The following is a 57,671-nucleotide window of genomic DNA, read 5'->3' as shown; positions in this document are numbered from 1 at the left end:
GGTGTCTCTTGGGTTTGGACACTGGTCGTGCACGACTGCTTTTGCTAGCGTCGGCACGACCCTTTCCAGAGAGGCCCTTATGCCCACTGCCCCGACCAATCCCGCCCGGACCTATTACGTGCCAAAAGGCGGCCTGCCCCCGCAATCCCAACTGATAACGGGGCGGGCCATGTTCACCGAAGCCTTCGCCATTATCCCGCGCGGTGTGCTGTCCGACATTGTGACCAGCGCCCTGCCCTTCTGGCAAGGAACACGGTTTTGGGTGCTCGCACGACCCATGAGCGGATTTTCCGAAACCTTTTCCCAATATATCGTCGAAATAGAGCTAGGCGGTGGCAGTGACCGGCCTGAAACGGACGCCAATGCCGAAGGTGCGATTTTTATTGTAGAAGGGCAGGTGTCGATCCGCCTTGAAGGCACCGAGCACAAGATGGAAGAAGGCGGCTTTTGCTACCTTCCGGCTGGTTCCGATTGGAGCATTCGGGCAACGGGCGACACAGGGTGCGCCTTTCACTGGATCAGGAAGCGCTATCAAAGCGTCTCGGGTCTGGATACGCCGGATGCCTTCTTTGCAAACGAACACGACATTGCACCGACGCCCATGCCACAAACCGACGGGGCCTGGGCAACAACACGCTTCATGGACCCGACCGATTTGCGCCATGACATGCATGTCACAATCGTCACCCTGCAACCGGGGGCGGTTATTCCATTTGACGAAACCCATGTGATGGAGCACGGACTATATGTGTTGCAAGGCAAAGGTGTTTACCACCTGAACCAGCAATGGGTCGAGGTCGAGGCAGGTGATTTCATGTGGCTGCGCGCCTTTTGCCCGCAGGCCTGCTATGCGGGCGGCCCGGAACCCTTCCGGTATCTGCTGTACAAGGACGTAAATCGCCACGCACAGTTGCCTTGATCTGAAAGCTGCGACTCTGCCCTTGCAAGAGACCGCAACTCCACGCTAAGAGGCACGCAACGGAGAGGTGGCCGAGTGGTCGAAGGCGCACGCCTGGAAAGCGTGTAGGCGGGAAACCGTCTCGCGGGTTCGAATCCCGCTCTCTCCGCCACTTTCAAATGCCAAACCCGTCCAAGGGCCCCACTGGGGCCTTTTTTCCTTTTGTTTCAAAGGGCATTGATGAGGCTGTCCGCCCTTCAGTGACCCAGCACTTGACGCAGAATAGATCTCTGAAGGGCCAACGTCTCTCTTAGAGCGCCCTTCGACAACTATGGGAAGGCGCAAAGCATCCATGGATTTCCATTGGGTTGACGGATCCAAGAGGTCGCCCCGTTCGCGAGATAGCTCGGCGACGGCGACCTACATGAAGACGTCAGGCGGTCGGATGACAGCTCCTAACGGCCCTACAAAGCTGAGAATCGCAGCGCATTGTAAAGATATCGCAAGACTGCAACTCTGAATGCCATCTCGTCACGGGGCAAAGGCTTGATGCATGTCAATGAAGTCCTGCAGATGGTTCTTTAAGCTGCATTCAACATTGGTCTCTTCACTTCAGCCGCGACGATGCCCGTCGCCAAAACCTCCAAGCCCGAAAGACTAGCTTATGGACCCTGTCATCGACCGCTATGCCCGCCGCGCATCCCCTCGCTACACCAGCTATCCGACAGCTCCGCATTTTGGTAAGGAAGTCGATGAAAGCTGCTATCGGGGCTGGCTGGCCGAACTGGACCCTGCTGCACCGGTCTCGCTCTATCTGCATGTGCCCTTTTGTCGGCAGATGTGCTGGTATTGCGGCTGCAACATGAAGCTGGCGTCGCGTTATGATCCGGTTGCGGATTATGCACGCACTCTGCGCAAGGAAATCGCGCTGACCGCAGATGCCTTGCCCGGTCGCATGACAGTTTCGCACCTGCATTGGGGCGGGGGCACGCCCACAGCGCTTTCGCCCGATGATCTGGCCATTCTGATGGACGATGTCCGCGCGCGCTGGGATTTCGCACCAGATGCCGAGATTGCCATCGAGAGCGACCCGCGTACGCTGACACCCGAGATGGCCGCGCGCATCGGCGCGCTTGGCTTTACCCGCGCAAGTTTCGGGGTTCAGGAATTCGACTTGAAGGTCCAAAAGGCCATAAACCGGGTGCAGCCGCCCGCCATGGTGCGCGATGCGGTCGAACAATTGCGCGCGGGTGGTGTATCGGGGATCAATTTCGACCTGATCTATGGTCTGCCCTATCAGACAGTCGAGAGCCTGGTCGAGACTGTGAAGCTCAGCGCCGCAATGCGCCCTGACCGCGTCGCGCTGTTCGGCTATGCGCATGTGCCGTGGATGGCAAAGAACCAGCGCATGATTGAAGACTCTGTTTTGCCGGGTGCAGAAGAACGCGCGGCTCAGGCCAGTGCTGCGGCCGAGGCGCTGGCTGCCGAAGGCTATGTTGCCATCGGGCTGGACCATTTTGCGCTGCCGGATGACGATCTGGCCATTGCTGCGCGTGACGGGTGGTTGCGCAGGAACTTTCAGGGCTATACAACCGATCAGGCCGAAACGCTGATCGGGCTTGGCGCGACCTCGATCGGGCGCACGCCTGCCGGCTATCTGCAAAACATCGCTGAAACGGGCGCATGGGCTCGCGCGGTCGAGACAGGCCACTTGCCTGTTGCCAAGGGGCGGGCCTTTATCGGTGAGGACCGGTTGCGCGCTGAGGTGATCGAGCGGTTAATGTGCGACGGGCATGTCGATGCCGCTCGCATCGGCGCGAAACATGGTGCGCCCGCAGACTGGTGGCGCGACGCGGAAGCGTGTCTTTCCGAGATGCAGGCAGACGGCCTCGTTTCGGTGAGCGAGGGGAAGGTGACGATGACCGACCGGGGGCGTCCGCTGGTGCGCCTTGCAGCGGCTGCGTTTGACGCATATCTGGCCAACAGCACGGCCCGCCATTCCGTAGCGGTCTGAGCGCGTCACTGTATTCAGCGTGCTGCGCCAGTTCTGGCGCGCCTGCCCGCGCGGCACGCACCTGCTCTGCAAAAACACCACCCTGACTATTTTCCCGGCCAAGGCATTTTGCACCGTCTTGGAGTGAGCGTTATCGCCTTACGCAGCGACCCAAAACACCCAAGGATATGACGACAACCGCCGGATAAAGAAGCAGCAGGACAAGACCTGCCTTGCTCAGCCAAAGGTTTGGGTCTTTTCTCACTGCTCAAGTCTTTGGGCGGATATCGTCGATACGGATCTGCCCTTACAGCGGCTGCTCAACCAGTCCCTGCGCAGCTTGCGCCAAGCGGCATTGAGCAAGCACGCCCCGACATCACGAAAATTCTTTACAACGTTACACCCATCAAATCAGTCAGCATGCCAGCCAGAGGGCTGTGAAGCAGGCTCAGCATATCGGTTATTGAAGGGTATACCGGCCTCAGCGGCAATTCCACAGCATATGGCTCCGACGTATCAGTGAATCCACTGCATCCATTTGCTGAGAAAAATCATTAAATAACTATTATTCTTATGAAAAATATGTTATCATATTGTTTTTTATTGATTGGAAAAGGGATTGGAAATGCAGCGGATTACATTGACCGCAGCGCCGTTTTCAAGCGGTCCCATCGGGGATGGTATGTTTCACGCCAATGCCCTTTTCACGAGCAATTTTCTGGATCCAGGGGGTCCGTTTGATCGGATGCTTCAGGATATTGGGTGGAGCGGGCTGCGGTTTCCGGGCGGGACAGTCACCGAAACGACATTTGCACCAGATTCAGACATTGTTGATCGTTTTTTTGATGTCAACACGCCCAGCGGCTTGTCGGATGACGGAAGCCCACGAATTGTGACAGCACCTGCCGCGTTCAGATATGCTGCAGAGAACGACATCTCCATCACCTTCACCTTACCGACAGAAAATTATCTGTCAGATGAAATTGGCGATGACGGATTTCGCATGCCGACTGCTTTCGGCTTGTACCGTTTGCTTGATCGCGTCGATGACATGATACGTGGCGCGTATGGCGAAATAGATATCGATACATTCCAGATTGGTAATGAATTCTGGTACCGTGACCGCATGTCGGCAGATGAATATGGTCTGCTTGTGGACAAATTATCGGTTGGGATGCAGGCGCTGTTCGATGTCTATGAAGAAGAGCGCGGCGGCCCGGATGAATGGTCCCAACCGAACATAAACATTCAGGCAACTACAAGGCGCATCCCTGACGGCAATGAGCGCATCATAGAGAAAATGTCGCTGGCCTCGCGCGAAGCGATCGATTCAATTTCAACGCATTACTACCCGCCGACTTATGCCTTGGCGACGCAACGAGATGCGACATTCGACCGACTGGATGACTGGAAAAGCTATGAAGGCATGTCGCCTGATCTGAAGTACAGCATCACCGAATGGAACATTCAGAATAGCGGTGGCGACCTGGGTCTTGCGCAGGCGTCGGGCCTGCTTGAAGCCATGCGCGTTATGCTGGAGCGTGACATCGACAATGCGGCCGTCTGGGGCACACAATATCCCAGCCTTGGAACAAGGCTGGCGGGTTTGCGCCCGAATGAGGATGAACCCGGTGGCTTTGAATACTGGCTCTCACCGGCAGGCGAAACCTACCGCATGATGTCCCAAAGCATCCGCGGCATGCAATTGCTTGATCTGGATACGCCTGAATCCCTGCGCAACGCCGTTGGCACACCAGATGCAGAAAGAGCACCAGAAGACGCTGAACAGCTTGTCATGCACGCGTATATGGGGGACGACAAGGCTGTTGTTTTCGTATCTTCGCGCAGCCTTGCAGATATTGACTTCACGCTCGACCCATCTGCGTTGATCCCTGAATACCACCATGTCTGGGCAGAACAGTTGGGGGTCATTGATGACCCCAGAACATCAGCGCGCGATGAAGGCGATCCGCTGTCGCGCTATGCGCGACCCTACAAGCAAATCCTGAACCAAAGCGATATGGCAGGGTCCGAGGGGCTTCAAGTCTCGCTCGGCCCCTACGAGATCGTGAAATTCGAATTCACTTTTGGTGATGTCGGCGTAAAGATTGCCGGTCATGACCAGATGGTCGATCCGGCTGCGAATTACGATGATGTCATTTTTGGCAGCGATTTCAATGACGTTTTAGTTTCTGATTTCGGGTCAAACAGCCTTTTTGGGCTCGATGGTGACGATACGCTGATTGGAGGTGCCGGCAATGACCTGCTTGATGGCGGTGCCGGGGATGATCTGCTGATCAGTCGTGGTGGTGAGAATACACTGATCGGTGGCGAGGGTGCAGATACCTTGGTGTCTGGTCATGGTGTCGATTATCTCGAAGGGGGAAGTGGCCTCGACGGGGACAGTGGTCCCAACCAGTTTGTGATCGACGTGAAAGGGCTGGCAACAATCGCCGATTTCGACATCGAGAGAGGGGATGGTCTAAGCTTTCGCGGGGTCTATGCCTCCGCAGAGGATGTGCGGGACAGAGCATCGGTAGACGGCGATGATATTGTCATCGACCATGACGAGGGTGGGGAAACATGGCTTCTGGGGCTGGGCAGCCAGATAGACAGCCTTGAAGACGTGTTGATCGATTTTTCAGACAACTCTCCTGTGGAAGATCTGGTTCGGGAATTGAACACACCGCCCCCGAGCGGAGAAATCCCACCCGATAGTGGCGATGAGCTACCCGAAACAGCATTTCCCCGCGAGACGCTGATAGAGCTGCTCACTGTCGAAGACCCGAGTGAAATCGCGCCACTGGTCTCTGGGCTCAGCCGCGAAGCAGAGGACTCGCTTCTTGATCAGATCAATGCAAACGCCCTCGCCTTGTCCGCCACACAGGGCGTGTGGCGGGAATTTTGCAGAAATCTCAGCACCGAGGGATTTGAACGCTTAATCAAAGACGTGGATCAGGATATCCTTGATTTGCGTTTTCAGCGTTTGACCGCAGAAGAATACGCCAATGGTCCGGACATCCTGAACGACCTGATTTCGCTACCGGTCTGTCGCACTTTCGCCTTCACAAGCGAGAATGTGCGGCTTGATTACTTTCTTGCCCTGTCAAAATCGGAACGCACACAATTTGAAGAACAGTGGGCGGCGGCATTTCCCGACGAACCCGCCCAAAGTACTGCCGAAATTCTCAACATTGATGACGAAAGCGTTGAGGCCCGCAGGCTTGAATTGATGGAGCGTGATGACGATCCTGAATTCGCGCGTTTTTTCAAGCCGGGTGAATTCTCAAAAGCCGAATTTCTAGGGGATGATGACGACTCGGAAGACGACGAGGATGAGGAAAGCGGGGGTAGCGGTGGTTCAGGCGGTTCTTGTTTTGTGGCGACCTGTGCCTATGGCGACGCGGATCACCCCGATGTCGCTTTCTTGCGGCTCTATCGCGACCTCGAACTTAGCGAGGGTCTTTTGGGCCGGGTGTTCATTCGGGTCTATTATAAACTTGGCCCCTCGCTTGCAGACCTGATCCGCCCCTACCCCGCTTTGCGCATATTCGCGCGTATGATCTTGGCGCGGGCTGTCGCGAAAATGCGTTCCCGGCGGAGTTAGGCGCCGGTCTTCGGTATCTCGCGCATTCAGCTAGAGATTGTTCGTGTTTTGGTGACGCTTGAGAGACGCCAGAATAGCCTTCACCAGTTGCTCCTTGCGAAAGGGTTTGGGCACGCAACCATCCATGCCGATTTCCTCATACTCGACCTCATGATGGCGCATGATATTGGCCGATATTGCAATAATTGGTGTGCGCGGCAACTTTGCCTTACGTTCCTCGTCTCTTATTGCGATCGTTGCGTCCAGCCCGCTCATGACCGGCATCTGAATGTCCATCAACACCAGATCGGGGCGCTTTTGTTGCCATGCGGAAAACAATGCGCCGCCATCCGAAACAATCTCGAGTGAACAGTCCAGGCCCTTCAGAAGACCACGCAGAACAAGCTGGTTGGTCTTGTTATCTTCAGCCGCCAGAATCCGATGCGGTCGCGCTTGCAGAAGTTGCTTCAGTTCCTCCTCCGGGCCTTGTTCAGAGGTGGCGCAAGGCGTCTGCGCCCGGCCGACCCTGAACCGTGCAGTGAATGTCGCACCATGGCCCTTGCTGCTTTCGACGCTCAGCTCACCATCCATGAGTTGACAAAAACGCCGTGAAATCGACAAGCCCAGCCCTGTGCCGCCGAATTCCCGAGACATGGCCGCATTGCTCTGCGCGTAGGGTTTGAAAAGTCGCCTCTGCTCTTCTGGGGAAATGCCCTTTCCGGTGTCCCTGACAATCAGGCGCAATTCATGGCCCGCCCCGACCGGGCAGACCTCGACAAGAACATGGACCGCGCCCTCTCTTGTGAATTTAATCGCATTCGAAACGAGGTTTCCAAGGATCTGGCGCAGCCGGTTCGGATCGCCCATAATCCACCCTTCGGAACCGGGGCCGAAATCAATCCGGAAGTCGAGCCCTTTTTCCTTCGCGGCAAAACCGAACATCGCTTGGACAGAGCGCACCACGTCTTTCAGATCAAAGGCGATTTCTTCAATGTCATACTTGCCCGCCTCTATCTTTGACAGATCGAGAATATCATTAAGGACATTTTGCAACAGATGCCCTGATTGCAAAACAACACCCAACATATCCCTCTGCACCTTGGTGAGGGGCGTGTCGTTCAGGGCCTCTGCCATTCCAAGCACACCATTGAGAGGTGTCCGGATCTCATGGCTCATATTTGCCAGAAAAGCCGATTTCTCCGCGCTTGCGGCTTCTGCCTGGGCCCGCGCCGCCTCAAGGTCGGCGGTGCGCTGACGTATCGTTTCTTCCAGTGACTCAGCCTGTTTGCGCAGCGCATTATTGGCCTCATACAGCTCGCGGCTTTTGGCCTCCAGCAATTGTTCCGCCTCGATCCTTGCGCGCCTTTCGCGATCATAACGTCGCCGCGAAACCTGTGCGTCACCAAAATGTGCGGAAATACGATCAATCTCGCTCATGTCGTGACCTTATGCGCGCAGATTGATCGTGAAGGCACAGGCATGTTCTTTGGTGTCTGACAAATGCTCGCGGCGGATGTCGGCGCGGTGTCCGAAATGATCAATGCACCCCTCGACCAGCCCATGGCAAAAGTCATAGAGGGGACGTGGAGACCGGTAAGTCATCCGCAGCGCATCCGCACCCAGCCTTTCAGTTTCAAAACGCGGAAGTTCGGCCTCAGGATAAAGCTTGCGAACTTCAACGTGAACTTCATCCTCTATCGCGGCAAGCATGGCCAATGCATCTGGTTTGTCGGTAAAAAACGCGGGATAGCTCGATACAAAATGCTCATGCATCCATTTGCCGAACATCCGCTGCAACTCTGCCGAGGGGGTCCCGGTATGTCTGGAGAAGGCCTCGACAAGGGCTATCATCTCAGAGCATGGGTAGTTGCCCACGGTACTATAGGCCCCATCGGTTGAAAGGTCGCATTGGTCCAAGATGTCGTCAACGGCGCTTTCGCCAATGACAGTTTCTGCCATCCGGATCAGTTCCACGAATACGATGCCTTTCATATGCCCCCATCCGAGGTGAAGCGTCAAAATCGCCTGATTATCCGGAATTCAAGCGACGCGAAGACCCTCTGACGCTAAAGATTCAACCACGATACTTTAAACATTTTCTGAATGGCGATCCATAGCTGAATCTGGGTGACACGAGATCCTGCGCAGCACGCTTCTGGCCGCAACACTTTGAAGGTGACACGAACCAGCCCTCGTTCGGAATGTCCGGGATTTGGGGCGGGTCGGTGACTGCCTTATCGGACTGTCGCATAGTCTCAGGCGGCGCGTCCGGCACCCTCTCGGGGCGCGAAAACCGCGCGCGCAGGGTCAGATATGTAGTAAGCGCTCAGTTCACCCGCTGCATCGGCAAGGGCGGCAACACTGTTGAGAATAAAGTCCACCTTGCTGTCATCCATAAGAACGCTGAGGTTAAGCCGGGTAAATCCCGGCTTTGCCAGCTCATCGCCCGACAAAATAGCCTGTCGCAATTCCCCCGATGCCGCCGGATCAATCCCAAGCAACCTGTGCACATAAGGACCCGCACAGGCACACCCGCCCCGCGCCTGAATACCATAGAAATCACTCAGCATCCGCGTGATCAATTGTTGATGCACATAACCGCCCCGACCGTCCCGCACCCTGAACGAGGCGACAGGCAGGCTGGCCAGACCTGGCCTGCCCAACAGGTCGATCCGCGGATGATTGCGCCATGATGCCTCAAACTGTGCACAAAGACGCGTATGACGGGTATCCATAACCCTCTGCCCGATCATCCCTTTGACCAGAAATACCAGGGCCGCCCGAATATCGCCGGGCACATTCGGGGTTCCTGCTTCTTCGCGGGCGACCAAACTGGGGCTGTAATCCTGTGAGATGGGTGAGACGAAACGAACAGTTCCGCCACCGGGCTGACTGGGCTTTGCCATCCGAACAGCATCATGGCGCAGGATCATCACACCCGATGCCCCCGGCCCACCCGGAAATTTATGTGGCGAAAGGACGATGGCATCTATGGGCGCGTCCGCGCACGGGGTCACTGCGATGGGAAGATAGGGGGCACCGCCTGCGTAATCCCAAACCATCTTTGCACCTGCCGCCTTGACCTGACGGGTTAGCCCCGCAACATCGGCCACGATTCCGGTGATGTTGGATGCCGCCGAAAACGCGCAGATTACCGGGCGCGCGCAGTCAAGCAGCCGCGCCAGTTGCGCCCGGTCCGGCCCCCCTTCCGGTGCTTCATCCAGTTCAATCACCGCGGCCCCGCTTTCACGCCAAGGCAGAATATTGGAATGATGCTCATAAGGGCCAAGCAAGACCCGCACCCCTGGCCCTGCACCAAGCAATCTGACCAGACGGTTGATACCCGCTGTCGCGCCTGCGCCGCAAAACACCACCGCATGGTCCGGCCCCGCGCCGCAAGCCTGTGCAATCACATCACGCGCTGCGCGCCGAAGTCGGGTCATGAACCCACCGCAGAACGAGGCTTCGGTATGGCTATTCGCGTAAAAGGGCAAAACCTGTTCAAGCATAAAGCGTTCGACCTGCATCAACGCGCGTCCTGAGGCGGTGTAATCGGCATAGAGCACACTGCGTGGGCCGAATGGGCCGTCGAACATGGCACCGTCGCCGATCAATCCGGCGCGTAGGCTCGCCAGCGGGTCGTGTGTCGCCAGCATTTCACGAAAAGCGGCGAAAAGGTCCTGAGTGTCGGTCATTTGTGCAATCCGTAGGTAATCTCACAACAAACAGAGTTTACCCTCTTGCTTCGCGGCAAATTCCCCCAAACTTCTGGACAAATGGCCCCAAAATCGTGTCATATGACCCATATGAAAGAAAGTTTCGATGAAATTGATATCCGAATCCTGAACACGCTTCAGAACGAGGCGGGCTTGTCGCAGCGTGAACTGGCCGAGCGGGTCGGTTTGTCGCAAAATGCCTGCTGGCGAAGATTGCAGCGCTTGCAATCAAGCGGCATTGTGAAAGGAACTCGAACGCTGGTTGACCTTAGCGCTTTGGGGCTGGACCTGACTGTCTTTGTGATGATCCGCACAAGGCATCATTCGCGCGATTGGTCGCAAAGCTTCGCCCGGCATGTCGCAGCTTTACCAGAGGTGATTGATTGCCACCGTATTGGCGGTGACTGGGATTACATGCTCAAAGTCGTTACCCGCGGGATGGCCGGATATGACATTTTCTATCAGCGCCTGATCAACGGGTTTGAATTCGATACAGTGACGGGGCTTTTCTCAATGGAAGGTATATTGGAAAACCGCCCGGTTGACCTTAATCGGCTTGCCTGACCACATGCGGTGTTCAAAGACATGGGACGCGCGGGGGTCGATGCGCTGGCCGAAAGACACAGATGCCTATCTGCGCTCTGTAGCCAGATATTCTCTATCGAAACAAGGGTGGCAGCGCCGCGTCACGACGAATTCTTGTCCGCAATCGGGACTTGCAACGCATTGATATAGGCTCCCAAAGCGTGCTGCGATCGTGCACCTGTCTTTTCATACGCGCTTTTCAAATGTTGGCGCACAGTCCCAAGGGCGATAGCATTGTCCCTTGCCACAGCTTCAAGCGAGCGCCCTTTCGAAATGGCCAGTGCCATGCGGGCTTCGGCTGCTGTCAGCCCACTCAGGGCCGTCAACACCTCGATTTCGGGAAGGCGGGCCTCATTCTTGGTCGTTATTGCGACTGCGGCCATTCCATTCCCAAGCATATGGCGCTTGTCCGACCGGCCAAGCGGCAAAACATAGGCGACACCTGTATCGCCGTCTTGCCCGCCAAGCGGAATGCCATTGCCCCACAAGCCGATTGCCGTATCCGTGCCGGTGCAGGCACGAAGAATGGACTCGCTCAGCGCACGCGCGCCGACCCGCGCGACGGCATTCAACCTGCGTTTATATCCGGTCACCAGTGTCGCGCGCGACAGCAAGGCCTCGCCCGCCGCATTCGCATAGGAAATCTGGCCCGATTGTCCGACCAGAAAAACCGAAACGGTCAATCCATCCAGAATCCGCGCCTGAAACATGGCTTGGCTGCGGGATTCGTCCAGCAAGTCCGAGATCAGAAGCGCCCGCCTGATATGAGGTGAAAGCTTCGCGATCAGCGCCACATCCTGATGTGAAATCACATCGCGCGCCTGCCCGGACGCACCTGACAGCATGGCCAGCATGTTGTCGCGCGCAACGATATTGGTCAGGCAATTGTCGCGCAGCCCTTGGGGTTTTACCCAAGCGCTGTAGAATTCGGTGGCCTGAAATTCCTGTTCTGACATGAATTGCAATTGGGTTGCAGGTTCATCAATCCCGGCACTGCGCATACGGTCAAAATGCGGGACGCTTGGCAAAAGCGGCTCCAGCCGCGCCAGCCACAGACTGTCCCACTGCGTGCCGACGACAAAGCCCTCTGGCGGCACATCGGGATAGCCGGGCGGGAACCTGAAGAAATGCAGCAACAGGTAAGACAGATCAAGCTGGTCGCGGATCAGACTCAGCGCATCTTCCCAACCGGATGGATCAACAGCGCAATCATATATCGCTGCAAGCGCCTTTTCAAAAAACGCCTCACTCAAAGGCCCGATTCCCTGACATCAGAGTTTCAAAAGCACGATCTTAAACCAAAAAACTGAACTGCCTACCCCATATGGGGCATGTCAGCGCGCCGCAGCGCGCCTAATGTGCTGCCAGACCATCCGGATGCCTTAAAGCAAAGATCAGAACAGACCATGCCACGCCGCGGCGCTGCTGCTGGCATGAGTCTGGGTGAACAAAGGTCTGCCCCATGATGCCGCACGATTCGTCGCGATTTCGCACCCTGCGCAAACTTGTTTCGAAGTTTTCTTTTTCTGAAAAGGCCAGCTATATGCCCACCGACAGCACACTTCCTGAAATTGCCAGCAACCCGCATATTCTGCGCTGGATCGGCATTATCGTGATTGCGGGTTTTGGGTATACTGTGGCGACTGTGGGGATGAAATTCGCAGCCCTGGGCAGTTATCCGATCGGATTGGTTCTGATTGTGGCAGGGTTCATACTGGCCACGGTGGCCGAAGTTTTTCTGCTGCGGCGCGGGGATCTGACTGTGGTCTATGTCACGATTATCGGCGTAGAGACATTGATGATTCTTGGCGCTGCAGCGCTCTTGGGTGAAATTGTCGATCTACGGCGCATGATGGGCGCGGCCTGCGTTGTTATTGGCATCGCGCTCTGTTCGAGTTGACGCCAGAGCAACCAGCGCGGGTTTCCTATATGCCTTGGGAAAACCCGGCAATGTTGCCGCCCAACCTTGAATAACATTGCCCCGGCCTTGATAGCCGGGACAGTTTGCCAAGCGGAACAGCTACTCCAACCTTGCCAAAAGGCACCAATCAGGCAAGCACAGGTTTCGCACCCCAGCTTGCGCCTGCGCCATCCCGCCCGAAACCGTCGCAGAACTGCATGTCGGGATGTGCCGCACTCAATTTCGAGATCAATGCCGCTGATGTCATGTCGCCTGCCAGAAGCTGCGCATAATCGGCGCAGATCGCGTCAAAACCCATCGATTGCGGTTGCAACCGCAAGGCGCTGATGCCCATTTGCTGTAACCTGGCCGCGTGATCGGCCATACAGGCATAGGCCTGGCTTAAGGTTTGCACGCCATTGACGGCCAGAAAGGACTGCCCCTCAAGCGTATCCACATCGCGCCCGTCAGGGTCTTGGTCGCAGACAAACTGGCACGAATCCTTTGCGCGCTCATGCAATCGCGCATGGTAGCACCGCCCCGAGATGGCCAGCGGCAAGCGTCCATGCCCCCAGACTTCCAGCGCGACACCTTCGGCCTGCGCAACCTGCGCCAGCACCGCGATGGAAGCCATCGGCAATTCAGGGGGCAGACAAATCCGCGTGGCCCCGCGCCGCGCCAGCCAGCGCAACGTGCCTTCATTATAGACATTGACCAGCGGGCCGACCCAGAAAGGCACATCTTCGGGAATGTGGTGCAGGGCCGAAAGGTCATTCACCTCCACCGGCAGGCCCATTCCCAGCAGATCAGCCGTCAGCTTGCGCTCGCGCTTCAAGGTAATCAACGCAAGCGAGGTCAGCGCGACCTCTTTGCCGCCTGCTTGCAGGGCTGCGATTGCCTGCGGGATTTCATCTTGCCAGAACGGCAAGCGCTTCGAGCAGACCAATTCCCCCAGCACTACGCGCGCGACTGGCGCATCGGCCAGCCCGGCGTAGAAGCAGCGCACGGCCTCGGCATTCCAGAAAAACGGGTTTGGGGCGACTGTCAGGTCCATTCGCATCACCTCCATGTCTTTGCATAAGCGCCAGTGGTCGCGGCCTGCCCCTCGGACAGACGTGCAAGCGCCAGTGCAGGCGGCGCACGCCCCTCATCCAGCGCATCCGTGACCGCCCGGAACGCCCGCACGATCTGTGCAACATAGGCTTTTGACCGCTGCCGTCCTTCTATCTTAAGCGCCGTCACACCTGCCTGCGCCAGCCTTGGTACAAGGGCAGAGGCATCAAGACTGACCGCATCCTCAAACACATGCCCGGTCTTGTCACCCGAGGTGAAGCAGCCTTTGCACAATGTAGGATAAGGTGCTGCGCCCCCTTTGGGCGTCCGGTGGATGGTAAATCCCCCCAGACGAGCCACGCTCTCATTGCCTTCGGTTGCATAGTCAACATGTTCCGGCGGCGAACAGACACCGTTCATATTTGGCGACCGGCCTGTTGCATAGGATGACAGCGAACAGCGCCCTTCAGCCATCACACACAACCCCCCAAAGACAAAAACCTCGGTTTCCACATCAATCTCTTTGTTGATCGCGGCGATTTCTTCAACACTGAGCACGCGCGGCAGGACCACGCGGCGCACATCAAAGGCGCTTGCGTAGAAATTGATTGCATCAGGATTGGCCGCCGCAGCCTGCACCGACAGATGACGGCGCAGATCGGGGTGATGCTCGGCCGTGTAGGCCAGCAACCCCAGATCGGCCAGAATGACCGCATCCGCGCCTGCCCTTTCCGCATCGGCCACTGCCGAATGCCATAGCGCTTCCTGCCCCGCGGTCGGAAAGGTATTGATCGCAACCAGCACTTTCGCGCCACGCGCATGAGCATAGCCGACCGCCTCGGCCAGTTCTGCGCGCGAGAAGTTCAGCCCCGGAAAATTGCGTGCATTGGTTTCATCAGCGAAGCCACAGTAGATACAATGCGCGCCCGCATCCACGGCGGCGCGTAGCGCGGCGGGCGTGCCGGCAGGGCAGACAAGTTCCATCAATATACCTCTGGTGTTGTGTCAGCGCGTTGCAGGTGAAGTCCGGTCAGTTTCTCAAGTGGCGCAAGCGCAAGGCGCAAGGGCGGGGCCAAAAGCGGCAAGGCATTCGCAATCTCAGTGCTCAGGTCCAACTCGGCATCATCCAGCGCGTTGCGCAGCGCCAGAACGGCGGACGTATCGCCCTCGATCTGCAAAGAGCCTGAAAAATAGAGCGAGTCGCCATCCTCGACCCCGTGCAGCATCGCCAGAAAGGCTGCCAGACTGCCAGAGATGCGCGCATCGGCATCGGGCGCGGCGCTGCGACGAAACGCCCGAAGCTCGGCCCGCGCCGGGTGAAGCCGCAGGATGAAAGGAAGATCAGTGATATCCAGTTCAAACAGATTTTCTTGATATTTATCAATCCTGCTCAGGATGGTCGGATGCGCGCGCAAAAGCTTGCGTGCAAGCTGGCTTAGCGCGATCGACACGGGCCATAACGGCAAAACATGCATTGGTGCCGTAAGTATTTTTGGAATGGTGACATTCTCTCTGGCTTGCTGCATCGCGCTGTCCTGCTTTGGCAGATTGATCACCTGCCCCTGTTACCGCAGGGTTACAGATAGTTGTTTGATGTATGTCAATTACCCTCACGGATTGGGCTGCTATCTGCCTTCAAACCCTGCAAACAGGTCTGAAATGCGCCAACTCCCTCCCTTCCCCGACTTGCGCAGCTTTCTGCACTGGCTGGACCAGCGCGGTGATCTTCTTACCGTGAAAGACCCCGCAGACCTGCGTCATGAGATGACAGCCTTGCAACTGGCCGCCTTGCGCGCCGCCGGGCCAGCCTTGCGGTTTGATCACGCGCATTCAGGCGGCACGCGTGCGGATTTACCGGTTATTGCCAATCTGTTCGGCACCCGCGAACGGGTTGCCGCCGGTCTGGGAATGACACTGGATGATCTGCCCAAGCTTGGTGAGTTTCTGGCCGCCTTGCGCAGCCCTGCCCCGGTGGACGGAATGCGCGACGCACTGTCGCGCTGGCCGCTACTGCGCGCCGCCCTCACGGCGCGGCCCCAGATACGCCGCAGCGCCCCAGTGCAACAAGCGCAGGACATCGCGGACCTGACACAGATTCCCGTCCAGACGCCCTGGCCGCGTGATGCTGGCCCGCTGATCACATGGCCGGTCGTCATCACCCGCCCCTATGGGACGCAGGCCGACCAGATCACGCGTTATAATCTGGGGGTTTACCGCGCGCAGGTTCTGGGGCCGGACCGGTTGATCATGCGTTGGCTGGCCCATCGCGGGGGCGCGGCGCATGCGCGCACATGGGCACAGGCGCGCGATCCCATGCCCGTCGCCATCGCGCTGGGGGCCGATCCGGCCACGCTGCTGTCTGCCGCCCTGCCCTTGCCCGAAACCGTATCTGAACTTGGCTTTTCCGGTGTCTTGCGTGGCGCAAGGACCGAACTGGTCGCGGCAAAATCTGTTCCGCTGATGGTCCCTGCACAGGCTGAAATCATTCTAGAGGGGTGGATTCACCCAGATGACAGCGCCCCTGAAGGGCCGTTTGGCGACCATACCGGCTACTATAACGCCGTGGAAAATTTCCCCGTCATGCGTATCTCAGCCATCACGCACCGGCGCGACCCAATGTATCTGACCACCGTGACAGGCCGCCCACCAGACGAGCCGTCGGTGATAGGCGAGGTGTTCAATGATCTGGCCCTGCCGGTAATCCGCGCGCAGATCCCGGAAATCCGCGACCTGTGGCTTCCCCCTGCGGGCTGTTCCTACCGGATCGCGGTGGTGCAGATCGACAAGCGCTATCCCGGTCAGGCGCGGCGGGTGATGATGGCGCTTTGGGGGATGTTGCCGCAATTCAGCTATACCAAGCTGGTGATCGTGGTCGATACGGACATAGACCCGCGCAACTGGGATGATATCGCATGGGCGCTGTCCACGCGTATGGACCCAAGCCGCGACCTGATGGTTCTGGACCGCACACCGATGGATTATCTGGACTTTGCCTCGCCGCTCGAAGGATTGGCAGGCAAGCTGGGGGTGGATGCCACAAACAAGATCGGTGCCGAGACCACCCGCGACTGGGGCGAAGTCATGACGCTTGACCCCGCACATGAAGCGCGCGCGGCAGAATTTGTCGCCCAACACATCAGTAAGGCCCGCCAATGAAAAAGCGTGTTGTTCTGGGAATCTCTGGTGCGTCTGGCGCCGCACTGGCGCTTGATTGCATGCGCCATCTGGCGCGGATAGGCGTGGCGGTTGATCTGGTCACAACCCGCATGGCTCGCCACACCTGCGATCTGGAACTGGGGCCAACCGCCACAGCAGAGCTGGAGCGCCTTGCCGATGTGATCCATGATGGCACCAATATGGGCGCAACCGTCGCCTCTGGCAGCTATCCGGTCGCTGGCATGATCGTCGCCCCCTGTTCGATGCGCAGCCTTGCGGCGATTGCCAATGGACTGGATGACACGCTTCTGACCCGCGCGGCGGGCGTACAACTGAAGGAACGCCGCCCCCTTGTGCTGCTGGCGCGAGAGGCACCGCTGACGCTAGCGCATCTGCGCAACATGACCACTGTCACCGAAATGGGCGGGATCATCCTGCCCCCGGTGCCTGCGTTCTACCTCAAACCCGATAGCGTTGCGGCCATTACCACCCAGATCGCCGCGCGCGCCGTGGACATGCTGCGCCTTGAGCGGCCGCTGGCAGATGCTTGGCAAGGCTGAAGCCTACCGCGTTTTTTTCGGGCTTGCCGCGGCATGGGCCGCACTGTCTGTTCCAATCTGGCACTGGCGCGCACTCCCTCAGGTGACGCTGGAATGGCATGTGTCGGAATTGGTGCTTGGTTTTGTCGCCGCACTGATCGCGGGCTACACCCTGACGGCATGTTCGGCATGGTCTGGCAGGGGCCCATCGCGCGGTGGCGTGATCGTTGCCTTGGCGATGCTGTGGCTAGGTGCCCGCGCGGCGATGATGGTCCCCCATCCACAGGCAGAAATCATTGCGCGCGCCCTGAATGCCGTCATATTCGCTACCATCGCTGTGCTTGTCTGTCGTGAATGGCTATACGGGTTGCAACATGGGCGGCGCGCCGTCGTGCCCCCCCTTGTTATCGGGGTTTGCCTTGTTCTTGGAACAGGCGCGCTTGTCCTACAGAACCTGCAACCTCAGTTTTTGCTGGTGCCGGTCTGGTTGGTCATGGCTGTGGGCAGCCGGATGCTGATTGCCTTCCTGAATGCCGCTGCGCACCGATTGGGCGAACAGGAATCGCGGCCCAACTGGCCTTTCATCCATGCCGCGCTTGTGTTGCTTGGCGTGGCCTTTGTGGTATGGGACAGCGCCCCACCATCCTTTGTCGCGGCCTTGCTGATGAGCGTGGCGCTGTGCCTGACGGGCTTCATCACAACCCTTGGCCTGACACCTGTGCGCCACGATGCGCTGTTGCTGATGATGACACTTGCACTGTGCTGTATCCCGGCAGGTCTGTTTATCTATGCAGGCGCGACTTTGGGATGGCCAACGCGGGGACCTGGCACCAGCGGTGCACTACATTTCATCGCGATTGGCGGGCTAAGCTGCATGGGCATTGCTGTGATGGCCCGCGCAAGTGCGCTGCGCCACCCCGGTTATCTGAAGGCACGACGCGGTGCAGTCATCGGCTTTTACTGTGTCTTTCTGGCTGCAATCTTGCGTATGTCTGATGCACTGTCTCTGGCTGCGACAAGCTGGTCAATTGGCTGGGGCCTTGTTCTGGTGGCGCATCTGCAAGCCTGTCGCCAACCTGTTCCGCACCCCGTTTTCAGCGCGAATATCCTCACGAATTCAAAGCTGATGAGGTCACACTACACAAGAGACATGTGACCATGAAGGATCAGAAAAAACCGACCACCCCTTCAAGGACTGCGAACCTGATTGAAGGGGTAGAAACAGAGATCAAAGAGTCAGCTAATACGAGCCACACACGCCCATACAAACTGAAAGCCAGCCCGCAGCGATACATCGAAACAGGCTTATTTCTGCCAGATTTTTGCGATACTCACATGACAAAGTATCGAGCTGTTATGTATGAATATTGAAAGTAGACCTGATCACTCCAAACCTGCCGCGCCCCAAAGCGTGAAACGGCGGCATGTGTTTTACATTCCGGGCTATGACCCGTTCCCGCCGCGTCGTTACAGAGAATTGTATCGCTGCGAATCCACCGATCAGGCGCGTATTTCTGGCTACCGCATCGCGCAACGCCCGCGCAAATCTGACGGGCCATATGGCTGGATTGTCACATCCGAAGTAGATGGGCAGACAACCCAGTCCGAGGTCACGATCCTTGAATGGTCCGATATCGTCAAGAACTCCATGCAGGCGGGGATCTTTTCGACCTATGTTCTGTTGGTAAAAACGGCATGGGTTTATCTGTCCACAGGTGTCTTGTTGCGGCTGTTCAGGCTGCGGGCAGCCCCCGGCATTGCGGCAATGTATCCGGTCATCATGCTGTTGGGCCAGCTACTGACGGCCGTGGCTGCGGCCGGGCTGGCCGGCTGGGCCGCCTCGGCGCTGATCCCGGCATGGCTGGCTTATCTGCTGGGCTTGGCGGTTATCCCCCCAATCTTGCAGGGTTTTCGCAAAATCGACGGTCGGTTTTTCGTGCATTACCTGCTGCTGGACTTTGCCTTTACCGCCAAGCACAGGGGCCGCAATCCACCAGAACTGGAAGCGCGGCTGGATGATTTTGTCGGTCTGATCAGCGCTGCTCTGCGCGATAACAGCCTAGATGAAGTGCTGGTCGTCGGCCATTCATCGGGCGTGCATCTGGGGGTGTCGGTACTTGCGCGGCTGATCCGCGCGGGCCATGCCAGCGAGGGGGGAAAACTGGCCTTTCTCTCGCTGGGTCATGCCGTGCCGATGCAGTCTTACCTGCCAGAGGCGCAGGAACTGCGCGAAGATTTGCGTTACTTGTCGCAACGCGACGAAGTGTTCTGGCTGGATGTCACGGCACCGGGGGACGGGTGCTGCTATGCGCTTTGCGACCCTGTGTCATCTTCTGGCGCGGCCCCCGCGACTGGCAAGCGCTGGCCCCTCATGATTTCAGCGGCCTTTACCCAAAGCCTGACACCACAGACCTATCGCAAATACAAACGCAGATATTTCCGGCTGCATTTCCAGTATCTGTGCGCTTTTGATGCCCCAAGGGATTACGATTATTTTCTTGTCACCGCAGGCCCGCTGAGGCTCGCCGACCGCTACAGGGACCGAAAACCCTCGGCCAGTGTCAGCCATGCCTGCTATTTGCCTGAAAGCCAGCGTTTACCATGACACGCCCCCCCATGCCCGACCACCGCCCGGACCATGTTCCGTTCTGGCAACATCTTGCCATGTTCCGGCGTGACATCCTGTCGACCCAGCCCGCGCGGCTGTATCGCGCCAAGATGGCGGAAGTAAAACTGCCCTTCTTGCATTCGGTCATGGTCAATACCCCCGATCTGGTGCACTTGGTGCTGCAAGACCGCGCAAGCGATTTCCCCAAATCCGAGCGCGTGCGCGAAGGATTGCGGCTATTGCTGGGCAATTCGGTTTTCGTGACCAATGATGCCATATGGGAACGACAGCGCCGCATGATCGACCCGGCGTTCGAGGGCGGGCGCTTGCGCGACACGTTTCCCGCGATGTGGCAGGCGGCGCAATCCTGCGCGGAGCGGCTGAAGGGCGGCACGCAGGAAATCGAGCAAGCCATGAGCCATGCCGCCGCAGATGTCATTTTTCGCGCCCTGTTTTCCTTGCCCATCGAGGATGAGACAGCAGCACAGGTTTACCGCACATTCCAAGCCCATCAACGCAGCGCGCCAATCCTGAACATGGCGGCCTTGGTGCCTATGTCGCGCCGCATTCCACGGTTCTTTCCCCGCCAGACGCGCGAGACTGCCGCCCAGATCCGCGCCTTGATCACGCAGATGACAGCCGCGCGGATGCAAGCCATTCAGGACGGCACCGCCCCCGATGATCTGGCCACCAAGATCATGACCACACGCGACCCTGAAACAGGTGAGGCTTTCAGCACCGACGAAATGGTCGATCAGGTCGCGATTTTCTTTCTTGCCGGGCATGAAACCAGCGCCTCGGCCCTTGCCTGGACGTTGTATCTGATCGCCACGCATCCACAATGGCAAGAGCAACTGGCAACCGAGGCCAAGGCGCTGCTGCCCTACACTGAAAGCGCGCAGCAGCCCGAATTCAGCTTGCTCAAACACTTCCCGCTGATCCGCGACACGTTCCGCGAGGCGTTGCGCCTGTATCCGCCTGTCCCGATGATGGTGCGTGAAAGCACCCGTCCAGAGCGTTTTCGCAACCGCGATCTGGGGGCAGGCACACAGGTTATCGTCTCGCCTTGGCATATGGGGCGCAATGAAAACATCTGGCGCGATCCGCATGACTTCCGCCCTGAGCGCTGGCAAGACCCAGACAACAAGGTCTGCATGCGCGATGCGTTTATCCCGTTCTCAGCCGGGCCACGTGTATGCACCGGCGCGGGGTTCGCTATGGCCGAAGCGGTCCTGATTTTGGCGCGGCTGTTGTGTTCATGGCGGTTTGAACCTGTTGCGGGTCGGGTTCCGGTGCCAATGGCCCAGATGACGGTGCGCGCGCGCGATGGGATATGGCTGGAACTGCACGCGCGCTGAGTTGCCTGAAGGACTTTGCGGGTAGTGGGCTGACGCCTCAAGTGCGGAATCAAGGGCGCTAGCCCGCCGCGCAGCACCCGGCTGCCCTCAGGTCACGGCGCTGCGCGGCTTCACGTCCGGCCTCAATATGTCTGCTTGACCCCAAACACCCTACCTTCCGGATCAAACACGTCCCCCAGACAAGGCCCGATTTTCAGGTCATAAACACCAGATCAGACCGCGCCGAAACCGAAGCCATCAGGGATCGTATCGCGCCCCTCCAGCACCAGATCGGCCATGCATCCGGCCAGAATTGGAGCCATTGCAAAACCGATCTTGAAGCCGCCATTGAACACAAAATGCCCCTCGCGCCCCGGCCATGGTCCAAGCAGTGGCGCGCGGCTTTTTGCGCGAGGGCGCACACCGGCCCAAGCGTCAATCACAGGGGCATCTTGCAGCGCAGGGCAAACAGCGCGCGCACGCGCCAAAAGCTCATCACATTGCCCATCCACGCTGGACGCGTCCGTAAACTCTCGCTCGCTGGTTGACCCAATGGCCACCGTTCCGTCAGCATGGGGCACAATATGCAGCCCGTCGGCAAAGATCTGAGGGGCGTTTTCGCAAGCATGTTGCAGAAGAATGGACTGCCCCTTGACGCCGGACCCGATGGGCCGCCCCAATGCTACGGACAGGTCTTGCAACCCTTCATAGCCCGTAGCCCAGACTGTCAGACCATCGGCCACAGGCGCGTCACCAAAGCTGATGCGGCCCCCCAGCGTCTGCACCGCAGCGGCCAGCGCCTGCCCTGCGCGCCTTGGCTGAATTCTTGCGCTCAACGTGTCATGGATCACCCATCCAGATGGGCTGATCAGCGGCAGGCCGGGCGCGTCCTGCGCAGGGATCACCCGCCAGTTTGCGAAGCCCTGCCACAACTCTTCTGCATTGGACGCGCGCGCTTGGGCCAGATCAAGTGCTGCTTCGGTGACAGGTTGCACCCGCCCCAACCGCGCATAGCCGGGATCGATATCTGATAGGGTGGCCACCCGCGCCCAGAATCCTTCGGCCATACGAAGCGCGTCAAACTGAAACGCTTTCTTGGGATTCCAGTTTTCGGGCACATGCGGCGCCAGTGCCCCGACCAGCCCGCCGCTGGACCCGGCACCGATATGGCGTTTCTCGATCACATGGACCCGCGCGCCCCGCTCTGCGCAAACCAACGCAAGCGACAGGCCAAACGCACCTGCCCCCATGATTGTTATATCGGCCATTGTCATTTTCCTTCGCGCTCTGCATGAATGCGTCACGCTCGACATAAAGCAGACCGACATGAACGACCAGCACGCGCTACTCGACTGGAGAGAGGGCGAGATTCCGATCTCGACCCGCTTCGGCGACCCCTATTTCTCGCTTCAAAGCGGGCTGGAAGAGACACGACATGTATTCTTGCGCGGCAACGAATTGCCACAGCGTGCCGTGCCGGGGTTTCATATTGCGGAACTGGGGTTTGGCACAGGCCTGAACCTGTTGGCCACACTGGACGCATTGGGCGCGCGCGGGCCAATCCGCTACACAAGTTTCGAGGCATTTCCAATGACCGCGCCGGATATGGCCCGCGCATTGGCGGCCTTTCCGATGCTGGACGCAACCGGCTTGCTGGACAACTGGTCAAACGGCGCGCAGCGCTTCACCCTTGGCCAGGCCGAGGTCGAAATCATCATTGGCGACGCGCGCGACACCCTGCCGCGCTGGCAGGGCGTCGCAGATGCGTGGTATCTGGACGGTTTCTCGCCCGCCAAAAACCCTGAACTTTGGTCCGACGATCTGATGGCAGAGGTGGGCCACCACACGGTCGCGGGCGGCACATTCGCCACCTATACGGCCGCTGGCCATGTGCGCCGTGCGTTGCAAGCGGCAGGGTTCAATGTCACGCGCAGTCCGGGCTTTGGGCGCAAGCGGCACATGAGCACAGGGCACAAACCATGACCGAGCAGAACAATACGCTTGGTATCTGGCTGATGATCGCCACCGCTTTCGTCTTTGCCATGCAGGACGGGTTGTCGCGCCATCTGGCCGGTGAATACAATGTCTTTATGATCATCATGATCCGCTACTGGTTCTTCGCCAGTTTCGTGATCGTTGTCGCTGCGCGCAAGGCGGGCGGCATACGCAAGGCCGCCGCCACCAAGCAACCCTTCGTGCAGGCATTTCGCGGGGTGTTGCTGGCACTAGAAGTCTGCGTGATGGTCACAGCTTTCGTGGTTCTGGGGTTGGTGGAAAGCCATGCAGTGTTTGCAATGTATCCGCTGCTGGTTGCGGCCCTCTCTGGCCCGGTGCTGGGTGAAAAGGTGGGGTGGCGGCGCTGGGTGGCGATTGGCATCGGTTTTGTCGGCGTGCTGATCATTCTGCAACCAGGTTTCGGGGTCTTCCAGCCCGCCGCGCTTATCCCCCTGCTTGCGGCGTTCATGTTCGCCCTTTACGGACTGCTGACACGCTATGTTGCGCGCAAAGACAGCGCTGCGGTCAGCTTTTTCTGGACCGGAACTGCGGGCGCTGTAACCATGACGGCAATCGGCATCTGGTTCTGGGAACCGATGGCCGAAGGCGACTGGATCTGGATGGGGCTGCTTTGCATCAGCTCTGCCTTCAGCCATTTCCTGCTGATCCGCGCTTATGAAGTGGCCGAAGCCAGCGCAGTGCAGCCTTTCGCCTATCTGCAACTGCCCTTTGCGGCAGCACTGGGGGTAGTGGTGTTTCATGAAGCTATTCGCACAAATGTTCTGATCGGCGCGGCTGTGGTGGTCGGGGCGGGTCTGTTCACGCTGTGGCGCGCACGGGTCAGCAAGGCGTAAAGACTTCATATATTCGGATTGCACCATATAAGTGCAGGCCCTAAGCTGCCCCTCAGGGAAGAGACAGGAAGACGATATGCACAAGTTATGGGTTCTGGTCGCCATTCAGGCCACAGTCGCGGCGGCCTCGCTGGTGGTGGAAATCGTAGCCGGACGGATGCTGGCACCTTATGTGGGCATGTCGCTATATACATGGACTTCGGTGATTGCAGTGGTGCTGGCGGGGTTCTCTGCAGGGCACTGGGTTGGCGGACGTCTGGCGGAATGGCCTGCGGACCGTGCCTTGCGCGCCAATGCCTGGGCCATGCTGCTGGCGGCTGCGACCACGGCCGGCGCGGTCTTCTTGCTGCGGATCACAGCGGGGCCAGTCATCACCGTGCTGCAAGACCCTGTTGCCGCAATTGTCGCCCTGACCATGCTGGTTTTCTTCCTGCCGTCGTTCTTTGCGGGCATTCCTGCGCCGATCCTGTCGCAGATCGCTGTCATGCGTCACCCCGAACGCTCTGGCCGGGCCTTGGGCGCGATGTTTGCAGCCGGTGCCTGGGGCGCAATTATCGGCACACTTGCGGCGGGGTTCGTGTTCATCTCTTGGCTGGGGTCAGTGGGCACACTGACATTTGTCACCATGGTCTATATTGCCGTGGCCTTCTACAGCTTCATCGCCGCAAATGGCGTCAGCCGCTGGCTGGTACAGGGGGCAGTCGCATCGCTGGTGCCGCTGGTTCTGGCCGGGGCGGCACTGTATCGGCCCGACCCCTGCACATATGAAAGCAATTATTTCTGCATCCGCGTGGTTGATATCTCGCCCAGTGAAGACGAACCCGTCCGGCTGATGGTGCTGGATCATCTGGTGCACGGAATCTCTGACGGGGTGGATGCCAGCGCCATGCTGACCCCACATGGCATGATGCAGGACGGGCTGTCACGTATGCGCATGGAGGGGCGCGCGCATTGGGACGGGTTCATCATCGGGGGGGGCACCTATACGGTGCCGCGCGCCTGGGTCGAAATGGGCGAGCCGGTCGATGTGACCGTGGCAGAGGTTGACCCGGCGGTGACCGAAGTCGCCCAAGAGAGCTTCTGGTTCGACCCAGACAGCGCCCGCGTTGTCCATGCCGATGCGCGCATTGTGCTTGCGCGTGAAGATACACAATATGACATAATCCTTGGCGATGCCTTCACCGATATCGCCGCCCCGCCACATCTGATCACGCGCGAGTTTTTTGATCTGGCGGCGTCGCGGCTGAACCCGGATGGGGCATTTCTGATGACGATCATTGACCATATGGACCGGCTTGATGTGCTTGCCTCGCTCACCGTGACGGCACGCGAGGTGTTTGACGTGGTCGAGATTTGGGCCGACCCAAGCCACGATTCCACTCAGGCGCGACGTGTGTTTCTGATGGTGGCTGGCGATAGCCCGTCCGCTGTCAGCCAGATACGCCATGACGGGCCGGAACCGCGTCAAGCCGTACGAATTGCAGCCTCCTCGCTTCAGGGCATTATCGACGATCGCAAAGCGATTGTATTGACCGATGATTTTGCACCGATCGACCGGCTGTTGGGACGCGGCGGCTGACGCAAGGCGGGTCGAAATTTCAGATATTATGATCGCAACCTGAAGCCTTGGTATCTTAGCGCACCGCGCCCCGGCCAGCTAAAAAGCCGCCCCGTGATCGTTCTGAGGGCGTTGCGGACTTTGACCGGCGCGGAAGCAAGGCGCAAAGCGCCGCCGCGCATCGCCGGGCCGCACCCTCGGCACGGCGATTTGGCTGCCCCAAGCGCAAAGATCTGATCTTTCAGGGGCTTGGCCAGCATAAAGCGCTACAGAGTAATCCTTGGATCGCCGCCCCGCGGCCCGACGCTACGCGGCTTTGCACCCGGCTTTGCTATGTCCGAAAAGTCCCGCAAAACCGACTTTGGTCATCCATGGCAGCGCCTTGCGTCAGATGCGCAACACTGGCGGCACGGTCATCTCCCGCCAGTCGCCACAACGATCAGAGGGAAACCCAACCCGCATCCGCCTGCGATGAACGCAGCGCGGCCGCGATGAAGTGCATCCCGTCCAGCCCTGCCTCTAACCCCGGCAGCACCGACAGGTCAGGCGCCTGCCCCAGTGCAACCGCGCGGATGGCACTGGCCGCGCCACTATAGATGTTGGCAAACCCTTCCAGATACCCCTCTGGGTGGCCACCGGGAATGCGGCTGACAGCATTGGCGCCAGCGCCGGCGCCAGCCCCGGCACGTGTCAGAAGGCGTTTGGGTTCACCAAATGGCGTGAACCATAGATAGTTCGGGTCTTCCTGCGCCCATTCGAGGCCGCCCTTCTCACCATAGACGCGCAGCTTCAAGGCATTCTCGTTGCCCGGTGCCACCTGACTGGACCACAGCATTCCGCGCGCACCGCCACTGAAACGCAGCAGGATATGCGCATTGTCATCCACCCGGCGATCTGGGACAAAACTTTGCAGATCAGCGGCCAGGCTCTCGACCTTCAACCTGGTTACAAAACAGGCCAGATTATGGGCATGGCTTCCGATATCTCCGATACAACCGCCAGCCCCGGATCGCGCCGGGTCTGTGCGCCATTCGGCCTGTTTGTTGGTTCCGGTCGCCTCGGCGGCTTCGGTCAGCCAGTCCTGCGGGTATTCAACCTGCACAACACGCAACTTGCCCAGATCACCCGCCGCTATCATATCCCGCGCCTGACGGATCATGGGATAGCCAGTGTAATTATGCGTCAGGATGAAAAGCGCCTTTGACTGACGGATAGCGCTGGCGATTTCATCCGCCTGTTCCAAAGTCGCGGCCAATGGTTTGTCGCAGATCACATGTATTCCACGCCGCAGAAATTCAATCGCGGGGGCTGCATGCATATGGTTGGGTGTGACGATAGATACCGCTTCGATCCCGTCGGGGCGCGCAGCCTCGGCCTCGGCCATCTCGGCATAAGTGCCGTAGCAGCGGTCTGCGGCCAGACCTAATGCCTGCCCGCTGTCGCGCGACCGCTCTGGCGTGGAAGAAAGCGCGCCCGCGACCAGTTCAAACTGCCCATCCAGCCGCGCAGCGATACGGTGCACACCACCAATGAACGCATCCTTGCCGCCACCGACCATTCCCAAACGTATCTTGTCCATGGTCTATAACCCCAACATGCGACGGTTGGCGGCCTCATCCGTGCCCCCGCCCGCGAAATCATCAAACGCTTTTTCAGTAACGCGGATGATATGGCTGCGCACAAATTCCGCGCCTTCCCGCGCGCCATCCTCCGGGTGCTTCAGCGCGCATTCCCATTCCACGACCGCCCAACCCTCAAAATCATTTGCAGCCATCTTCGAGAATACCGCACCAAAATCGACCTGACCGTCGCCCGGACTGCGAAAGCGCCCGGCACGGTTGACCCAACTCTGGAAACCGCCATAGACACCTTGGCGCCCGGTAGGGTTGAATTCGGCATCCTTGACATGGAACATCCGGATACGGTCCTTGTAGATGTCGATATTATCAATGTAATCAAGGCATTGCAGAACGTAATGCGACGGGTCGTACAGCATGTTGGCACGGGCGTGGTTACCCACTCGTTCAAGGAACATTTCATAGCTGACCCCATCATGCAGGTCTTCGCCGGGGTGGATTTCATAGCAGAGATCGACGCCGCAACTTTCTGCATGGTTCAGGATCGGCAACCAACGGCGGGCAAGTTCATCAAACGCCGCCTCGACCAGCCCAGCCGGGCGCTGCGGCCACGGGTATACGAAGGGCCAGGCCAGCGCGCCGGAAAAAGAGGCCATTGCCGTAAGCCCCATATTCCGCGATGCGGTTAGGGCTTGCATCATCTGTTCGACCGCCCATGCCTGCCGGGCCTTGGGGTTGCCATGCACCGACGGGTCAGCGAACCCGTCAAATGCCATGTCATAGGCCGGATGCACCGCGACAAGCTGGCCTTGCAGATGGGTCGACAACTCTGTCACCTCGACACCATTTGCAGCTGCGACCCCCTTGAATTCATCACAGTAATCGCGGCTTTGCGCTGCCTTCGCAAGGTTGATCAAGCGACCGTCCCAGGAGGGAACCTGAACGCCTTTGTACCCACAATCTGCCGCCCATTTCGTTATGCTATCCCATGAATTGAATGGGGCCTTATCTCCGGCGAACTGTGCCAGAAACAGGGCTGGTCCCTTGATTGTTTTCATAGTTTCTCCTCCCACAGGTCAGACGTAAGGTTTATCTTGGCGTCACAATGTCTTGCGGATGTGTCACGCGCTGCCGCGTGGCCTGCTTGCAGCGCAGGGCATCAGCCCTGACCAAGCTGGCGATCCAGCGTATCGAAGGCCTTTTGAAAAACGTTTTCATGCACATTCGGGATCAATTCCAGATCATCCTGGGGCGCGGCAATCCAATCGGCAGTCCAGACCGCAAATGTGTGGCCGCTGTCAGTCACCGGGTAAAGCCGGGCACCGGCGTGGTAGTTCATCCAGGGCATCGGGCTTTTGAGGATCCGGTAGCGAAACGCATGTTCGCGATCAGAAAGCAGGGTCAGTTGCTCGTGCAGTTGCCCGTCACCAAAGATGAAATCACGCACGCCTGAAACTGTGTCCGACCGCACGCCACCGATCATTTCCATCTGCGGGATATCTTCGTGCCAGTGCTTCATACCAGCGAAGTCGCGCATCTTTTCCCAAACCGCCGCGACAGGCGCGCGGATCACGCTGGAGGTGAACACCTTGGCAGGTCGCAAACCCTGCCAACGCTGCGCATCATCGGGCTGGACACCGTGCTTTGCCACATGCACGGCAAGCGCCTTCAGCCCGCTTGCAAAAACCGCGTCCGAAATCAGCGCGACATATGTGCCCTTATCCGCCTGCGCTTCGTCGAATGTGGCGGACCAGCGCACAAAGGATTTATCGCCGTTTGTGACTGGGATTGCCTCCAGAACGGCAATGTAGTTTTCGACCGGGAATGCAGGCGTCTCAAAATTATAGGCCATGCGATAACGGCTGTCGTCCAGTTCCAGCAGGCGTTCGCGCACGAAAGTGCCGTCTGCAAGCGTAAAGGCACGGATGCAACCGACACTGTCAGCAGCGCGTCCGTCTTCGATGGTGCTTTCGCTTACACCGGGGTTCCAGACCGGCAACCCGTTGAAGTCACGCAATATCGCCCAGACCGTTTCGACAGGCGCATCGATGATTGTAGTTGCTAGCGCTTGGGCCATGTCATGATCCTCTCAGAATGTCAGCGCCTTGAAGGCGCGCGTCGTATCTGCAAGTGCGATTTCCGTGGGCAACCGTTCCATGGAACTGGCGCCATAAAAGCCGTGGCATAATTCTGTATTGCGCAGGACGTATTCGGCGTCTTGTGGCGTGGCGATTGGGCCGCCGTGGCAGATGACCAGAATATCGGGCCGCACTTTGCGGGCCGCTTCGGCCCAGAGGTCGATATCGCGCACGCAGTCATCCAACGAGCGTACAGTTTCCGCCCCGATTGCCCCACCAGAGGTCAGCCCCATATGCATGACAAGAATATCGGCCCCGGCCAGCGCCATTGCATGTGCCTCATCTGCGCTGAACACATAGGGCGTGGTCAGAAGGTCGCGGTCATGGGCCATGCGGATCATCTCGATCTCAAGGTCATAACTCATGCCAGTCTCTTCCAGATTCTGGCGGAACGTGCCGTCAATCAGGCCCACTGTCGGGAAATTCTGCACACCGGCGAAACCCATTGCCTTCAACTTGTCCAGATGCGGGCCCATCAGCAGAAAGGGGTCTGTGCCATTCACACCTGCCAGAACTGGCGTATGGCGCACCACGGGCAACACCTCTTGCGCCATATCAAGGACAATCTCATTGGCATTGCCATAGGCCAGAAGCCCCGCAAGAGAGCCGCGCCCGGCCATGCGATAGCGGCCCGAATTATAGATCACGATCAGGTCTATGCCCCCGCGCTCTTCGCTTTTGGCAGACAGACCGGTGCCTGCGCCCCCACCAACGATGGGAATGCGTTTTTGGGCCATTGCGGAAAATTTTGCCATCAGGGCGCTGCGGTCGCGGTGGTCTGGAAGGGGGTAGGTCATGCGGTCATCCTGCGGATTTCATCAGCCATTGCATCGGCAAAAGCGGGATCGTTGATTGGAAAGGGCAATTCGATCAGGCGACGGTTCTGCGTGACTTGAAATGTGTCGCGGATCGCGGAAAACAGGGCTTCATCCGCCTCTGGGTCGTGAAAGGGCATTCCGGGCACATCAATCGCAGAAACACCGCCCAGCGGCAGAAACAGCGATACCGGGCCAAGGCATTTGTTCAACCGTTCTGCAATGAAATGTCCGATCGCCGTGTTTTCCTGCGGGGTCGTGCGCATCAGGGTGACTTGCGGATTGTGCACCAGAAATTTTCGCTGCGCGAAATGTTCGGGCACCGTTTCGCGCGCACCAAAATTCACCATATCAACCGCCCCGACAGAGCCGACCCAGGGCAAACCAGTACGCGCGGGGGCACCGTATCGGTCAGCGCTGCAAGGCATCACCCCGCCGACCAGATAATCCGCCACCTCGGTCGCGGTCACATCCAGCAACGCGGCAAGCATTCCGGAATCCGCCAGCTTTTCCATCGCCGCGCCACCAGTTCCGGTGGCATGGAACACATAGGGCTCGAAGCTGCCTTCAAGTCGCTTGCGCAAATGGGTGACGCAGTCGGTTGTGACCCCGAACATGGTCAGCCCCAGCCCCGGCGGGTCGCCCTTGTCGGGCAGCACGGGATTCAGCGCCATGCCAGCGGCAGCATGGGCCGCATTTCCGATCACCTGCCTGCTGATTGCGTTCAAACCTGCCACATCGGTCACAGAATAGACCATGCCCAGATCACTGGCACCGACATAGGGCGCAACCTGACCAGATGCGACAGTAGACACCATCAGCTTGGGCACACCGACAGGCAAGGCACGCATGGCCTGCGTGACCAGCGCCGTATTGCCTGACCCGCCAAGCCCCAGAACCGCGCCGATGTCAGACCGCGCCATCAACCAGACGGTCAGCGCATCTGCCATCGCGGACACGGCCCGCCCCCGGTCCGTGCAGCCCAGAACGGCCTGTGCGCCATCAGGGTGGTGCGCGGCGATCTGCGCGGCAGTCACATCAGGCGCGGTACCCGGCATGCGCGTACCAACATCGACCAGCACAGCTTTGCCCCCCATCGCACGGATGCAGCTACAGGCATAGCTCAGCTCGGCCTCTTTCGTGTCGCAGGTGCCGATGACATAAACCGCTTTAATGCCCATGACTGACCCCCAGATATCTGTTTTGCAAGTCACGGTCGGCAGCCAATTCCGCACTGTTAAGCGTGGCCGCAATCTTGCCTGTAACCATGATGGCGACCTGCTCGGAAACTGAAGTTGCAACGCGCAGGTTCTGCTCGATAAGCAACAAGCCCATCCCCTCTGTCGCTATGTTGCGAAGCACCTCGATCAGATGGTCCACGATAACAGGTGCCAGCCCTTCTGAGGGTTCGTCCATGATGACCAGTTTGGGGTTCATCAGAAGCGCGCGTGAAATGGCAAGCATCTGCTGTTCTCCGCCCGAAAGCTGGTCGCCGCCATTGCGCCGCCGCTCTGCCAGACGCGGAAAGGTTTCATAGACACGGTCTATCGTCCAGGCGGGGTTGCCCTTCTGAGCGACCAGAACAAGGTGCTCATGCACCGACAAGGACGGGAACATGCGCCGCCCCTGTGGCACCAGTGCAATGCCACTGCGCGCCACGCGCCCGGTGCCAAGACCCAGAATTTCCTTGCCATCCAGCTTTGCGCTGCCGCTGGCCGAAACCATTCCCATCAGCGCCGAACACATGGTCGTCTTGCCCATACCGTTGCGGCCGACAACTGATAGCGGCGCTCCAAGCACGCTCAGATCAATCCCTTGCAAGATCGTCGCACGGCCAAAACGGACCTGAAGACCTCGAATTTCAAGATGTCCCGACATCAATGCCCCTCGCCCAGATAGATCGACTGCACCACTGGATCATCTGCAATAAGATCTGGCGTATTCTCGACCACGACCTCACCATCTTTCATCACGGTGACGATATCCGCGTTTGACAGGGCCACATCCATGTCATGCTCGATCAGCACCAGTGTCAATTCGCGCGGCAACGATCTGATCAGCGCAACCAGTTCTGGCCGTTCCGCCGCCGACAGCCCGGCGGCGGGTTCGTCCAGCATCAACAGTTTCGGATTGCCCGCCAGTGCCATGCCAATCTCGACCTGGCGGCGTTGGCCGTGCGATATCGCATCGACCTGCGCGCTTAGAAGCTGCGTCACGCGAACCCGGTCGGCCAGCGCACGTGCATGGGCAACATCCGCATCATCCGGCCCTGCCTTCAACATCGAAAAGCGCCCCTTTCGCGCACCACGCACCGCCAGGTAGAGGTTTTCCAGAACACTCAACCCGGTAAACAACAGCGAAGTCTGATAGGTGCGTCCAATCCCCAACCGCGCGCGTTGATGTGGCTTGAGATGTGAAATATCCTGCCCGAACAAAAGAATCCGGCCTGATGTTGGCGGGAAGTCCCCACAGATCGTGTTGAACAGCGTTGTCTTTCCGGCACCATTCGGGCCAAGGACAGCGCGCCGCTCGCCTTGTTTTATGGTCATGCTCACATTGCTGACAGCGGCCAGTGCGCCAAAACGACGGCCAACGCCTTTCAGCACAAGCGCATCTGTGTCAGTCGGCAGAGGGGGGGGTGGTGTCATGGTATGTCCCGTTTATGAAATGCCCGCCCCGGGAGGAACATAGGGCGGGCAAGAACCGGCTTAGCGTGCCGGTGGGCAGTCTGGATTGTCGCGCGAGGGCGAACCGAGGGCGATGAACGCCTCGGTATCCATACCCATTGTCTGGCTGACATCTTCGGTGCGCCCGAATGCTTCGGTGCGCATTGTGCCGCCGTCATTTACGATACGGGTCAGGAAAATATCCGAGATGGCCTGACGGTTGTCATCAAGCCGGACATTCGCGCCCATCGGGTTTGTGAACTCGACATTTGCAAGCGCTTCCTGGAATGCCGCCTGATTGTCGGACAGATCACCCCCGACTTCTTCCAAGGCCTGAAGAACGGCAATCGTGTTGGTGTAGTAGTTGAATGCATGGATCGAAGGCGAGTCAAAGCCATCGGGCCAGCGTTCGCGGTAGTTGGCGACAAATTCCAGCCATTCCGGATCATCATTCAGATCGGCAATCGGGCCAGCAGCAACCATGCCTTCCATCAGACGCTGATGCGGACCGCGGGCCGACAGCAGGGTCTGGTCGGCGGTGATTGATCCACCAATAATCGGCAGATCGCCCCCCACTTCTGCGTATTGTGTCAGAAAGGCCAGCGCATCCGTACCGCCCTGGATAAGCAGAACCGCGTCAGCGTCGGACGGAATCTGCGCGATGATGGATGAGAAATCGGTCGTATTCAACGGTGACCACAGCTTGGTCACAGCACCGCCAAGTTCACAATATTCATGCATGAAGCCGAAAACCTGCGCATAAGGAAATGCGTAATCGGCGGCAACAAGGGCGACATGTTCGGCCCCCATATCGTTATAGGCATGGGTGCCAAGCCCGGCCATCCATTGCGTGCCTTCTGTATTGAACCTGAAGAAGTTCGGGGATGGGTCACGCAAAGTGGTATCTGCCGCGCCAGATGACCCATTGACGATGGTGCGTCCTTCCAATGTGCGGGAATAGTCGCGCAAGGCGATGCCTTCGGCACCGGAAAGCGGGCCGATTATGATATCGACATTATCCTGCTCGATCAGCTTGCGCGCCCGCGCCAACGCAACATCAGGCGTTGCGTCCGAGGATTCGCGGATCCATTCGATGGTCTTGCCGGCAACAGTATAATCCACCGCCTCGAACGCCATTTCCATCGTCCGATAGGCATCTTGCCCACCTGTCGCGAATGGACCTTCAAGCGTGGTGATCGACCCGATGCGGATCACATCCTGCGCAAGCACCTGAGAGGCTGACAGCGCTAGAACCAGCGCAGTCGTGCCCAAGGCCCATGCAGGACGGCTTCCTTTATGTGGTAATGTCATGGTTTTCTCCCGTTTGCTCCTGCGCTCCTCCACGCAGGACGATTTATGTGCGACCCTGGTCAGAATGGTGACACGACAGCCGGATCGCGGCGCCGCCGTGCCAGCGCGGGGCTATTTCCCCCCGGCCGTAAGCTTGGCAACCGGATCTGATACAGGCTCTTTGCCGCCCCCCAGCCCCGCCAGTCGTTTCCCGATCCCCCACACCCCATCGGGTGAGACTAAGACAATTGTCAGGAAAACCAGCCCGATCAGAGTGTTGAAGCGGTCATGCCCGATGATCGAAGACGCGAATGTATCCATCACCGCATAGATCAATGCGCCCAAAAACGCCCCGACCGGGTGCCCCAACCCACCGATGACCGCCATGATCAGCACCGCGACAGTCGGCCATAGGCCAATCGAACTGGGTGTGATGCCGATATTGTAAAAGGTGATCAGGACGCCACCGCAGCCCGCGATGAACCCCGCCAGTGCAAAGGCCCCGATGCGGTGCAGCGCCACGCTGAACCCGATAGCGGATGTCCGACGCGCCGAGTCGCGGATGGCCTGAAGGGCCAGCCCGAACGGCGTGCGCACGACATAAAGAACCAGCAGATACAGCAACACAGCCGTAATCAGTGCGACATAGTAAAACACCAGATGGGTGCGGAACGGCATGCCAAACACCTCTGGTCCGACAATGTTGCGAATGCCCTCATAGCCGCGGAACCATTGCGTGTTGGACTGCGCAAACAAGCTGAAGCCAACCGCCAGTGCGAGGGTTATCATCAGCAGGTAAATCTCGCGCGTATTGACTGCGATCAGTCCCACCAGTGCACCTGTCAATGTGGCGGCCAGAACAGCAAGCGGGATAGCATAGCCGTAGGACATGGCGAACGGGCCAAGGGGAATGGCGGTTGGTGCCATCATCGCCACAGCATAGCCCGCCACACCTGCCATCATCGTCTGCGCCAGCGAAATGAACCCGCCATAATGTGCCAGAAATGTCAGCGACAGGGCCACGATTCCGTAGACCATCGCACGGCCAAGAATATTGGCCAGCCAGAAATTCGGCAGAAACAGCGGAAGCATCAGCAGTAGCGCCACGACAGCCCCGGTCATAAGCCATTGACGGTTGGTCATCATGATCATGCGATCTTCCTTCCCATCAGACCTTGCGGACGAATGGCCAGCACTGCGGCCATGATCACGAATGTCAGGATCACCGAATAGGTGGGGAAGAAGACCTGCCCCCATTGTTCAGCCAGACCGATCAGGATTGCGCCAAGGGCAGTGCCCCCGATCGACCCCATCCCCCCGACAATCACCACCACAAGCGAGATCAGCAGGAACCGCGCATCGACGCCCAGCGCCATTGGCTGCGCGGTCGCGCCAATTACCCCGCCAAGACCGGCCAGAGCAGCGCCCAGCGCGAATACCGTGGCGGCAACCAGCGGCACATTGACCCCGCAAGCAGCCAGCATCTGCCTGTCATCCACCCCTGCGCGCACCATGATGCCAAGGCGCGTCTTGTTGAGCAGCAGCCAAAGCCCCACACCCACCGCAACAGCCAGCCCGACCTGAAACAGGCGAAAGACCGGGTAGCGCCCAACCCCCGGCACCTGAACCGGGCCAAACAGCATATCGGGTGCAAAGAACTGGAATGGGCTGCCGCCGAAATTCGCCAGAAGCTGGTCTGCAATAATGATCGACAGGCCGATTGTGACCAGGGCCTGACGCAACTCCTGCCCCTGCATCCACCCCAGGAAAACGACCTGCATCACCACCCCAAGGATGGCTACGGCAGCGATGCCTGCCACAATGGCGATCAGCCATGCGTAGGAATACCATGCCGAACCATAAATCGGGTCAAATACCGCAAAGCCGATATAGGCACCCACCATATACAGCGCGCCATGCGCCATGTTGACAGTACGCATCAGGCCGAAGATCAGCGAGAAGCCACTTGCAACGATGAAGTACAAGGCGGCCAGCGTCAGCCCGTTAAGGGTGACGGTAAGAATGAATTGAAGCGACAAGTTTTCCTCCCGTGGCGTCACTGTGCGCTGTTGGTCGTCCTCCCTCGCGCAGTGCGTGCCAATATTGTCGTCTGTATGGTCGGATCATTGCAGCCGAAACCAAACTTCGCCACTGGCAATTCATGTCAAATTTGGGTAAATTTGGGTAACCCATTAAAGGCCCGAACATTTGCCCTCTCTGCCTGACATCCTGATTCGCGACGGCGCCTGCGCCGGTCCCGCCAGCCACGAATCAGCGGCAGACTGGGTTTTGGCCCCCTGGCTTGCCGGGTTGCCGAAACAGGGGCGTGACCTGTTGGCGCTGTTGCCGGTTCTGGATGTCAACGCCCTGGGGCTTGCCGCGCTACCGAACCTGCCGGCCGAAACCAATAAGCACGCAATCGCTGCAATATTCTGTGCAGACCCGTTCCTGCGGGTCCGTGATGCGGTGCAATTGCTGCGTGCAGCCGGGATCGGCAAGGTGACAAATTTTCCGACCATCCAGATCATTGATGGTTCTGCGGCGCATGGCTTTGAAAGCGCGGGGCTGGGCACACGGCGCGAAGCAGGGATTCTGGGTGAATTTGCACAGGCAGGATTCGAAATCACCGGGTTTGCCACATCGGCTGAGAATGGCGCAGTTCTGGCCCGACAAGGTGTTCATGCACTGGTCCTGCATCCCGGCCCTGCATCGCAAGACTGGCGCATGCGCGCGGCAGCCGGGCGCGAGTTGGGGCAGGCCATACGCTCGTTGCGCCATCTGACAAACCTGCCCGTGCGGGCCATGTGCCCTGATGGCTATGGAACAGAACTGGACGCCGCAACGGCTTTGGCCGATGGCAGCGTTCGCTATGGCTAGCAGCTATTCCAGCAGTCCTTCCCGGCGCATCTTGTTATACAAGGTTTTGCGCGACACCCCCAGAAAAGCCGCTGTATCCCCACGTCGAAACCGGTTTCGACGTAACCCGTCCAACAGCCAGTCCCGCTCTGTCATCTGTTGTGGTAAATCCACCTCAACCGCTCCGGGATCCAGATCTCTGATCGCAGCCGCAAGCGCGGTAGACCCGATCACAGGCCCTTTCGTGTTGACTGCCGCCCGCGCAATGACACTGCGTAGCGCGGGCGTATTTCCGGGCCAAGCCTGCGCAAGCAGCATCCGATATCCCGCCGCCGATATTTGACGATGTTGCGCCTGACCCGCATCCACCAGTGACAGAATATGACGCGCGATGGCCGGAATATCCTCTGGGCGGTCTCGCAAAGGTGTCATGTCTATACGCCCCGGCTCCAGCCGCTGCGCAAGCGCAGGCTCCAGCGCCGCGCCTCCAGCGCCCTCTGGTTGCTTGATCAGAATCAAGCGCGCCGATTCTGTCGCCCGCAAACCGGTTGGCAAAAGCTCTCCCTGCTCCAACCATTCTGCAAGACGTAGCTGGACATGCGGGGCCAAGGCATGCGCCCCCTCAATCACGACAGTTGCGCCAAGGCGTGCAAGCATCGCCCGCCGCGTCGGACCAGCGCCAAACAGAATGTCCTCTGCGGCCTCCCCGACCTCGGGCGCGCGCAGGCTCAGAAGCGGGCCTTGACGCTCGGCCAAGGCATGAAGCCCCCGCGCTAGCGCGCCCCGTCCCAGCCCTGCCTCTCCCCGGATCAGGATCGGCAATCCCGTTGGCGCCAACCGCGACACCCGATCCAGAACCGCCATCACGAATTCTGATTGGCCGACAACACCAGTGATCCGCGCCACTCGCGACAATGCGCGCGACTGCGCACTTTCCGACTGTTTCAGAAATTCGAACGCTTTGAAGGCAGATGTCCGCTCTGTTACAGAGTGTTCCAGCGGCACCCGGTCGAGTGTCGAGCCGCCGACATACCCATCCGCGCGCGCTTCGGCACAGACACGGAACATATCGTCCGGGCTGATGATCGGGCCGCCTTCGAAAAAGCACAGGGTTTCCGGTGCGCGGGCGCGGATCGAGGCGAAAATCCTGCGGGCACGATCCGCCGCCTCTGAAATCGTAAAACTTTGCGCAACCGAGAGCACCCCGCCTGCATTCCAGCCAAAATTCAGGCAGATCATGCTGGCACCTGCATCAACCAAGCGCGAGATCTCGGTTCGGGTCTTGGCATAGCCGAAAGTTATTAAACCCGCCTTGCGCGCCAGCGCCAGCATCTGCGCCTCGCGTTCGAAGCCGATGCCTGCGTCTTCCAGAAGCTGGCGGAACCGACCATCGAAATGAATCGCCGACGGAAAGTTTGCCATGCCGTGATAGCCAGCTTCGCTGACCTGTGCGACCAGGGCTTCTGGGCTTCTCGCCGGATCAAAACAGGACGCGCCAAAAAACACCGGGACGGATACACGGTCCAGAATCTCGCGCCGGGCGAAGTTATCCGTGAAACTGTTGGAATCCCCGATTGGCAACATGGCAGAGACCGAAGGCGCACCCATGACCCGGTAACGCCCTGCATTCAGCGCAAGCAAAAAATCCGCGCCTCCCCGCACTGCGGCCTCGGCAGTCATGCCGATCCCGATCGCGCCGCCCACCAACAGCGTATCGCCGCCTTGTTGTCGCGGAAATGCCGTCTGCAATACCTGTGTCATCGTCCATTCATGCCCTGCATGCACGCATTTGTGCATTTGCCGCGCGATATGGCAAGTTTTCTGACAAGATCAGGGCTGTCACCCCGAAATGCAAAAGCAATCAGCCATTGAGCCGGGAAAGGCTTCGATTTAGCATATCAACCTGCGTGAATTCTCCCAATTACACGGCACTTGCACCAAAAGACAGTCACGAAGAAAGACGGGCCATAACGATGCAGAAAAAACAAAGTCCGTTATTCACAACACGCGTGAGGGACGCATTGCCCAGCCTGCATCCCAGCGAAAAGCGGCTGGCCGAACTGGTGCTGAATTTCCCCGGAGAACTGGCAAGCTATTCAGCGACAGAACTTGCACGACTTGCGAATGTGTCCAATGCGACCGTCACGCGCTTTGTTCGCAAGGTCGGCTACACCAATTTCGAAGAGGCGCGCCAACATGTGCGCGACAACAAGCAGGCGGGTGCGTCCCTGTTTCGCGTTGCGCCCGGCACCCCGGGAAAGAAGGATTTTATCGCAACCCATGTGTTTCAGGCCCAATCTGATATAGAGCAGACCTTTCATCTTATCACGGAACAGGACATCGACGCGCTGGCCCGTCAGATCATCGCGGCCCGTCGGGTGTGGTTGCTGGGCACAAGGCGCAGCGCCTCCTTCGCGCAATATCTTGGGTTGCAGATGTTTCAGGTCATCCCTGAAATATCGGTCATTCCCTCTGGCAGCGAAACTCTTGGTGAAGCGGTGTCGGCCATCACATCCAAGGATTGCGTGATCGCCTTTGGCTTGCGCCGTTCCGTCAGCGGCTTGCCGCAAGCGATTGAACAGGTGGTCAAGACAGGGGCGCGCATCGCCTATATTCACGACAGCAATGCCCTGCCGGAACTGACACTGACCTGGCGGTTCATGTGTGAAACCGCATCACCTGGCCCCTTGTTCAACCATGCGGCCGTTCTGACATTGTGCCACATTATCGCAACCCGCGTGATAGAGCTTTCAGGCGCAAGCGGTCGTCGCCGGATGAGCATGATCGAGGCGATTCATAACGCACTGGATGAAGTCTAGTGTTCGCCACCTGACGAATGTTTCCCGCGCCACATGTGATGTCTTTGCGAGAGGCGGCTATGCGGGACTCTACGGACATAGCGAGGCGGGGTGCAAAGCCGCGCATCGCCGGGCCGCCCCCACGGCACGGCGATGCGCGGCGGCCTTCGGCCTTGACTACGCGCTGGTCAAAGACTGCAACGCCCTCCAATCAGTCATGGGGTATTCTGTGTCAGGTTGCAAACACCAGCAGGCGTCATTTGCGGGCTATGAAGCGCGTCAGGCGTCCAGCCATCGAAACCTAAGGCACCAGAATCGAGGCCCCGGTCGTTGCCCGCGCTTCTATATCCGCATGGGCGGTTCCTGCATCCTGAAGCGGATAGGATTGATTGATCTCGACCTTGAACGCCCCTGATTGCAGCGCCGAGAACATGTCGGCCGCCGCGACACGGCGTTGTTGCGCGGTGTTAATGTGGTGAAACAAGGTTGGCCGCGTCGCATAAAGCGACCCCTTGGCAGCCAGCGTTGACATTTCCACCGCTGGCGGCGGACCGGACGCGCGCCCGAATGACACCCACAGGCCCCGTGTTTTCAGACTGTTCAATGACCCTTCAAAGGTATCCTTGCCAACGGCGTCATAAACCACATCAACCCCCTGCCCCCCGGTCAATTCGCGGATGCGTGCTGAGAAATCCTGTGTGCGATAGTTGATGACATGCCGACACCCATGCGCCAGCGCCAGCGGGATTTTCGCATCTGATCCGACTGTTCCGATAACCGTCGCACCAAGTGCCGCCGCCCATTGACAGAAAATCAGTCCCAACCCGCCCGCAGCGGCGTGATACAGAACCACATGCCCCGGTCCGACAGGAAATGTATCTCTCAACAGGTAGCGCGCTGTGAACCCCTTGAACATCAGGGCAGCGGCGGTCTGGTAATCCACATCATCGGGCAGCGCGATCAACTGGTCTGCCTTGATATTGCGCATCTGGGAATAGGACCCCAGCGGCCCCGCATAAGCGACCCGGTCGCCAATGTTCAGCCCCTTCACCGCATCGCCCAGCGCGGTGATGACCCCAGCCCCTTCATTGCCGGGAATATAGGGCATATCGGTCTTGTAGAATCCGGCGCGAAAATTCACCTCAAGGAAATTCAGCCCGATTGCATGATGACGCAACTGCACCTCATCCGGCGCGGGGTCTGCAAGGGTTGTGCCTTCCCATTGCAAGACCTCTGGCCCGCCGTTTTGGTGAATACGAATTGCGCGAATATCCTCGGGCATCTGATGTCCTTTCGTGTGTCAGCCAATGTCGCGCAAGGCTTCACTCAGCACCTGCACGGCCTTGTCGAAATCTGGCATCTCCATTGCCTCATCGGGGTTATGGCTGCCATTCTGGTTGCGGATAAACACCATCCCTGCCGAAACGCCCTGCCACGAAAAGGTCGCGCAATCATGGCCCGCGCCGGATGGAAGGGTCAGCGTGGGGATTGCCAGCCTTCGTGCAGCGCGTTCAAAACTGGTGACCAAAGCCGGGTCGATAACTGCGGGCGGGGCGTTGGTGTAGTCCCCGATGTCAATAACCACACGGCGACGCTCTCCGATCTCTCGCGCCATGTCGCGCAGATAGGCATCGACGCGCATCAGCACGTCGTTTGACAGGCTGCGCAGGTCCATCGTGAAATTCACGCTTCCCGGCACCTTGGTCATGCCATGCATGTCAGGATCGGTCCAGAATTCACCCACAGTTGCCACGAAATCGTCACCTTGGGCTGTCAGCGCATCCCATTTGTGTTCCAGCACCTGCACAAATTCGGCCCCGGCCAGCACCGCATCATGGCGATATTCACGGGCAAGCGCGCCTGCATGGGCATATTTGCCTGTTATGCGCGCATGTCGGTATCGCAGGTTGCCACGGATGCCATTGACCACCCCGACTGGTATGCCCTTCATATCCAAGGTCACGCCCTGTTCGATATGCACTTCAATAAAGTGCCGGATGGTGGCCGGGTCCAAAGGGCGCGCGCCTGCTTTCAAGGCGTCCGGATCACAGCCTTCCTCACGCATATGCTCCGCAAGTGATCGGCCCGTATCGGAACGCTTCACCGCATCATATTCCGAAGGGTCGAGCAGGCCAAAGGCCATCCTGCTGCCGCAATATGGCGTGGGGAACCAGACCAGCTCTTCTGCACGGATCGCCATGACGACGATATCCTGCGCAGGCGTAAACCCTTCCGCTTGCAGATCGGCGACCGCAGCCAGACCGGCAACAACACCTGCCGCGCCGTCATAATTGCCGCCATGCCGCACGCTATCCATATGCGACCCGATAAAGACGCGCGGCGCATCACGGTCCCTGCCCGGCCAGATCATGTATTGATTGCCTGCAATATCCGTGGTGACCGACAGCCCCAGTTCTTGCGCGACAGCGGCCGCCAGAGAATGTGCAAATGCCTCTCCCACGCCGAACGAGGCGCGCGTGATACCGGGGGAATCGGCCGTTTCTTTCGCCAGTTCAGCAAACATGCGCGCAGACAAAGCCTGTGACGGGCGGGGGCCTGACAAGACCATAAGCACCTCCTTTTTGCGCGAACCGTCTAAATATTCAGCGCAAGGTGACGTTATGAACTGACATGACACGTGACAACTTGCGAAATTATTTTTTCACATAAAACATCCATGATAATTTGTTTTTTGAACTCGATGCTCAGGAAACAGGCGCAGGAAAGGTTACGTGATGGAAATTGTTGCACTCGGCGCGGCTCGGATTCAAGCCGCACTCAGACAGCGGGAGGTGTCCTGCCTGGAGGTGATGCAGGCCCATCTGGACCAGATTTCTGCGCGTAACCCGCAGATAAACGCCTTTGTCACCCTATGCGCCGATCAAGCGCTGGAACAGGCGCTGGCGCTGGATAACACAGCGCAAGACGACTGGGGGCAACTTGCGGGTTTGCCGGTCGGGATCAAGGATGTCACCGAGACGGCAGGCATCCGCACGACTTTCGGGTCACGTTTGCTGGCAGATAATATTCCCGCAAAAGACGCCGCCATCGTGCGCAGATTGAAAGCGGCTGGCGCAATTGTCTTGGGAAAGACCAACACCCCGGAATTTGCCGCAGGGGCCAATACCAAGAATGCGCTTTTCGGGGCGACCGTGAACCCTTGGGACACAACCCGCTCGGTCGGCGGGTCCACAGGCGGCGGCGCGGCAGCACTGGCCGCGCATATGATCCCGCTGGCAGAGGGGACAGATTTCGGCGGCTCTTTGCGGATACCTGCCAGCTTTTGCGGCCTTGTCGGTCTGCGCCCGACGGCCGGGCTTGTCGCCAGTGATCCGGTTGCACAGCCTTGGGATGTGGGGCGCGTAAACGGCCCGATGGCGCGCAGCGCGCAGGATGTCGCCTTGATGCTTGGGGCAATTGCCGGGGTTGATGACCTTTCGCCCATTTCCACGCCGCCCGATTGGGGGTTTGCGCCGACCGATCTGGCGGATTACGTGACGCGCTTCGACCCGCGCGGTTTACGGGTTGCATATGCCCCCGACATTGCGGGGCTTGGAATTGACGCTGATGTGGCACGCACCTGCGAAAACGGGCTGGGGGCCGTTGCCGGGCTGGGTTTGTCCATGACAGACAGCGCGCTGTCGCTATCCGACAGCAACGCGGCCTATCAGCTTTTGCGCGGCCAGTGGATGGTGTGCAATTATGCCGATTATCTTGACCGGCTTGAAGAGCTGAACCCTTCTTTACGCGGCAATATCGAAGCGGGGCTGAACGTCACGTCACGGCAAATCGCTCAGGCGCGGTCGCAACAGAAGCAAGCTTGGCTGCGCATGCTGGCAGAGTTTGAAACCTGCGATCTGATTGCCACGCCGACAGTGCCCGTCACCCCGTTTCCGGTCGAGGTCAATTATCCCGACCAGATCAATGGGCGCCCGCTATCGAATTATGTGGATTGGCTTGCACAAACCTACCTGATCACGCTGACCGGCTTTCCGGCGCTGTCCGTTCCAATCGGGCTGGATTCCAACGGAATGCCTGTCGGGCTGCAACTGATCGGAAAACGATACTCTGAACCCATGCTTCTTGGGCTGGCCCATAGAATACAGCAGGCCCTGCCCCTTGCAATGCCGGGCTGAGTCGCTCGCGACAGGGCTGGTGGCGATTCAAAACTGGCCAAAAATTATGCGAATTGCGCGCAAACAAGACGAGATGCCGTGAAAAAAGAGTTTTCACGCAAATGCTCAAGAAAACTGTTTTTCAGAAACGGATAAGCTGTGCAAAAATTTTACCGTGAACAAGATGTCCGACATGTAACTTGAAACCAGATAAAGGAACCCCGCCATGACCATTCGCACCGTGCTGCTTGCCTCTGCCGTTGCCGTGTCACTGCCCTTCACGGCATTTGCCAACCCGACAGTCCTGCAAATCAACTCCTCCCTGCCCGATGGCTCCTTCGCGCATGTGTTCCTGACTGAATACGCGCAACGTGTCGAAGCGGCGATGGCGGACAAGATCGACGTGCAGATATTCATGGGCAACACGCTGGGGTCAGAAGAAGACGTGCTCCAAGGGCTTGGCTTTGGGACGCATCACGCCTCCCTGTCCGCTTCTGCCGTGGTACAGATCAACCCGCGCGCGGCAATCTTTGACCTACCCTATCTGTTTGCCGACCGCGCTGCCGTGCAGACCTTTGCCGCCAGCCCCGCAGGCGAAATGCTGGCCGAAGGGTTTGCGGGCAATGGTATGCGTCTGGCCGCACTTTGGGATAACGGCTTTCGGGTAATCACAAATTCCGTGCGCCCGATTGTGACGCCAGATGATCTGGCGGGGCTGAAAATCCGGACCCCCACCAGCCGCCAACGGGTCGAGATGTTCAACACGCTGGGCGCCAATGCAACGCCGCTTTCTTTTGGCGAAGTCTATTCTGCACTGGATCAAGGCGTTGTTGATGGTCAGGAAAACCCCGCACAGATCACAGACTCGGCGCGCCTGTATGAAGTGCAGGGCTATATGTCGATGTCGAACCACGTCTATCTGCCCACTTTCCTGTTGTTTGGTGAGCCTTTCCTTGCCAGCCTCGATGAAGAGACACGCGATCAACTGCTGGAAATCGCCGCTGATATGGCCTCATGGACATTTGAGTGGGGCGATGAAACCGATGCCTCGGTCGTGGCCGATCTTGCAGACAAGATCGCCATAAACGAAGTCGATTTCGCTGCATTTCAGGCCGCTGCACAACCCCTGTACGAAAGCCCGACTTTCGTGGATGTCGCTGGCGCAGACATGGTTGCGGCGACACTCAGCGCACTTGGCATCGAGTGATGGGTCGTGGTCATGGAGATGATTGAAAAAATCGTTCAGCGTCTGGACGCTGCGTTGCTATGGGTGCTGGACGCCTTCGTCATCTTCATGGCCGGGGCGCTTCTGGTCTTGCTGAATTACGCGGTCTATTCGCGCTTCATCCTGAATTCTTCCGTCTCTTGGGGGGAAGAATTGCCCGCACATATGCTGGCCGCGCTGACCTTTATCGGGGCGGCCTATCTGACGCGCACCAATGAACACCTGGGCTTTGACAGTGTTGTGCGCAGTCTGCCCGAGATTGTGCAAAGGGTCATCATGGGGCTGAACCTGCTGATGATGGCCTGGCTGGGTGGCTTGCTGGCCTGGTATGGCGGCAAGGCGGTGCTCAGCTTTGGCGCGCGGCAGCTTATTTCCGTCGATCTTCCGGTGGTTCTGTTTCGCGGCGCCATGCCGCTGGGCGGTGCACTGATCGTGCTGATCTGTCTGGTCCGGTTTGTGGGCCTGATGATGGATCGGATCAAACCCGATGACCTTATGACGCAAAGTGACGGCTGATGTTTCTGGACCCTGGCTATATCATTCTAATCCTTCTGATCGGCCTGTTGATGATGGGCATGCCGATTGCTTTTGTGCTTGGGGTGACAGCCTCGGTCATGATCATTCTGGACCCGGCCGTTGTGCCCCAGATCATCGGGCTAATCCCCTTTGGCGGCGCGAATAACTACCTGCTGGTCGCAGCACTGTTATTCATGATCGCAGGCGAAATCATGAACCAGGGCAAGATTGCTGAAAAGCTGATTGCCTTCGCCTCTTCCCTTGTCGGGCATATTCGCGGCGGGCTGGCGCATGTGAATATCCTGACATCGCTGTTCTTCTCGGAAATCTCTGGCACGGCAACATCAGATGCTGCGGCGATCGGGTCAGTCATGATCCCGCAGATGAAAAAGCGCGGCTATCCGGCGGCTTTTGCCGCTGCTGTCACATCCACCTCGGCGACGATGGCGATTATTGTTCCGCCCAGCCTGAACTTGATCCTTTATGCCTATGTGGCCAATGCCTCGATCGCGCAGCTTTTTGCAGCGGGCATCCTGCCGGGCTTTCTGGTCTGTTTCCTGCTGATCATGACCGCCTATCTGATTTCCGTAAAACGCGGCTATCCGACCGAGGGCGCGTTTTCATGGGCGCGTGTTGCCTCAACCGGCAAGGATGCCGCACTTCCGCTGACATTACCGATCCTTATCCTTGTCGGCATTCTGGGCGGCGTCTTTACCGCGACCGAAGCGGGCGCTGTGGCCGCACTCTGGTCCATTGTTATGGCTGCGTTTCTATACCGCACGGTCACATGGCGGGTGTTTCTGGATACGCTGCGCATCGCAGGCAAACGCAGCGCCATGCTGATGTTCATCGTCGCCACATCGACACTCTTGGGATGGTATCTGACCAACCAGCGCATCCCGCAAGAAATTGCCAACGCGATCCTTGGAATATCCGAGAATTACTGGGTCGTGCTGCTGGCAATCAATGTGTTTTTCCTGTTGGCCGGAACAATCGTGCACGGCACACCTGCCATTCTGATGCTGGTTCCGATCTTCTTGCCGCTGGCTGATCAGTTGGGCATCGACCGGGTGCATTTTGGCCTGATTGTCACGATCAATCTGGGGATCGGGCAGCAAACGCCGCCTGTCGCCTCGGTCGTGCTGATTACATGCGCGATTGCCCGCATCTCTTTGGCGCAGATCATCCCGTCCATGATGTGGTTCATCGGAGCCATGCTTATAGCGCTCGCGCTGATCAATGTGTTTCCTGCAATTTCCCTGTGGCTTCCTTCGGTGATACTCTCGTAACATGCGCATCCTAGTTGTGAACCCAAACACCTCGCTTGGGGTGACCAGGCGAATAGATCTGGCCGCGCAAGCGGCAGCCCAACCGGGAGAGGTGGTGCAAACCGTGCCTGCCGCATTCGGCCCGGAGTTGATTGTAACCCCTGAGGACAGCGCGCTTGCGATGCAAGGAGTGCTGGCCGCGGTAGAGCAAAACCACCACGGCATGGACGCTATCGTGCTGGCATCTTTCGGCGATACAGGGCTGGATCAGGTGCGCGCGCAAACAGGCAAACCGGTAATCGGAATTGCGCAGGCCGCTTTAACGCGTGCGCTGGAACACGGCCCGCGCTTTTCCATCGTGTCGTTCAGTCCCAGCGTGCAGGGATCGCTGCGCGCGATTGTTGCGCATTACGGGCTGCTTGATCATCTGGCGGATGTAACCGTACTGCAAGACAGCATCTGGACAGACCCCGGCGCCATTCACACAGAGTTGGCAGAGCCCTTGCTACGCTTGTGCCAGCAACGCGCAAAGACAGGTGGCATTGACAGCATCGTTCTTGGTGGGGGGCCTCTGGCAGGTCTGGCGCGGGGTTTTGCCCCCCATGTCAGCTTGCCGCTGGTCGATGGAACGACAGCCGCAATCGAAAGCGTCCGGCGCATGGTGACAGGGGCACGCGACAGCGCCCCCACCTGAAGCGAGATTATCGCAACCGCCCCGATCGTGACAGCGCAACGCGTTTTCCTTGAACCGGAAAAATCACGCCTGCCTAGGGTGTTCAACAGGCATGGCGCAGCCAGTGTATACATGCTTGCGGAATTGGCCTAGATTTGCCTGTATACATTTTTCGGCAGGTAGACATGGCACATGAATCGCTGACACAAACACAAAAGGCGTTGCTTGGCTTGCGCCAACGCATTCTGAGCGGCACGATTACGGGCGGCACCCGGCTATACGAGGTCGCGCTGGCTGAAGAGCTGGCGATTTCGCGCACCCCCATTCGCGCCGCCCTCTCGCGCCTTGCCGAAGAGGGGTTGCTGGAACGGGGCAGAGGTGGCGGCTTCGTCGTACGAAGCTTTGCACTTGCCGATGTGGTGGATACGATCGACCTGCGCGGCGTGCTGGAGGGGACAGCCGCCCGCTATGCCGCAGAACGCGGCGCCAGCCCGGAAGACTTGGCAAAAGCGCAGTCCATTCTGCGCGAAATCGACCGGGTTTTGGCAGATCAAGCCATTGATATGGAATCTTATTCCAGCCTGAACACCGCATTCCACAATCAACTTGCCCGAATGGCGCAAAGCGCCACACTTCAGCGCGAATTGGCGCGCATTACCGCCCTGCCCTTCGCCTCCCCCTCGGCCTTCCTTGAGGACCATGACAGGATTGAGACCCTGCAACGCACGTTGATCTCTGCACAGGCCCAGCATGTCGCAATCCTCGAAGCGATTGCCGGGCGCGAAAGCGGGCGCGCGGAGGCATTGGCCCGCGAACACGCCCGCGCCGCGCGCCGCAATGTGGAGTTTTTGCTGTCGCATGAAGGGGTCTTGCGTGAAGGCGTAGCAAGTCTGGCCTTGCTGACGGACTAACCCTTTCATGTATACATTATTATCTGAATTGAGAGTTATTTCTTGATTTACCCCGCAGGCTCGCGTATTCGATGTATACATTATGACATCTAAGGGGGGAGTCGATATGACACAGAGCCTGACCACTGCAATGGCAGCCGCCGGTAATCCGGTGCAAATGCTGCGCAACTCCAAAATCGGCATGTATGTCTACCCGGTCGTTGCGCCCGAATTTTCGAACTGGCGCGCCGAGCAGGAAGCATGGCGCAAGACCGCTGTGCTGTTCGACCAGTCGCACCATATGGATGAGGTGATTGTCGAAGGCCCTCAGGCGACAGAATTCCTCAGCCATCACGGCATCAACAGCTTCTCGAATTTCGAGTTGAACCGCGCCAAGCACTACGTGCCCGTCACGCCCAATGGCCATGTAATCGGCGATCACATCATCTTCCGCGAACGCGAAGACAAATACATCCTTGTTGGCCGCGCGCCGACCTCGAACTGGCTGATGTTTGCCGCCGCTTACGGCAATTGGAATGTGCGCCTGCGCTATGACCCGCGATCGCCCTCGCGCCCTGAAGGTGAACGCGTGCTGCGCGAACATTACCGCTTCCAGATTCAGGGACCGGATGCGCCAAAAATCTTTGAAAAGATGAATGGCGGGCCAGTGCCGGATATCAAGTTCTTCCATGTCGACTGGATCAATGTCGGCTCGAAGCGGGTGCAAGCGCTGCGCCACGGCATGTCGGGTGCGCCGGGGCTGGAAATCTGGGGTCCGTACAAGGACAAGGACTATATCCACTCGACCATCCTGCAAGCTGCGCGCGATGCAGGCGTCGATCTGGTGCAATGCGGCAGCCGCGCCTATTCCACCAACACGCTGGAATCGGGCTGGATTCCATCGCCGCTGCCCGGCATCTATACTGGCGGCGGCATGCTGGCCGATTACCGCGACTGGCTGGGCGCGGACAGCTATGAAGCCTCGGGCGCGATTGGCGGCAGCTTTGTGTCGGACAACATCGAAGACTATTACGTCAACCCGTTCGAACTGGGCTATGGCTTCTACATCGGTTGGAAGAAGGACGACTTCATCGGCAAAGAGGCGCTCACCAAGATGAAGGACGCGCCCACGAACCGCAAGAAGGTCACCTTCGAGTGGAACCGCGACGATGTGCTGAAAGTCATCGCCTCGGCATTCGAGCAAGGCACACCCTATAAGTGGATCGACTTCCCACAGCCCAACTACGCCTCTTCCAGCGCGGATATGGTGATGCAGGGCGACAAGATGGTCGGCATGTCCATGTTCAACGGCTACAGCTTCAATGAACGCTGTGTCCTGAGCCTTGGTGTTGTGGACCAGTCGGTGCAGGTCAATGATGTGCTGACCCTGAAATGGGGAGAGCCGGAGACAACTGGCAAGACCTCGACAGAAGCACATAAGCAAACCGAAATCCGGGTACGTGTGGCCGAAACGCCTTATGCCGCTGAGGCACGCGAAAACTACGCCGATAGCTGGCGGACCAAGGGCAGCTAAGCCCAGATCGGGCCGGGGCACCTGCGCCCCGGCCCTTTTGCCAAAAGGAACAGAGTATGACCCGGATTCTGCTGATCCCCGGCCTGGTCTGTGATGCGCATGTCTGGCAGGCCACCCTTGCCGCGCTGGACGGGTATGATGTCGCTGTCGCAGATGTCACGCATCAGCCAAGCATAACAGCGATGGCCGAAGACCTGCTGGCCCGCCATACTGGCGATCTTGTGGTGATCGGCCATTCCATGGGCGGGCGCGTGGCTATGGAGATGGCACGCATTGCGCCCGCGCGCTTGCGTGGCATGGCATTGCTGAATACCGGGATGGCCCCGCTGAAAGAGGGCGAGTTGCCCAAGCGCGAAGCAATGATTGCATTTGGCCATAGCGAAGGCATGGCGGGGCTGGCCGAAAAATGGCTTCCCGGCATGATGGCAGATGGCATCAAACCTGACCCGCAGGTCATGAACGGTCTGCGCGCCATGGTGCAGCGCATGACCCCCGACATACACGAACGCCAGATCCGCGCGCTCATTGCGCGCCCGGATGCAAGCCAGTCCATGCCCGCCTACAAAGGCCCATTGCTGCTGATAACAGGCAGGCAAGATATCTGGTCGCCCATCGGCCCACATGAAGAGATTGCCCGCCTCTGCCCACAGGCGCGGTTGGAAATCATCGAAGAGGCAGGCCATTTCGCGCCCGTTGAACAGCCTGCGCGCGTGGCGCAGCTTTTGGCGGGATGGGTTGCCGAAATCATTCCCGCCAGACAGGAGAGACATGTATGACATCGCCTGACCGCATTCCCGATACCCCCCTGTTTGACCGCCCCCGCGCCAATGCGGGCTATGCGCTGAACAAGATGGCAATGGGCCTGTCCAGCCCAGAGGGCCGCGCGGCCTTTCTGGCGGATGAAGACGCCTATCTGGACCGCTTTGCGCTAACACCTGACCAACGCGCTGCCGTCAAGGCCCGCGATTGGGCAGAAATGGTCCGCCTTGGCGGCAACCTGTTCTATATCCTCAAGATTTCGGCAGTTGACCCGACGCCCATTCGTGAAATTGGTGCGGCGCAGGCGGGTATGGATTTGCAGGAATTTCTGGACACACGGCTGGGGAAAGTGACCAATGGCTGAACTACTTGCAGGGCTGGGCACCAGTCATGTCCCTTCAATCGCTGCGGCGCTAGACAAGGGTTTGCGCGACAGTGACGAATGGAAACCGTTTTTTGATGGCTACGTCCCCGCGCAAGACTGGGTCGCAGGCCACAAACCCGATATCGCAGTTGTTATCTTCAACGATCATGGCAATTCCTTCTTTCTGGATCGCGTGCCAACGCTGGCACTGGGGGTGGCCGACGAATACCGCCCCGCTGACGAAGGATGGGGGCCGCGGCCGGTCCCGAATTTCATCGGCGCTGCAGATTTCGCGTGGCATCTGGCCGATCGCATGGTCGAAGGGCATTTCGACCCGCTGATCTGCCGCGAACTGGACGTGGACCACGGAATGCAGGTGCCGATGGAGCTTGTCTTTGGTCGCCCAGACGCTTGGCCCGTCAAGGTCGTACCCATCTTGGTGAACACGATCCAGTACCCGATCCCGACCCCACAGCGCATGTGGGACCTGGGCCGCCTGCTGCGAGAGGCAATCGCAAGCTACCCCACGGATGAAAAGATCCTTGTCATGGGTACGGGCGGGTTGTCGCATCAGCTACAAGGCGCGCGGGCCGGATTTATTAACCCCCAGGCAGACCGGGAATGGATTGCGAAAATCGGGGCCGACCCGGCACGCTACCGCGCCATGAGCCGCGAGGATTATGTCGAGGAATTCGGGTCCGAGGGGGCAGAACTGATCATGTGGCTGGTCATGCGCGGCTGCATGGACGCGGATGTCCGCACCCTGCACCAGCACTACTTCGCCCCGGCCTCGATGACGGGCGCGGGTATGGTCCTGCTGGAGAATATGCGCTGATGTTCTTTCTCATGATCTGCCACCACAATGACGGGCCGGAAATCGGCGCTTTGCGCGACAAGTTGCGCCCGGAACATCGTGACTGGGTTGCCTCTGGCGGCAATGGGCTGGCTGTGGTGCTGACCGGGTCCGCGCTGTGGGATGAAACCGGCGCAGGCATCGGGAATTTCGGCATCCTCCAGGCGGAAAGCGAAGCACAGGCCCGCGCCTTTGCCGAAGGTGACCCCTTTGCCAAAGGCGGCGTGGTGCGCGACATCACCCTGACACGGCTGGCCGACAGCTTCCGTGCGGAGCGTATCGACCCGCTAAGCAAAACGTAAGCGCGCAGCAACACGTTCACAGCATATTTTTTTCAACGCCTGCAAACCGTGCAAACTTCGCTATGCACGGCTTGCAGGCGCCTCTTTCAGGGACGGGTGCTTACATCAATCAATGCGGCCCCTTTGCGTGCGCGCACATGCGCAAGCGCCTGATCCAGCTTCTCGGTAAATTCTGCACGGCTCTCTGCCCGGAAGGCCAGCGCGCGCGACGCGCGTGCAACAAGGGTGAAATCAGGGCTGGGTTGCAGGCCCGTCAATGGCACCTGATTGGCGCGCGCGGCATGGCCTTCGGGGTATAGCCCCAACACCGACTGGCGCACTGCGCCCCACTCGGCATTGTTCAGCACAATGATCAGGATGGGAAGTTCCAACGCCTCGGCGATCTGGTGACAAACCACAGGATTCGCGAACATATAGGTGCCATCCCCCATCGTCGCCACGATCAGCCGGTCTGGATCAGCAAGCTGCATTCCCATTGCAGCCGGCAAGGACCAGCCCAGCCCGCCGGCATGGGGTTCCTGATACCATGCCTGATGGTGGGTCAGGCGCATGGGCGGCATCGGACAGCCCAGTTCTGACAAGACTGTTGCATGGTCCCCCTCAAGCGCATCGGACAGCGCCCGCGCGATCTGCGCCTTGGTCATGCCGGGGGCGTCATCAGGGGCAGCAGCCGCAAGGGCCTGTGCGCGGTCCTGCTGGTTGCGTGCAGCGACACGCTCAAACCGCGCGCGGACTGCCGCATCCGGTTTATGTTCGGACAAAGCCTGCTCAAGCGCCACCAAGGCGGGACCGGTATCGGCAGCGATGGCCATATCCGCGCGAAAATTCCTGATCGGCGTGCGGATGGACAAAGGGTTGGGGCCAAGCTGGACAACGAAGGCATCCGGTTGCGGGGTGTGGGCATCCGGCATCCAGGGGGCCAGCACACCAAGGCAGATGACAAGATCGGCTTCGGCCAGCAGTGGCGCAGGGTCCCAGCTTGTGCACATCGGGTGATCGGTTGCCAGTGCCAGTTGGCCCGCCCAATACTGGCAGACTGGAATCCCCCAAGCCTCTGTCATCCGCGCCAATGCGGCAAACCCTTCTGCGCTGCCCGCACCATGCTGGGCAAAGATCACCGGCAATTTTGCACGGGCGATCCGCGCGGCCAGCCCTGCCAGATCGCCGGGTGAGGCATGAAGACCATGCGCGGTCATGCTGGGCGATGTGTCCAGAAACTCTGCCGGGCACGGCTCGCACAGCACTTCGCGCGGCAGCGACACATAGACCGGCCCGCGTGGGCTGGAAGACGCGATCGCATGGGCGCGGTCCACCAGCTCCGTCACCTGTTCGGGAAAGCGCAACTCGTAATCCCATTTCGACGCCTCGCGCACCAACGAGGTCTGGTCGCGCATTTCCTGCCCCCAGCCAATCGGCACAGTGCGCGCGCCGAAACGACCCTTCTCGACGGTGGGTGTGCGACCCGAAAACAGCAGGATCGGCACATGCTCGACATGGGCATTCAGCGCGCCAATGGCACAATTGGCCAGCCCCACATTGGTATGCGCAATCACCGCCTGCGCCCGACCCGAGGCCAGATAATAGCCATGCGCCATGCCCATTGCGGCGTGTTCATGCGGGATGGTCAGGGCACGGGGCAGCGCAATGTCCTTGGCCGCAGCCTCGGCCAACCCTTCGATTATGGGCGGAAAATCGGTGCCGGAATTGGCAAAGATATAATCCACCCCGACAGTTTTCAGCCGTGCCAGAAGCGCGGCCCCTGCGCTGAGCGTAACATCAGTCATGCGGCGTCTCCTATATGCGTCAGGGCTAAGCCAGCCCCAGATAATGAATAACAACGGGCAGCGTGAAGAAACTCGCAGAGGTCGCGATCAACAGCCCGAAAGCTGCCAATTGCCCCTGCCCGACCCGCGCAGAGAGCAGCGGAAAGATCGTGATCATTGGCATCGCCGCAAACAGCATACCGCCCAGCGCCATTGCTGGCGACACGCCGGGCACCAGAACCACCCCCAGCCCCACCAGCAGCGGATGAAGCAGCAGCTTGCCCCCGACGATCAGCCCCACTGCGCGCAGACGTCCCGAAACCGGCAGGCTGGCCAGCATCCCGCCAATCACCAGCAGGGCGAGCGGGGCTGAAAGGCGGCCCAACAATTCCAGCACCGCGGTTGCAGGTGCTGGCAGCCCGACCCCAATGGCCGACACAGTCCCGCCCGCCACAAGCGCGATCATCAGCGGATTGCGCAGCATGTCGCGCAACACGCGCGGACGATGTGCGGCGTTACGATCTGCAACAGCCAGCAGAAAAAGCGCCAAAGGCAAGATCACCAGGTTCTCGACAATCAGCACATGCGCAAACACCCGGATTGCCGCCTCTGACCCTAGAATGGCCTGTCCGATTGGAAAGCCCATGAACGCGCTATTGGCCATCGACACCCCCAGACCGATGGCGGCTGCTTCAGGTTTTGACATGCCAAAGGCAAGCTGCGCCACGCCATAGCAGACCCCCATCACCGCAAGTGAAGCGGCGCAATAGACCAGCAGAAATGCCACATCGAATGCCTGTTCTGTTGGGGTGGTCGCAAGCGCTAGAAAGATCATCGCAGGCAGCGCAATCCGCATCACGATCTGCCCTGCTGGCGCTACCGCCCCTTTATCCAGATAGCCAGAGCGCACGGCCAGCCAGCCAATGCCGATCACTGCGAAAATTGGCAGCAATGTCTGAACCAACACCATGCTGCCTGCCCCCCGCTAGAAAATCGCTTCGAACAGGATCTTGAGCGCAATCGCCCCAAGTGTGACCAGCATCACCATGTCAAACACCTTGGAAGAGGCACGTTTACCAAGCCAGTTGCCCAAGGGCATGGACAGAAACACCAACCCCAGCGCCCCGAACCCATAGGCCAGCATTTCTAGGCTTAACAGACCAACGCTCCACAAGGCCGGAATCTGCATTGCCGTCATTGACACAAAGAAAATCGAGATCGTGCCGATAAATGCCTCTCTCGGCAGTTTCATCGCGTTCAAGAACGTGATCGAGGCCGGCGCAGAAATGCCTGTGGCCCCCTGCAGGAACCCCCCGGCAATGCCCGCCGCGCCACACAGCCGGTTCGCGGTATCGCGCGCAAGCGTCCAGCCCGGACGCGCAAGGCGCAGCGTGATATAGGCAAGCACAGCACATGCCACCATCAGCGACAGTGTTTCCTGCGGCAATACAGCCAACAAGAATGTGCCAACAGCGACCCCCAGCATCCCGCCCCCTGCAAACAGGATCAGAAATCGGCGCGGCATCGCCTCGTTGCGGAAATGCCATGCCTGCCAGACATTGCTTAGCAGATTGGGCACGACCAGAATTGCGACAGCGGTCTGCACATTGAACAGCATTGTCAGCGCTGGTGCCGCGATCACCGGAACCCCTGCCCCGATCGCGCCTTTCATCACCCCGCCCAGTAGAATTGCCAATATGGCCAGCAAAATGCTCACGGCTGTCTCTTGTCCTTCTCATCCCTGCGCACACGGTTGCCGAGACCGCCCGAAGTTTCAAGAGCGCTCTCTTCCTGCGAAAATGCCAGTCGAATGACCTTGCTTCTATATTTTTCTAATTATTTCAGTATCTAACAGAGCGTCATTGCCCGCAAGCCAGCTATGTGATACAGTTTACTTATTACCTTTGCAGCGTTTGAATGCCGCGCGCCGCATCCGAATACTGTCCGCGCAACACAATCGCGGATATGTCGCCGCTCAGTAGCATTTGCAGCACAGGTCAGCCCGCTATGCCCGAAACTCTGCGCCCTCCTCTGCCCGACTGGCCAAATATGCGCCATCTGCGCTTGCTGGAAATCGCTGTCAGGGAAGGATCACTGACGCGCGCGGCGCAAGAGGTGAATATCTCGCAGCCCGCCGCCTCTCAGGCCATCGCAAAACTGACGCGCATTTTTCGTGCGCCACTGCTGGAACGGGTGGGAAATTCCGCTGTCGCGACCGAAGAAGGCATGATCGTGACGCAGCGTGCACGACGTGCGCTGATGCATTTGCAAGACCCTTCGCTTTGCCCGCGCGGACGTGCGCGGCAGGTCAGCGCTGATCTGCTGGAACGTTACGCCAGCATCACGCAATTGCGGGTCATGGCCCAGTTTGCCTTGACCGGCAGTTTCGCGGCGACTGCGCAATCGGTTGGACAGACCGAAGCCTCGGTCCGGCGCGCCACCAAAGAGGTTGAGCGGATTATTGGCCAACCCGTGCTTGAGGGCGGCCAACGTAATCGTGTCCTGAGTGCTGCGGGCACTATTGTCGCAACCCGCGCCAGCCTAGCACTGCGGGAGATCGACCTCGCACATGCAGAGTTGCGCGAAAGGCGGGGCGTATTCGACAGTCGATTGGTCATCGGGGCCTTGCCGCTGGCACGGACACAGATCGTGCCGCGTGCCATTGTGCGGTTGCTGAAGAAATATCCTGCGGCAACGCTGGAAGTGCTGGATGGATCGTACGAGTTTTTGCTGCAACGCTTGCGGCTTGGGGCATGTGACGTGATTGTCGGCGCCCTGCGAGAGGACGCCACCGAACAAGACCTGAGCGAATCCCGCCTGTTCACGGATAGTTTGCGCGTGGTTGCCCGCGCGGGCCATCCATTGGCGGGGCAAAAGGTGACCGGCGAACAACTTGCTGAATTTCCGTGGATCTTGCCGCGACGCGACGCACCGGCCCGCCGCGCTTTCGAATTGCTGGCACAGCGCCACGGGCTTGCATCTGGGCAGCTTGGCCACGTCGAAACAGGATCACTGGTCGTCTTGCGCGGCGTATTGCTGGCATCGGACGCATTGGCACTGATGTCGCCCAATCAAATCAGTTATGAGATTGAACAAGGCTTGATCGTGCCGTTGAATATCGCGTTGCAAGCGGCTGAGCGTGAGATCGGTTTGACGGAATTACAGGGCAATATGCCCGGTCGGCTGCATTCTGACTTTCTGGAAATAGTCGCTCAGGAAGCTTGCAACCTATCGAACCCAAGCCTGCACTCTGAAACGCAATGTACGGAAAACTTATCCGCGCGCAGCTTTTCCAATTTCACAAATGCCATCCAAAATCTGTAGAACAGGACAGGAGGAACTTGGGCGGCAGTCATATGGAGAGATTGGCTAGGCCAAAGACTCTAATGCAAAGAATGCTGATATAATAACGCCCCGAAACAACGGCATCGCAGTTGCCACCGTCAGAATACGCAAGTCAGCCGCTCGAATTAACCCTGAGGTTCAGAAAA

52 protein-coding genes and 1 tRNA gene are annotated in these 57,671 nt (G+C 58.8%); 29 read left to right on the top strand and 24 right to left on the bottom strand.

From position 1 onward, the window contains the following. Positions 1-79 precede the first annotated feature (79 nt). The 4 genes from EV660_RS12390 to EV660_RS12375 all read left to right on the top strand — a co-directional run bounded on the left by EV660_RS12390 (position 80) and on the right by EV660_RS12375 (position 6,498). A complete protein-coding gene (locus EV660_RS12390) occupies positions 80-919 on the top strand; it encodes a bifunctional allantoicase/(S)-ureidoglycine aminohydrolase (protein WP_071480303.1) in 840 nt (279 codons plus the stop codon). A gap of 61 nt (positions 920-980) precedes the next feature. Beyond that, a tRNA-Ser gene (locus EV660_RS12385) sits at positions 981-1,070 on the top strand. A 492-nt stretch (positions 1,071-1,562) separates the two neighbouring features. Continuing rightward, positions 1,563-2,912: an oxygen-independent coproporphyrinogen III oxidase gene (gene hemN, locus EV660_RS12380; protein ID WP_071480302.1), complete on the top strand. Its 1,350-nt coding sequence runs from the start codon at positions 1,563-1,565 to the stop codon at positions 2,910-2,912. A 724-nt stretch (positions 2,913-3,636) separates the two neighbouring features. Next, on the top strand, positions 3,637-6,498 hold the full coding sequence (locus EV660_RS12375; RefSeq protein ID WP_134013943.1) for a calcium-binding protein: 2,862 nt from the start codon (positions 3,637-3,639) through the stop codon (positions 6,496-6,498). Positions 6,499-6,528: 30 nt separating this feature from the next. On the opposite strand, the gene EV660_RS12370 is transcribed toward EV660_RS12375, so the two are convergent. From EV660_RS12370 to EV660_RS12360, 3 genes are all read right to left on the bottom strand, one after another. Beyond that, positions 6,529-7,914: an ATP-binding protein gene (locus EV660_RS12370; RefSeq protein ID WP_084634810.1), complete on the bottom strand. Its 1,386-nt coding sequence runs from the start codon at positions 7,912-7,914 to the stop codon at positions 6,529-6,531. Positions 7,915-7,923: 9 nt separating this feature from the next. Further along, positions 7,924-8,469 carry a heme NO-binding domain-containing protein gene (locus EV660_RS12365; protein ID WP_071480300.1) on the bottom strand — a complete coding sequence of 182 codons (546 nt, stop codon included), beginning with the start codon at positions 8,467-8,469 and terminating at the stop codon, positions 7,924-7,926. A 263-nt stretch (positions 8,470-8,732) separates the two neighbouring features. Beyond that, the gene (locus EV660_RS12360; protein ID WP_071480299.1) at positions 8,733-10,172 is read right to left on the bottom strand and encodes an aminotransferase class V-fold PLP-dependent enzyme; all 1,440 of its coding nucleotides are present in this window, start codon (positions 10,170-10,172) and stop codon (positions 8,733-8,735) included. A gap of 111 nt (positions 10,173-10,283) precedes the next feature. Between EV660_RS12360 and EV660_RS12355 the strand changes: the two genes are divergently transcribed. After that, the gene (locus tag EV660_RS12355) at positions 10,284-10,757 is read left to right on the top strand and encodes an Lrp/AsnC family transcriptional regulator (RefSeq protein ID WP_198510686.1); all 474 of its coding nucleotides are present in this window, start codon (positions 10,284-10,286) and stop codon (positions 10,755-10,757) included. Between the two features lie 122 nt (positions 10,758-10,879). On the opposite strand, the gene EV660_RS12350 is transcribed toward EV660_RS12355, so the two are convergent. Beyond that, the gene (locus EV660_RS12350; RefSeq protein ID WP_071480297.1) at positions 10,880-12,031 is read right to left on the bottom strand and encodes a hypothetical protein; all 1,152 of its coding nucleotides are present in this window, start codon (positions 12,029-12,031) and stop codon (positions 10,880-10,882) included. Positions 12,032-12,321: 290 nt separating this feature from the next. Here EV660_RS12350 and EV660_RS12345 point away from each other — a divergent pair, with 290 nt between their 5' ends. Further along, positions 12,322-12,678: a DMT family transporter gene (locus tag EV660_RS12345; RefSeq protein WP_134013945.1), complete on the top strand. Its 357-nt coding sequence runs from the start codon at positions 12,322-12,324 to the stop codon at positions 12,676-12,678. A gap of 148 nt (positions 12,679-12,826) precedes the next feature. On the opposite strand, the gene ubiV is transcribed toward EV660_RS12345, so the two are convergent. From ubiV to ubiT, 3 genes are read right to left on the bottom strand one after another with little or no spacing between them, the layout of a single operon-like run. Continuing rightward, complete coding sequence (ubiV, locus tag EV660_RS12340) at positions 12,827-13,732, bottom strand: ubiquinone anaerobic biosynthesis protein UbiV (RefSeq protein WP_071482000.1); 906 nt, start codon at positions 13,730-13,732, stop codon at positions 12,827-12,829. A gap of 5 nt (positions 13,733-13,737) precedes the next feature. Next, positions 13,738-14,715 carry a ubiquinone anaerobic biosynthesis protein UbiU gene (ubiU, locus tag EV660_RS12335; RefSeq protein WP_071480296.1) on the bottom strand — a complete coding sequence of 326 codons (978 nt, stop codon included), beginning with the start codon at positions 14,713-14,715 and terminating at the stop codon, positions 13,738-13,740. Continuing rightward, positions 14,715-15,257: a ubiquinone anaerobic biosynthesis accessory factor UbiT gene (gene ubiT, locus EV660_RS12330; RefSeq protein ID WP_071481999.1), complete on the bottom strand. Its 543-nt coding sequence runs from the start codon at positions 15,255-15,257 to the stop codon at positions 14,715-14,717. The genes ubiU and ubiT overlap by 1 nt, the downstream gene beginning before the upstream one ends. Before the next feature lie 133 nt (positions 15,258-15,390). On the opposite strand from ubiT, the gene EV660_RS12325 reads away from it, so the two are divergent. The 6 genes from EV660_RS12325 to EV660_RS12305 are packed head-to-tail and all read left to right on the top strand — an operon-like array spanning position 15,391 to position 21,392. Continuing rightward, the gene (locus EV660_RS12325; protein ID WP_071481998.1) at positions 15,391-16,887 is read left to right on the top strand and encodes a UbiD family decarboxylase; all 1,497 of its coding nucleotides are present in this window, start codon (positions 15,391-15,393) and stop codon (positions 16,885-16,887) included. Beyond that, positions 16,884-17,447, top strand: a complete 564-nt coding sequence (locus EV660_RS12320; RefSeq protein WP_071480295.1) for a UbiX family flavin prenyltransferase — start codon at positions 16,884-16,886, stop codon at positions 17,445-17,447. The genes EV660_RS12325 and EV660_RS12320 overlap by 4 nt, the downstream gene beginning before the upstream one ends. After that, positions 17,413-18,582: an NnrS family protein gene (locus EV660_RS12315; RefSeq protein ID WP_134013947.1), complete on the top strand. Its 1,170-nt coding sequence runs from the start codon at positions 17,413-17,415 to the stop codon at positions 18,580-18,582. Before EV660_RS12320 ends, EV660_RS12315 begins: the two co-directional genes overlap by 35 nt. Before the next feature lie 2 nt (positions 18,583-18,584). After that, positions 18,585-18,797, top strand: coding sequence for a hypothetical protein (locus EV660_RS18645; RefSeq protein WP_100319126.1), 213 nt, complete (start codon positions 18,585-18,587; stop codon positions 18,795-18,797). Beyond that, complete coding sequence (locus EV660_RS12310) at positions 18,787-20,031, top strand: hypothetical protein (protein ID WP_071480293.1); 1,245 nt, start codon at positions 18,787-18,789, stop codon at positions 20,029-20,031. The genes EV660_RS18645 and EV660_RS12310 overlap by 11 nt, the downstream gene beginning before the upstream one ends. Then, positions 20,028-21,392: a cytochrome P450 gene (locus EV660_RS12305; protein WP_071480292.1), complete on the top strand. Its 1,365-nt coding sequence runs from the start codon at positions 20,028-20,030 to the stop codon at positions 21,390-21,392. The genes EV660_RS12310 and EV660_RS12305 overlap by 4 nt, the downstream gene beginning before the upstream one ends. A gap of 212 nt (positions 21,393-21,604) precedes the next feature. Here the strand turns inward: EV660_RS12305 and EV660_RS12300 are convergent, their stop codons facing one another. Further along, positions 21,605-22,639, bottom strand: coding sequence for an NAD(P)/FAD-dependent oxidoreductase (locus tag EV660_RS12300; RefSeq protein WP_375781719.1), 1,035 nt, complete (start codon positions 22,637-22,639; stop codon positions 21,605-21,607). 58 nt (positions 22,640-22,697) lie between these two features. On the opposite strand from EV660_RS12300, the gene mnmC2 reads away from it, so the two are divergent. The 3 genes from mnmC2 (at position 22,698) to EV660_RS12285 (ending at position 25,799) form a co-directional block, all read left to right on the top strand. Further along, a complete protein-coding gene (gene mnmC2 / locus EV660_RS12295; RefSeq protein WP_071481997.1) occupies positions 22,698-23,354 on the top strand; it encodes a tRNA (5-methylaminomethyl-2-thiouridine)(34)-methyltransferase MnmC2 in 657 nt (218 codons plus the stop codon). Then, on the top strand, positions 23,351-24,220 hold the full coding sequence (locus EV660_RS12290; RefSeq protein ID WP_071480290.1) for a DMT family transporter: 870 nt from the start codon (positions 23,351-23,353) through the stop codon (positions 24,218-24,220). The genes mnmC2 and EV660_RS12290 overlap by 4 nt, the downstream gene beginning before the upstream one ends. A gap of 76 nt (positions 24,221-24,296) precedes the next feature. Then, complete coding sequence (locus EV660_RS12285; RefSeq protein ID WP_071480289.1) at positions 24,297-25,799, top strand: fused MFS/spermidine synthase; 1,503 nt, start codon at positions 24,297-24,299, stop codon at positions 25,797-25,799. A 418-nt stretch (positions 25,800-26,217) separates the two neighbouring features. Here the strand turns inward: EV660_RS12285 and EV660_RS12280 are convergent, their stop codons facing one another. From EV660_RS12280 to EV660_RS12235, 10 genes are all read right to left on the bottom strand, one after another. Then, positions 26,218-27,357 carry a Gfo/Idh/MocA family protein gene (locus tag EV660_RS12280; protein WP_198510672.1) on the bottom strand — a complete coding sequence of 380 codons (1,140 nt, stop codon included), beginning with the start codon at positions 27,355-27,357 and terminating at the stop codon, positions 26,218-26,220. A 3-nt stretch (positions 27,358-27,360) separates the two neighbouring features. Next, positions 27,361-28,413, bottom strand: coding sequence for a sugar phosphate isomerase/epimerase family protein (locus EV660_RS12275; RefSeq protein ID WP_071480288.1), 1,053 nt, complete (start codon positions 28,411-28,413; stop codon positions 27,361-27,363). Positions 28,414-28,514: 101 nt separating this feature from the next. Continuing rightward, positions 28,515-29,432, bottom strand: coding sequence for an SRPBCC family protein (locus tag EV660_RS12270; protein ID WP_071480287.1), 918 nt, complete (start codon positions 29,430-29,432; stop codon positions 28,515-28,517). A gap of 12 nt (positions 29,433-29,444) precedes the next feature. After that, positions 29,445-30,290 (bottom strand): phosphoenolpyruvate hydrolase family protein, encoded by an 846-nt coding sequence (locus EV660_RS12265; RefSeq protein ID WP_071480286.1) that lies wholly within the window; start codon positions 30,288-30,290, stop codon positions 29,445-29,447. Beyond that, positions 30,287-31,489, bottom strand: coding sequence for a Tm-1-like ATP-binding domain-containing protein (locus tag EV660_RS12260; RefSeq protein WP_071480285.1), 1,203 nt, complete (start codon positions 31,487-31,489; stop codon positions 30,287-30,289). Before EV660_RS12260 ends, EV660_RS12265 begins: the two co-directional genes overlap by 4 nt. Further along, a complete protein-coding gene (locus tag EV660_RS12255) occupies positions 31,479-32,186 on the bottom strand; it encodes an ABC transporter ATP-binding protein (protein WP_071480284.1) in 708 nt (235 codons plus the stop codon). The genes EV660_RS12260 and EV660_RS12255 overlap by 11 nt, the downstream gene beginning before the upstream one ends. Beyond that, entirely contained in the window at positions 32,186-32,956 is a 771-nt protein-coding gene (locus EV660_RS12250) for an ABC transporter ATP-binding protein (protein WP_071480283.1), read from the bottom strand. Before EV660_RS12250 ends, EV660_RS12255 begins: the two co-directional genes overlap by 1 nt. A gap of 60 nt (positions 32,957-33,016) precedes the next feature. Next, on the bottom strand, positions 33,017-34,285 hold the full coding sequence (locus EV660_RS12245) for an ABC transporter substrate-binding protein (protein WP_071480282.1): 1,269 nt from the start codon (positions 34,283-34,285) through the stop codon (positions 33,017-33,019). A 111-nt stretch (positions 34,286-34,396) separates the two neighbouring features. Then, entirely contained in the window at positions 34,397-35,416 is a 1,020-nt protein-coding gene (locus EV660_RS12240; RefSeq protein WP_198510671.1) for a branched-chain amino acid ABC transporter permease, read from the bottom strand. After that, positions 35,413-36,303, bottom strand: a complete 891-nt coding sequence (locus tag EV660_RS12235) for a branched-chain amino acid ABC transporter permease (protein ID WP_071481994.1) — start codon at positions 36,301-36,303, stop codon at positions 35,413-35,415. Before EV660_RS12235 ends, EV660_RS12240 begins: the two co-directional genes overlap by 4 nt. 169 nt (positions 36,304-36,472) lie before the next feature. Here EV660_RS12235 and EV660_RS12230 point away from each other — a divergent pair, with 169 nt between their 5' ends. Next, positions 36,473-37,141, top strand: a complete 669-nt coding sequence (locus tag EV660_RS12230) for a phosphoenolpyruvate hydrolase family protein (protein ID WP_071480281.1) — start codon at positions 36,473-36,475, stop codon at positions 37,139-37,141. A gap of 3 nt (positions 37,142-37,144) precedes the next feature. Here EV660_RS12230 and EV660_RS12225 read toward each other — a convergent pair whose 3' ends face one another. Then, complete coding sequence (locus EV660_RS12225) at positions 37,145-38,881, bottom strand: phosphoenolpyruvate hydrolase family protein (protein ID WP_168800306.1); 1,737 nt, start codon at positions 38,879-38,881, stop codon at positions 37,145-37,147. 248 nt (positions 38,882-39,129) lie between these two features. Here EV660_RS12225 and EV660_RS12220 point away from each other — a divergent pair, with 248 nt between their 5' ends. After that, positions 39,130-39,939, top strand: a complete 810-nt coding sequence (locus EV660_RS12220) for a MurR/RpiR family transcriptional regulator (RefSeq protein ID WP_198510670.1) — start codon at positions 39,130-39,132, stop codon at positions 39,937-39,939. Between the two features lie 280 nt (positions 39,940-40,219). On the opposite strand, the gene EV660_RS12215 is transcribed toward EV660_RS12220, so the two are convergent. Together EV660_RS12215 and EV660_RS12210 are read right to left on the bottom strand one after the other, a co-directional pair. Further along, the gene (locus EV660_RS12215; RefSeq protein ID WP_071480279.1) at positions 40,220-41,200 is read right to left on the bottom strand and encodes a quinone oxidoreductase family protein; all 981 of its coding nucleotides are present in this window, start codon (positions 41,198-41,200) and stop codon (positions 40,220-40,222) included. A gap of 18 nt (positions 41,201-41,218) precedes the next feature. Next, positions 41,219-42,487 (bottom strand): hydantoinase/carbamoylase family amidase, encoded by a 1,269-nt coding sequence (locus tag EV660_RS12210; RefSeq protein WP_071480278.1) that lies wholly within the window; start codon positions 42,485-42,487, stop codon positions 41,219-41,221. A gap of 166 nt (positions 42,488-42,653) precedes the next feature. On the opposite strand from EV660_RS12210, the gene EV660_RS12205 reads away from it, so the two are divergent. The 11 genes from EV660_RS12205 (at position 42,654) to EV660_RS12155 (ending at position 52,417) form a co-directional block, all read left to right on the top strand. Further along, a complete protein-coding gene (locus EV660_RS12205; protein ID WP_071480277.1) occupies positions 42,654-44,054 on the top strand; it encodes an amidase in 1,401 nt (466 codons plus the stop codon). Positions 44,055-44,259: 205 nt separating this feature from the next. Beyond that, positions 44,260-45,240: a TRAP transporter substrate-binding protein gene (locus tag EV660_RS12200; protein WP_071480276.1), complete on the top strand. Its 981-nt coding sequence runs from the start codon at positions 44,260-44,262 to the stop codon at positions 45,238-45,240. Positions 45,241-45,252: 12 nt separating this feature from the next. Next, entirely contained in the window at positions 45,253-45,774 is a 522-nt protein-coding gene (locus EV660_RS12195; RefSeq protein WP_071480275.1) for a TRAP transporter small permease, read from the top strand. Then, the gene (locus EV660_RS12190) at positions 45,774-47,063 is read left to right on the top strand and encodes a TRAP transporter large permease (protein WP_071480274.1); all 1,290 of its coding nucleotides are present in this window, start codon (positions 45,774-45,776) and stop codon (positions 47,061-47,063) included. The genes EV660_RS12195 and EV660_RS12190 overlap by 1 nt, the downstream gene beginning before the upstream one ends. Before the next feature lies 1 nt (position 47,064). Continuing rightward, positions 47,065-47,736, top strand: a complete 672-nt coding sequence (locus tag EV660_RS12185; protein ID WP_071480273.1) for an aspartate/glutamate racemase family protein — start codon at positions 47,065-47,067, stop codon at positions 47,734-47,736. A gap of 164 nt (positions 47,737-47,900) precedes the next feature. After that, entirely contained in the window at positions 47,901-48,626 is a 726-nt protein-coding gene (locus EV660_RS12180; RefSeq protein WP_071480272.1) for a GntR family transcriptional regulator, read from the top strand. Positions 48,627-48,732: 106 nt separating this feature from the next. Then, positions 48,733-50,139, top strand: coding sequence for a vanillate/3-O-methylgallate O-demethylase (gene ligM, locus EV660_RS12175; protein WP_071480271.1), 1,407 nt, complete (start codon positions 48,733-48,735; stop codon positions 50,137-50,139). A gap of 56 nt (positions 50,140-50,195) precedes the next feature. Further along, a complete protein-coding gene (locus EV660_RS12170) occupies positions 50,196-50,915 on the top strand; it encodes an alpha/beta fold hydrolase (RefSeq protein ID WP_071480270.1) in 720 nt (239 codons plus the stop codon). Next, the gene (locus EV660_RS12165; protein ID WP_071480269.1) at positions 50,912-51,262 is read left to right on the top strand and encodes an extradiol ring-cleavage dioxygenase; all 351 of its coding nucleotides are present in this window, start codon (positions 50,912-50,914) and stop codon (positions 51,260-51,262) included. Before EV660_RS12170 ends, EV660_RS12165 begins: the two co-directional genes overlap by 4 nt. Then, positions 51,255-52,097: a class III extradiol dioxygenase family protein gene (locus tag EV660_RS12160; protein WP_071480268.1), complete on the top strand. Its 843-nt coding sequence runs from the start codon at positions 51,255-51,257 to the stop codon at positions 52,095-52,097. The genes EV660_RS12165 and EV660_RS12160 overlap by 8 nt, the downstream gene beginning before the upstream one ends. Continuing rightward, positions 52,097-52,417: a YciI family protein gene (locus tag EV660_RS12155; protein ID WP_071480267.1), complete on the top strand. Its 321-nt coding sequence runs from the start codon at positions 52,097-52,099 to the stop codon at positions 52,415-52,417. Before EV660_RS12160 ends, EV660_RS12155 begins: the two co-directional genes overlap by 1 nt. Positions 52,418-52,503: 86 nt before the next feature. Here the strand turns inward: EV660_RS12155 and EV660_RS12150 are convergent, their stop codons facing one another. Genes EV660_RS12150 through EV660_RS12140 form a run of 3 tightly spaced genes read right to left on the bottom strand, consistent with a single transcriptional unit; the run spans position 52,504 to position 55,897 of the window. Continuing rightward, positions 52,504-54,201 carry a thiamine pyrophosphate-requiring protein gene (locus EV660_RS12150; protein WP_071480266.1) on the bottom strand — a complete coding sequence of 566 codons (1,698 nt, stop codon included), beginning with the start codon at positions 54,199-54,201 and terminating at the stop codon, positions 52,504-52,506. Positions 54,202-54,226: 25 nt separating this feature from the next. Beyond that, a complete protein-coding gene (locus EV660_RS12145; RefSeq protein WP_071480265.1) occupies positions 54,227-55,150 on the bottom strand; it encodes an AEC family transporter in 924 nt (307 codons plus the stop codon). A gap of 15 nt (positions 55,151-55,165) precedes the next feature. After that, a complete protein-coding gene (locus EV660_RS12140; RefSeq protein WP_198510669.1) occupies positions 55,166-55,897 on the bottom strand; it encodes a sulfite exporter TauE/SafE family protein in 732 nt (243 codons plus the stop codon). A 290-nt stretch (positions 55,898-56,187) separates the two neighbouring features. Here EV660_RS12140 and EV660_RS12135 point away from each other — a divergent pair, with 290 nt between their 5' ends. Next, on the top strand, positions 56,188-57,504 hold the full coding sequence (locus EV660_RS12135) for a LysR substrate-binding domain-containing protein (protein WP_071480264.1): 1,317 nt from the start codon (positions 56,188-56,190) through the stop codon (positions 57,502-57,504). Positions 57,505-57,671: the final 167 nt, after the last annotated feature.

It is taken from the genome of Roseinatronobacter bogoriensis DSM 18756 (assembly GCF_004366635.1).
Lineage (GTDB): Bacteria > Pseudomonadota > Alphaproteobacteria > Rhodobacterales > Rhodobacteraceae > Roseinatronobacter > Roseinatronobacter bogoriensis.
Note: the sequence above shows the minus strand (reverse complement) of the source record. Positions and strands in the feature narration are given on the sequence as shown.

Coding starts and splice junctions, on each gene's coding strand:
- EV660_RS12390 (WP_071480303.1), top strand. CDS start 80: ATGCCCACTGCCCCGACCAATCCCGCCCGGACCTATTACGTGCCAAAA.
- hemN (WP_071480302.1), top strand. CDS start 1,563: ATGGACCCTGTCATCGACCGCTATGCCCGCCGCGCATCCCCTCGCTAC.
- EV660_RS12375 (WP_134013943.1), top strand. CDS start 3,637: ATGCTTCAGGATATTGGGTGGAGCGGGCTGCGGTTTCCGGGCGGGACA.
- EV660_RS12370 (WP_084634810.1), bottom strand. CDS start 7,914: ATGAGCGAGATTGATCGTATTTCCGCACATTTTGGTGACGCACAGGTT.
- EV660_RS12365 (WP_071480300.1), bottom strand. CDS start 8,469: ATGAAAGGCATCGTATTCGTGGAACTGATCCGGATGGCAGAAACTGTC.
- EV660_RS12360 (WP_071480299.1), bottom strand. CDS start 10,172: ATGACCGACACTCAGGACCTTTTCGCCGCTTTTCGTGAAATGCTGGCG.
- EV660_RS12355 (WP_198510686.1), top strand. CDS start 10,284: ATGAAAGAAAGTTTCGATGAAATTGATATCCGAATCCTGAACACGCTT.
- EV660_RS12345 (WP_134013945.1), top strand. CDS start 12,322: ATGCCCACCGACAGCACACTTCCTGAAATTGCCAGCAACCCGCATATT.
- ubiV (WP_071482000.1), bottom strand. CDS start 13,732: ATGGACCTGACAGTCGCCCCAAACCCGTTTTTCTGGAATGCCGAGGCC.
- ubiU (WP_071480296.1), bottom strand. CDS start 14,715: ATGGAACTTGTCTGCCCTGCCGGCACGCCCGCCGCGCTACGCGCCGCC.
- ubiT (WP_071481999.1), bottom strand. CDS start 15,257: ATGCAGCAAGCCAGAGAGAATGTCACCATTCCAAAAATACTTACGGCA.
- EV660_RS12325 (WP_071481998.1), top strand. CDS start 15,391: ATGCGCCAACTCCCTCCCTTCCCCGACTTGCGCAGCTTTCTGCACTGG.
- EV660_RS12320 (WP_071480295.1), top strand. CDS start 16,884: ATGAAAAAGCGTGTTGTTCTGGGAATCTCTGGTGCGTCTGGCGCCGCA.
- EV660_RS18645 (WP_100319126.1), top strand. CDS start 18,585: ATGAAGGATCAGAAAAAACCGACCACCCCTTCAAGGACTGCGAACCTG.
- EV660_RS12310 (WP_071480293.1), top strand. CDS start 18,787: ATGAATATTGAAAGTAGACCTGATCACTCCAAACCTGCCGCGCCCCAA.
- EV660_RS12305 (WP_071480292.1), top strand. CDS start 20,028: ATGACACGCCCCCCCATGCCCGACCACCGCCCGGACCATGTTCCGTTC.
- EV660_RS12300 (WP_375781719.1), bottom strand. CDS start 22,639: ATGGCCGATATAACAATCATGGGGGCAGGTGCGTTTGGCCTGTCGCTT.
- mnmC2 (WP_071481997.1), top strand. CDS start 22,698: ATGAACGACCAGCACGCGCTACTCGACTGGAGAGAGGGCGAGATTCCG.
- EV660_RS12290 (WP_071480290.1), top strand. CDS start 23,351: ATGACCGAGCAGAACAATACGCTTGGTATCTGGCTGATGATCGCCACC.
- EV660_RS12285 (WP_071480289.1), top strand. CDS start 24,297: ATGCACAAGTTATGGGTTCTGGTCGCCATTCAGGCCACAGTCGCGGCG.
- EV660_RS12280 (WP_198510672.1), bottom strand. CDS start 27,357: ATGGACAAGATACGTTTGGGAATGGTCGGTGGCGGCAAGGATGCGTTC.
- EV660_RS12275 (WP_071480288.1), bottom strand. CDS start 28,413: ATGAAAACAATCAAGGGACCAGCCCTGTTTCTGGCACAGTTCGCCGGA.
- EV660_RS12270 (WP_071480287.1), bottom strand. CDS start 29,432: ATGGCCCAAGCGCTAGCAACTACAATCATCGATGCGCCTGTCGAAACG.
- EV660_RS12265 (WP_071480286.1), bottom strand. CDS start 30,290: ATGACCTACCCCCTTCCAGACCACCGCGACCGCAGCGCCCTGATGGCA.
- EV660_RS12260 (WP_071480285.1), bottom strand. CDS start 31,489: ATGGGCATTAAAGCGGTTTATGTCATCGGCACCTGCGACACGAAAGAG.
- EV660_RS12255 (WP_071480284.1), bottom strand. CDS start 32,186: ATGTCGGGACATCTTGAAATTCGAGGTCTTCAGGTCCGTTTTGGCCGT.
- EV660_RS12250 (WP_071480283.1), bottom strand. CDS start 32,956: ATGACACCACCCCCCCCTCTGCCGACTGACACAGATGCGCTTGTGCTG.
- EV660_RS12245 (WP_071480282.1), bottom strand. CDS start 34,285: ATGACATTACCACATAAAGGAAGCCGTCCTGCATGGGCCTTGGGCACG.
- EV660_RS12240 (WP_198510671.1), bottom strand. CDS start 35,416: ATGATCATGATGACCAACCGTCAATGGCTTATGACCGGGGCTGTCGTG.
- EV660_RS12225 (WP_168800306.1), bottom strand. CDS start 38,881: ATGACACAGGTATTGCAGACGGCATTTCCGCGACAACAAGGCGGCGAT.
- EV660_RS12215 (WP_071480279.1), bottom strand. CDS start 41,200: ATGCCCGAGGATATTCGCGCAATTCGTATTCACCAAAACGGCGGGCCA.
- EV660_RS12210 (WP_071480278.1), bottom strand. CDS start 42,487: ATGGTCTTGTCAGGCCCCCGCCCGTCACAGGCTTTGTCTGCGCGCATG.
- EV660_RS12205 (WP_071480277.1), top strand. CDS start 42,654: ATGGAAATTGTTGCACTCGGCGCGGCTCGGATTCAAGCCGCACTCAGA.
- EV660_RS12200 (WP_071480276.1), top strand. CDS start 44,260: ATGACCATTCGCACCGTGCTGCTTGCCTCTGCCGTTGCCGTGTCACTG.
- EV660_RS12195 (WP_071480275.1), top strand. CDS start 45,253: ATGGAGATGATTGAAAAAATCGTTCAGCGTCTGGACGCTGCGTTGCTA.
- EV660_RS12190 (WP_071480274.1), top strand. CDS start 45,774: ATGTTTCTGGACCCTGGCTATATCATTCTAATCCTTCTGATCGGCCTG.
- EV660_RS12185 (WP_071480273.1), top strand. CDS start 47,065: ATGCGCATCCTAGTTGTGAACCCAAACACCTCGCTTGGGGTGACCAGG.
- EV660_RS12180 (WP_071480272.1), top strand. CDS start 47,901: ATGGCACATGAATCGCTGACACAAACACAAAAGGCGTTGCTTGGCTTG.
- ligM (WP_071480271.1), top strand. CDS start 48,733: ATGACACAGAGCCTGACCACTGCAATGGCAGCCGCCGGTAATCCGGTG.
- EV660_RS12170 (WP_071480270.1), top strand. CDS start 50,196: ATGACCCGGATTCTGCTGATCCCCGGCCTGGTCTGTGATGCGCATGTC.
- EV660_RS12165 (WP_071480269.1), top strand. CDS start 50,912: ATGACATCGCCTGACCGCATTCCCGATACCCCCCTGTTTGACCGCCCC.
- EV660_RS12160 (WP_071480268.1), top strand. CDS start 51,255: ATGGCTGAACTACTTGCAGGGCTGGGCACCAGTCATGTCCCTTCAATC.
- EV660_RS12155 (WP_071480267.1), top strand. CDS start 52,097: ATGTTCTTTCTCATGATCTGCCACCACAATGACGGGCCGGAAATCGGC.
- EV660_RS12150 (WP_071480266.1), bottom strand. CDS start 54,201: ATGACTGATGTTACGCTCAGCGCAGGGGCCGCGCTTCTGGCACGGCTG.
- EV660_RS12145 (WP_071480265.1), bottom strand. CDS start 55,150: ATGGTGTTGGTTCAGACATTGCTGCCAATTTTCGCAGTGATCGGCATT.
- EV660_RS12135 (WP_071480264.1), top strand. CDS start 56,188: ATGCCCGAAACTCTGCGCCCTCCTCTGCCCGACTGGCCAAATATGCGC.